The organism is Delftia sp. Lp-1 (genome assembly GCF_020523835.1).
Classification (GTDB): domain Bacteria; phylum Pseudomonadota; class Gammaproteobacteria; order Burkholderiales; family Burkholderiaceae_C; genus Comamonas; species Comamonas acidovorans.
Genome location: NZ_JAJALJ010000001.1, coordinates 2,453,363 through 2,511,033, shown reverse-complemented (window position 1 = coordinate 2,511,033; position 57,671 = coordinate 2,453,363). Strand labels below are relative to the sequence as shown.

The 57,671-nt window shown below is 66.0% G+C and carries 46 protein-coding genes and 1 riboswitch (1 of these 47 cut by a window edge); of the genes, 29 read left to right on the top strand and 17 right to left on the bottom strand.

Features of this window, described 5'->3' with window-relative positions:
• Window positions 1-85: the 3' end of a methyl-accepting chemotaxis protein gene (locus LGR64_RS11205; protein ID WP_141832257.1), read on the top strand. 1,517 nt of this gene lie to the left of the window's left edge; only the last 85 of its 1,602 coding nucleotides appear in the window; its start codon lies beyond the left edge, outside the window; the stop codon is at window positions 83-85.
• Window positions 86-223: 138 nt separating this feature from the next.
• On the opposite strand, the gene LGR64_RS11200 is transcribed toward LGR64_RS11205, so the two are convergent.
• Window positions 224-2,167 (bottom strand): AMP-dependent synthetase/ligase, encoded by a 1,944-nt coding sequence (locus LGR64_RS11200; RefSeq protein ID WP_141832255.1) that lies wholly within the window; start codon window positions 2,165-2,167, stop codon window positions 224-226.
• A 276-nt stretch (window positions 2,168-2,443) separates the two neighbouring features.
• Window positions 2,444-3,079: a GntR family transcriptional regulator gene (locus tag LGR64_RS11195; protein ID WP_012205578.1), complete on the bottom strand. Its 636-nt coding sequence runs from the start codon at window positions 3,077-3,079 to the stop codon at window positions 2,444-2,446.
• 114 nt (window positions 3,080-3,193) lie between these two features.
• Between LGR64_RS11195 and scpA the strand changes: the two genes are divergently transcribed.
• The 5 genes from scpA (at window position 3,194) to LGR64_RS11170 (ending at window position 11,381) form a co-directional block, all read left to right on the top strand.
• Complete coding sequence (scpA, locus tag LGR64_RS11190) at window positions 3,194-5,371, top strand: methylmalonyl-CoA mutase (RefSeq protein WP_141832253.1); 2,178 nt, start codon at window positions 3,194-3,196, stop codon at window positions 5,369-5,371.
• Between the two features lie 25 nt (window positions 5,372-5,396).
• Window positions 5,397-6,407 carry a methylmalonyl Co-A mutase-associated GTPase MeaB gene (meaB, locus tag LGR64_RS11185; RefSeq protein WP_141832251.1) on the top strand — a complete coding sequence of 337 codons (1,011 nt, stop codon included), beginning with the start codon at window positions 5,397-5,399 and terminating at the stop codon, window positions 6,405-6,407.
• Window positions 6,408-6,464: 57 nt separating this feature from the next.
• Entirely contained in the window at window positions 6,465-7,997 is a 1,533-nt protein-coding gene (locus tag LGR64_RS11180) for an acyl-CoA carboxylase subunit beta (RefSeq protein ID WP_016446053.1), read from the top strand.
• 211 nt (window positions 7,998-8,208) lie between these two features.
• Window positions 8,209-10,257: an acetyl-CoA carboxylase biotin carboxylase subunit gene (locus LGR64_RS11175; RefSeq protein ID WP_141832249.1), complete on the top strand. Its 2,049-nt coding sequence runs from the start codon at window positions 8,209-8,211 to the stop codon at window positions 10,255-10,257.
• 152 nt (window positions 10,258-10,409) lie between these two features.
• The gene (locus LGR64_RS11170) at window positions 10,410-11,381 is read left to right on the top strand and encodes a chemotaxis protein (protein ID WP_141832247.1); all 972 of its coding nucleotides are present in this window, start codon (window positions 10,410-10,412) and stop codon (window positions 11,379-11,381) included.
• A 37-nt stretch (window positions 11,382-11,418) separates the two neighbouring features.
• Here the strand turns inward: LGR64_RS11170 and LGR64_RS11165 are convergent, their stop codons facing one another.
• Window positions 11,419-12,513 carry a LacI family DNA-binding transcriptional regulator gene (locus LGR64_RS11165; protein WP_012205586.1) on the bottom strand — a complete coding sequence of 365 codons (1,095 nt, stop codon included), beginning with the start codon at window positions 12,511-12,513 and terminating at the stop codon, window positions 11,419-11,421.
• Window positions 12,514-12,669: 156 nt separating this feature from the next.
• On the opposite strand from LGR64_RS11165, the gene LGR64_RS11160 reads away from it, so the two are divergent.
• From LGR64_RS11160 to LGR64_RS11090, 15 genes are all read left to right on the top strand, one after another.
• On the top strand, window positions 12,670-13,257 hold the full coding sequence (locus tag LGR64_RS11160; RefSeq protein WP_230355444.1) for a gluconokinase: 588 nt from the start codon (window positions 12,670-12,672) through the stop codon (window positions 13,255-13,257).
• Window positions 13,258-13,275: 18 nt separating this feature from the next.
• Window positions 13,276-13,782 carry a TRAP transporter small permease gene (locus tag LGR64_RS11155; protein ID WP_071955890.1) on the top strand — a complete coding sequence of 169 codons (507 nt, stop codon included), beginning with the start codon at window positions 13,276-13,278 and terminating at the stop codon, window positions 13,780-13,782.
• A gap of 12 nt (window positions 13,783-13,794) precedes the next feature.
• Window positions 13,795-15,075, top strand: coding sequence for a TRAP transporter large permease (locus LGR64_RS11150; RefSeq protein WP_013802434.1), 1,281 nt, complete (start codon window positions 13,795-13,797; stop codon window positions 15,073-15,075).
• Window positions 15,076-15,103: 28 nt separating this feature from the next.
• Entirely contained in the window at window positions 15,104-16,123 is a 1,020-nt protein-coding gene (locus LGR64_RS11145) for a TRAP transporter substrate-binding protein (RefSeq protein WP_012205590.1), read from the top strand.
• A 110-nt stretch (window positions 16,124-16,233) separates the two neighbouring features.
• A complete protein-coding gene (edd, locus tag LGR64_RS11140; RefSeq protein ID WP_230355443.1) occupies window positions 16,234-18,060 on the top strand; it encodes a phosphogluconate dehydratase in 1,827 nt (608 codons plus the stop codon).
• Window positions 18,045-18,683 carry a bifunctional 4-hydroxy-2-oxoglutarate aldolase/2-dehydro-3-deoxy-phosphogluconate aldolase gene (eda, locus tag LGR64_RS11135; protein WP_141832241.1) on the top strand — a complete coding sequence of 213 codons (639 nt, stop codon included), beginning with the start codon at window positions 18,045-18,047 and terminating at the stop codon, window positions 18,681-18,683. Before edd ends, eda begins: the two co-directional genes overlap by 16 nt.
• A gap of 474 nt (window positions 18,684-19,157) precedes the next feature.
• On the top strand, window positions 19,158-20,837 hold the full coding sequence (locus tag LGR64_RS11130) for a methyl-accepting chemotaxis protein (protein WP_230355442.1): 1,680 nt from the start codon (window positions 19,158-19,160) through the stop codon (window positions 20,835-20,837).
• Between the two features lie 110 nt (window positions 20,838-20,947).
• Window positions 20,948-23,245, top strand: a complete 2,298-nt coding sequence (locus tag LGR64_RS11125; RefSeq protein WP_230355441.1) for a bifunctional diguanylate cyclase/phosphodiesterase — start codon at window positions 20,948-20,950, stop codon at window positions 23,243-23,245.
• Window positions 23,246-23,315: 70 nt separating this feature from the next.
• A complete protein-coding gene (locus tag LGR64_RS11120) occupies window positions 23,316-24,215 on the top strand; it encodes a LysR family transcriptional regulator (protein ID WP_141832237.1) in 900 nt (299 codons plus the stop codon).
• A gap of 108 nt (window positions 24,216-24,323) precedes the next feature.
• Window positions 24,324-25,307 (top strand): Bug family tripartite tricarboxylate transporter substrate binding protein, encoded by a 984-nt coding sequence (locus LGR64_RS11115; protein WP_141832235.1) that lies wholly within the window; start codon window positions 24,324-24,326, stop codon window positions 25,305-25,307.
• Window positions 25,308-25,316: 9 nt separating this feature from the next.
• Entirely contained in the window at window positions 25,317-26,504 is a 1,188-nt protein-coding gene (locus LGR64_RS11110) for a CaiB/BaiF CoA transferase family protein (protein ID WP_012205597.1), read from the top strand.
• The gene (locus LGR64_RS11105) at window positions 26,501-27,265 is read left to right on the top strand and encodes an enoyl-CoA hydratase (RefSeq protein WP_230355440.1); all 765 of its coding nucleotides are present in this window, start codon (window positions 26,501-26,503) and stop codon (window positions 27,263-27,265) included. The genes LGR64_RS11110 and LGR64_RS11105 overlap by 4 nt, the downstream gene beginning before the upstream one ends.
• A 156-nt stretch (window positions 27,266-27,421) precedes the next feature.
• On the top strand, window positions 27,422-28,249 hold the full coding sequence (locus LGR64_RS11100) for a lectin (RefSeq protein ID WP_043822366.1): 828 nt from the start codon (window positions 27,422-27,424) through the stop codon (window positions 28,247-28,249).
• Between the two features lie 9 nt (window positions 28,250-28,258).
• On the top strand, window positions 28,259-29,101 hold the full coding sequence (locus LGR64_RS11095; protein WP_141832231.1) for a YdcF family protein: 843 nt from the start codon (window positions 28,259-28,261) through the stop codon (window positions 29,099-29,101).
• Between the two features lie 76 nt (window positions 29,102-29,177).
• Window positions 29,178-29,648 carry a VOC family protein gene (locus LGR64_RS11090; RefSeq protein WP_013802423.1) on the top strand — a complete coding sequence of 157 codons (471 nt, stop codon included), beginning with the start codon at window positions 29,178-29,180 and terminating at the stop codon, window positions 29,646-29,648.
• A gap of 7 nt (window positions 29,649-29,655) precedes the next feature.
• On the opposite strand, the gene LGR64_RS11085 is transcribed toward LGR64_RS11090, so the two are convergent.
• On the bottom strand, window positions 29,656-31,635 hold the full coding sequence (locus LGR64_RS11085) for a UvrD-helicase domain-containing protein (protein WP_230355439.1): 1,980 nt from the start codon (window positions 31,633-31,635) through the stop codon (window positions 29,656-29,658).
• A 403-nt stretch (window positions 31,636-32,038) separates the two neighbouring features.
• Between LGR64_RS11085 and bioB the strand changes: the two genes are divergently transcribed.
• Window positions 32,039-33,100, top strand: coding sequence for a biotin synthase BioB (gene bioB / locus LGR64_RS11080; RefSeq protein WP_012205605.1), 1,062 nt, complete (start codon window positions 32,039-32,041; stop codon window positions 33,098-33,100).
• Window positions 33,101-33,136: 36 nt separating this feature from the next.
• Here bioB and LGR64_RS11075 read toward each other — a convergent pair whose 3' ends face one another.
• Window positions 33,137-34,342: a site-specific integrase gene (locus LGR64_RS11075; protein ID WP_230355438.1), complete on the bottom strand. Its 1,206-nt coding sequence runs from the start codon at window positions 34,340-34,342 to the stop codon at window positions 33,137-33,139.
• 207 nt (window positions 34,343-34,549) lie between these two features.
• Here LGR64_RS11075 and LGR64_RS11070 point away from each other — a divergent pair, with 207 nt between their 5' ends.
• Complete coding sequence (locus LGR64_RS11070) at window positions 34,550-35,536, top strand: DNA-binding protein (protein ID WP_071955912.1); 987 nt, start codon at window positions 34,550-34,552, stop codon at window positions 35,534-35,536.
• Window positions 35,537-35,557: 21 nt separating this feature from the next.
• Here LGR64_RS11070 and LGR64_RS11065 read toward each other — a convergent pair whose 3' ends face one another.
• Window positions 35,558-36,259 (bottom strand): GntR family transcriptional regulator, encoded by a 702-nt coding sequence (locus LGR64_RS11065; RefSeq protein ID WP_141832225.1) that lies wholly within the window; start codon window positions 36,257-36,259, stop codon window positions 35,558-35,560.
• 284 nt (window positions 36,260-36,543) lie between these two features.
• On the opposite strand from LGR64_RS11065, the gene LGR64_RS11060 reads away from it, so the two are divergent.
• On the top strand, window positions 36,544-38,145 hold the full coding sequence (locus LGR64_RS11060) for a gamma-glutamyltransferase family protein (protein ID WP_141832223.1): 1,602 nt from the start codon (window positions 36,544-36,546) through the stop codon (window positions 38,143-38,145).
• Between the two features lie 97 nt (window positions 38,146-38,242).
• Here the strand turns inward: LGR64_RS11060 and LGR64_RS11055 are convergent, their stop codons facing one another.
• A complete protein-coding gene (locus tag LGR64_RS11055) occupies window positions 38,243-38,911 on the bottom strand; it encodes a GntR family transcriptional regulator (RefSeq protein WP_012205610.1) in 669 nt (222 codons plus the stop codon).
• A gap of 269 nt (window positions 38,912-39,180) precedes the next feature.
• On the opposite strand from LGR64_RS11055, the gene LGR64_RS11050 reads away from it, so the two are divergent.
• Entirely contained in the window at window positions 39,181-40,173 is a 993-nt protein-coding gene (locus tag LGR64_RS11050; protein ID WP_043783529.1) for a Bug family tripartite tricarboxylate transporter substrate binding protein, read from the top strand.
• 68 nt (window positions 40,174-40,241) lie between these two features.
• Here the strand turns inward: LGR64_RS11050 and LGR64_RS11045 are convergent, their stop codons facing one another.
• A complete protein-coding gene (locus LGR64_RS11045; protein ID WP_043822383.1) occupies window positions 40,242-42,074 on the bottom strand; it encodes a methyl-accepting chemotaxis protein in 1,833 nt (610 codons plus the stop codon).
• 126 nt (window positions 42,075-42,200) lie between these two features.
• Window positions 42,201-43,526, bottom strand: a complete 1,326-nt coding sequence (locus LGR64_RS11040; RefSeq protein WP_230355437.1) for a serine hydrolase domain-containing protein — start codon at window positions 43,524-43,526, stop codon at window positions 42,201-42,203.
• A gap of 166 nt (window positions 43,527-43,692) precedes the next feature.
• Here LGR64_RS11040 and LGR64_RS11035 point away from each other — a divergent pair, with 166 nt between their 5' ends.
• Window positions 43,693-44,619 (top strand): LysR family transcriptional regulator, encoded by a 927-nt coding sequence (locus LGR64_RS11035; protein WP_174549392.1) that lies wholly within the window; start codon window positions 43,693-43,695, stop codon window positions 44,617-44,619.
• Window positions 44,620-44,623: 4 nt separating this feature from the next.
• On the opposite strand, the gene LGR64_RS11030 is transcribed toward LGR64_RS11035, so the two are convergent.
• The 8 genes from LGR64_RS11030 to LGR64_RS10995 form a co-directional block, all read right to left on the bottom strand.
• Window positions 44,624-45,406 (bottom strand): (2Fe-2S) ferredoxin domain-containing protein, encoded by a 783-nt coding sequence (locus tag LGR64_RS11030; RefSeq protein ID WP_230355436.1) that lies wholly within the window; start codon window positions 45,404-45,406, stop codon window positions 44,624-44,626.
• Complete coding sequence (locus LGR64_RS11025; protein ID WP_013802412.1) at window positions 45,393-46,181, bottom strand: ABC transporter ATP-binding protein; 789 nt, start codon at window positions 46,179-46,181, stop codon at window positions 45,393-45,395. The genes LGR64_RS11030 and LGR64_RS11025 overlap by 14 nt, the downstream gene beginning before the upstream one ends.
• Window positions 46,178-47,263 (bottom strand): FecCD family ABC transporter permease, encoded by a 1,086-nt coding sequence (locus LGR64_RS11020; protein WP_230355435.1) that lies wholly within the window; start codon window positions 47,261-47,263, stop codon window positions 46,178-46,180. The genes LGR64_RS11025 and LGR64_RS11020 overlap by 4 nt, the downstream gene beginning before the upstream one ends.
• Window positions 47,250-48,302, bottom strand: coding sequence for an ABC transporter substrate-binding protein (locus LGR64_RS11015; protein WP_328511969.1), 1,053 nt, complete (start codon window positions 48,300-48,302; stop codon window positions 47,250-47,252). Before LGR64_RS11015 ends, LGR64_RS11020 begins: the two co-directional genes overlap by 14 nt.
• Window positions 48,302-50,458 carry a TonB-dependent receptor gene (locus tag LGR64_RS11010; protein WP_442873810.1) on the bottom strand — a complete coding sequence of 719 codons (2,157 nt, stop codon included), beginning with the start codon at window positions 50,456-50,458 and terminating at the stop codon, window positions 48,302-48,304. Before LGR64_RS11010 ends, LGR64_RS11015 begins: the two co-directional genes overlap by 1 nt.
• Before the next feature lie 121 nt (window positions 50,459-50,579).
• A riboswitch (cobalamin riboswitch) is annotated at window positions 50,580-50,898 on the bottom strand.
• A gap of 12 nt (window positions 50,899-50,910) precedes the next feature.
• Window positions 50,911-51,600, bottom strand: a complete 690-nt coding sequence (locus LGR64_RS11005) for a 2OG-Fe(II) oxygenase (RefSeq protein WP_230355432.1) — start codon at window positions 51,598-51,600, stop codon at window positions 50,911-50,913.
• A gap of 18 nt (window positions 51,601-51,618) precedes the next feature.
• Window positions 51,619-52,269 carry a DNA oxidative demethylase AlkB gene (alkB, locus tag LGR64_RS11000; protein ID WP_230355431.1) on the bottom strand — a complete coding sequence of 217 codons (651 nt, stop codon included), beginning with the start codon at window positions 52,267-52,269 and terminating at the stop codon, window positions 51,619-51,621.
• Between the two features lie 12 nt (window positions 52,270-52,281).
• A complete protein-coding gene (locus LGR64_RS10995; protein ID WP_230355430.1) occupies window positions 52,282-53,013 on the bottom strand; it encodes a 2OG-Fe(II) oxygenase in 732 nt (243 codons plus the stop codon).
• 205 nt (window positions 53,014-53,218) lie between these two features.
• Between LGR64_RS10995 and LGR64_RS10990 the strand changes: the two genes are divergently transcribed.
• The 3 genes from LGR64_RS10990 (at window position 53,219) to LGR64_RS10980 (ending at window position 57,547) form a co-directional block, all read left to right on the top strand.
• Window positions 53,219-54,040 carry a hypothetical protein gene (locus LGR64_RS10990; protein WP_071955937.1) on the top strand — a complete coding sequence of 274 codons (822 nt, stop codon included), beginning with the start codon at window positions 53,219-53,221 and terminating at the stop codon, window positions 54,038-54,040.
• A gap of 180 nt (window positions 54,041-54,220) precedes the next feature.
• A complete protein-coding gene (locus tag LGR64_RS10985; RefSeq protein WP_230355429.1) occupies window positions 54,221-55,438 on the top strand; it encodes a hypothetical protein in 1,218 nt (405 codons plus the stop codon).
• A 1,140-nt stretch (window positions 55,439-56,578) separates the two neighbouring features.
• Entirely contained in the window at window positions 56,579-57,547 is a 969-nt protein-coding gene (locus LGR64_RS10980; protein ID WP_230355428.1) for an ATP-binding protein, read from the top strand.
• The last annotated feature ends 124 nt before the right edge of the window (window positions 57,548-57,671 follow it).

Genomic DNA, 57,671 nt, shown 5'->3' with positions numbered 1-57,671 from the left:
GGCACAGGCGGTGGCCACGTTCCAGATCAGCTCGGTGAAGGAGATCGGCATGGCGAGCCCCAGCCTGACACTGGCAGCTGCTTGACGCAGACCCAGGAAGAGCGTGCGCAGTGCGCTCTTCCTTTCTTTTGATCAATTCAATGTAACTTACATAAATTAAATTCGTATCAAAAATAGAAAAAGCCGCCGTTTTGAGCGGCGGCTGCTTGTCAGGAACAGGGGGTCAACCCGCGCTGTTGCGGCCTTGCCAGCGCTCGGCAGGCTTGCTGTACATGGCGGCAATCTGGGACTCGAACCGCGTCATGAGGTTGTTGCGCTTGAGCTTGAGGGTAGGTGTCATCAGCCCGTTTTCTATGGTCCAGGGCTCCAGCTCCAGATGCACGGCGCGTGGCACGGCATAGCGGGCAAAGCTGGCCACCTGCTTTTCGATGCGTGCCAGTGCCTCGCGTTCGGCGGCGGAGTGGTTCAGGCTCTTGGGGTCTTCGGGATCCAGGCCCAGGCGCTGGGCCATGGCCTGCCATTCGCCGCGTTCGATCACGGCCACGGCGGCGATGAAGGGGCGGTCTTCGCCCACGACAAAGACCTGGGTGAAGAACGGGTCGCCGGTAATGGCCAGCTCCAGGTCGGCCGGTGGAATCTTTTCGCCGGTGGAGGTGACGATGATTTCCTTGATGCGTCCCTGTATGCGCACGCGCCCGTCCTCGATCACCGCCTGGTCGCCCGTGCGCAGCCAGCCGTCGTCGGTGAAGGTCTTGGCGGTGTCTTCGGGGCGCTCCCAATAGCCGCGCATCACGCAGGGGCCACGCACCTGCAGCTCCCGGTTCTCGCCAATCCGCACCTCCACGCCGGGCAAGGCGCGGCCCACGGTGGCGGGGTGGTTGTCCTCCAGCGTGTTGGCACAGACCACGGGTGAGGTTTCCGTCATTCCATAGCCCTGGATCAGCGGCAGGCCCAAGCCCAGAAAACAGCGCGCAATCGTCGGCGACAGCGGGGCGCCGCCGCTCACGGCCACGCGCACGCGGCCACCGAACTGGGCCAGCAGCGGCTTGGCCACCAGGTGGTTGAGCACCGGCCAGGGCAGCCATTGCATCCAGCCCGGCACTTCGGGCTGGGGCGCTTGCGCATCGGCAATGCCTTGTGTTTCACAAAATCGCTGCCAGCCCCTGGCCTGGGCCAGCTCGAACAGCTGGGCCTTGAGCGGTGCGCGGGCCAGCGTCTCCATGACCTTGGCGTGCACGCGCTCGTAGATGCGTGGCACGGACACCAGCACCGTGGGGCGCTGGGTCTTGAGATCCTCGGCCAGCTGGGCCACAGAACGCGCATAGGCCACGCAGGCGCCCACGGCCAGCGCCAGGTAGTAGCCAGCCGTGCGCTCGAAGGTGTGCGACAGCGGCAGGAAGGAGAGGAAAACATCATCGCTGCGCGGCTGCAGCCGCTGCATCACGGCCTGCACGTTGGAGACCACGTTGCGGTGCGTGAGCATCACGCCCTTGGGCTTGCCCGTGGTGCCCGAGGTGTAGACCACGGCGGCCAGGTCCTCGGCAGAGGGAGGCGGGGGCAGGGGGACTGCGCCGCCTTCAGCCAGCCATTGGGCCAGCGGTTGCACGGGGATCTGGCGCAGGGCCTCCAGTGCGGCGGCATCGCCTTCGGCTTCAGGCTCTGCGGCCCGGGAAGCCGGCTTGGCCGATGCCACGACCACCTTGCGCAGCGCAGGCAGGGCCTGGCCCGTGGCGCAGATCTTGTCCCAAGTGGATTGCTGTGCCACGAACAGCATGGACACCTGGGCGTTGGCCAGGATGTAGGCAATGCTGCCCGCGTTGTCTATGGCGTGCAGCGGCACGGGCACATGGCCGCAGCGCAGGCTGGCCAGGTCGATGGACATGGCGTCCAGCCCGTTGGGCAGCAGGATGGCGATGCGCGATCCTGCCGGCAGCTCCTGTGCGGCCAGCGCCTGCGCCCAGAGGGCCACGCGCTCGCCGGCCTGTGCCCAGTTCAGCGTCTTCCAGCTGCGCACATCCTCGTCATAGGCCCGGTAGGCATCGCCTGCGGGCGTCTGCTGCACGCGCAGGGCCAGCATTTCCACCAGGGTGGAGGCCGTGGCCATGCTGGCATCGGCTGGCAGGCTCATGGCCAGGGAAGGGGCGCGGGCTGGGTCTTGGATGCTCATGCGAGGAGGGTGCGGGCCGAAGTGTATGTAGCCGCTGATGATAGCCGGGGCTTTCCGCAGGTCCTGGCGTCAGCTTCGGACATGAGAGGGTGCGGCGCACGCGTTTATGCTGCACTGCAGCGTTTTCGTGTGTCCACTCTGAAACCAACCAGGAGCCGCATGTCTGCCTACGTCGCCACCGTTGCACACCGGGCCCGATTCCAGACGGGGCGGCTGCCTGCGCGTTATGGCCGCGCCAGATGGTGCCGGCTGTGCAAGAGCGCCGAACGGCAGGCTTCAGGACGCCGCAGCCAGGCCGTTCTGGAAATGCTGACGCATGGCCTGGGCCGCTGCAGCGCCATCGCGGCGCAGCAGGGCCTGCATGACGGTCTCGTGCTCGGCCAGCGAATCCTCGATGCGGCCCTGCTTGAACAGCGACTTGTGGCGGTTGAGCTTCATCACCTTGCGCAGGTCGGCCACCAGCTGGTTGCGCCAGCGGTTGTCGGCAATCTGCAGCAGCTGCATGTGAAAACTTTCGTTGAGTTCGAAGAAGCGGTCTGCATCGCGCGTCTGCGCCTTGAGTTCCTCGTGGGTCTGCTGCAGGGCCGCAAGCTCTTCGTCGCTGCCCGATTCGGCCACCACCTGGACGGCATCGGATTCCAGCAGGCTCAGCAGGTGATAGACATCGGCAATGTCCTTGGACGACACCTCGGTCACATAGGCGCCACGGCGCACCTTCATGGTGACCAGGCCCTCGGCGGCCAGCACCTTCAGGGCCTCGCGCAGCGGGGTGCGGCTGATGCCGTATTCCTCGGCAATCTTCAGTTCGTCGATCCAGTCACCGGGCGCCAGCTCGTGCTCGAAGATGCGCAGGCGCAGCTTCTCTGCAACCTGTTCGTAGAGAGCGCGGGGAGTGAGGGTGTTTGTCGACATGTGGCCCGGATTGTATCGGCAAAGATATTTTGAATGAATAATTATGAATGATGTAAACTGCGGCAGCTCTGGGGCATGCCCTCAAGGGCACCTGTCATTCACGAGCCTGAGAACATGAGACAAGACCATCCGACAGCGCAGAACGGCCAGGAATTCGCAACTGCCGACCTGCAGAAATGGGCCCAGGCGGCCGCCAAGGCCGCTCCCGGGGGCGACATCCAGGCACTGCACTGGACCACGCCCGACGGCATCGACGTCAAGCCGCTGTACACGGCGGCAGACACGGCCAACCTGCCCCATACGGATAGCCTGCCAGGCTTCGAGCCCTACATCCGCGGCCCGCAGGCCACCATGTACGCGGGCCGGCCCTGGACCATTCGCCAGTACGCCGGCTTTTCCACGGCCGAGGAGTCCAACGCCTTCTACCGCAAGGCGCTGGCCGCCGGCGGGCAGGGCGTGTCGGTGGCTTTCGACCTGGCCACGCACCGGGGCTACGACAGCGACCATCCGCGTGTGACGGGCGACGTGGGCAAGGCCGGCGTGGCCATCGATTCGGTCGAAGACATGAAGGTGCTGTTCGACCAGATCCCGCTGGACAAGATCAGCGTGTCCATGACCATGAACGGCGCCGTGCTGCCCGTGCTGGCCGGCTACGTGGTGGCGGCCGAGGAGCAGGGCGTGGCCCAGGACCAGCTGTCGGGGACCATACAGAACGACATCCTCAAGGAGTTCATGGTCCGCAACACCTATATCTACCCGCCCCAGCCGTCGATGCGCATCATCGGCGACATCATCGAGTACACGAGCAAGAACATGCCCAAGTTCAACTCGATCTCGATCTCGGGCTACCACATGCAGGAGGCGGGCGCCAACCAGGCGCTGGAACTGGCCTTCACGCTGGCCGACGGCAAGGAGTACGTCAAGACCGCCACGGCCAAGGGCATGGATGTGGACGATTTCGCGGGCCGGCTGTCCTTCTTCTGGGCCATCGGCATGAATTTCTACCTGGAAATCGCCAAGATGCGCGCGGCCCGCCTGCTGTGGTGCCGCATCATGAAGGGCTTCGGCGCCAAGAAGGCCAAGAGCCTGATGCTGCGCACGCACTGCCAGACCTCCGGCTGGTCGCTGACCGAGCAGGACCCCTACAACAACGTGGTGCGCACCACCATCGAGGCCATGGCCGCCGTCTTCGGCGGCACGCAGAGCCTGCACACCAACAGCTTTGACGAAGCCATCGCGCTGCCCACCGAGTTCTCGGCCCGCATTGCGCGCAACACGCAGCTGATCATCCAGGAAGAGACCCACATCACCAATGTGATCGACCCCTGGGCCGGCAGCTACATGATGGAAAAGCTGACCCAGGACATGGCCGACGCCGCCTGGAAGATCATCGAGGAGGTCGAGGCCATGGGCGGCATGACGGCCGCCGTGGATTCGGGCTGGGCCAAGCTCAAGATCGAGGCCGCCGCCGCCGAGAAGCAGGCGCGCATCGACTCGGGCAAGGATGTCATCGTTGGCGTCAACAAGTACAAGCTGGCCAAGGAAGATCCCATCGACATCCTCGAGGTGGACAACGTCAAGGTGCGCGACAGCCAGATCGCACGCCTGAACCAGATCAAGGCCAGCCGCGATGCAGCCAAGGTCGAGGCCGCCCTGCAGGCGCTGACCCAGGCCGCCGAAAGCGGCGAGGGCAACCTGCTGGACCTGGCCATCCAGGCCGTGCGCCTGCGTGCCACGGTGGGCGAGGTCTCGGACGCACTGGAGAAGGTTTTCGGGCGCCACCGCGCCGATACGCAGAAGGTGACCGGCGTGTATGCAGCAGCCTACGACTCGGCCGAGGGCTGGGAAAAGCTCAAGGGCGAAATCGATGCATCGTCCGAGCAACTGGGCCGCCGCCCGCGCGTGATGATCGCCAAGCTCGGCCAGGACGGCCATGACCGCGGCGCCAAGGTGGTGGCCACGGCCTTTGCCGACCTGGGCTTCGACGTGGACATGGGACCGCTGTTCCAGACACCCGAGGAATGCGCGCGCCAGGCCATCGAGAACGACGTGCACGCGGTGGGCGTGTCCACGCTGGCGGCCGGCCACAAGACCCTGGTGCCGGCCATCATCGAGGAGCTGCGCCGCCAGGGCGCGGACGACATCATCGTCTTCGTGGGCGGCGTGATTCCCGCGCAGGACTACGACTTCCTCTACAACGCCGGCGTCAAGGGCGTCTATGGCCCGGGCACCCCCATACCGGCCAGCGCCAAGGATGTGCTCGAACAGATCCGCCAGGCCAACAGCCTCTGAGCCCGCCGCAGTGACTCCCGAGCAAATGCAAGACGGCATCCTGAACGGCAACCCCGCCGTTCAGCGCCGGGCCATGGCCAAGGCCATCACCCTGCTGGAATCCACGCGCGCCGACCACCGTGCGGCGGCCGATGTGCTGCTCACGGCCCTGCTGCCGCATACGGGCGGGTCTTTCCGCCTGGGCATCAGCGGCGTGCCGGGCGTGGGCAAGAGCACCTTCATCGAAACGCTGGGCCTGTTCCTCATCGCACGCGGCCTGCGGGTGGCGGTGCTGGCCATCGACCCCTCATCCACCGTGTCGGGCGGCTCCATCCTTGGCGACAAGACGCGCATGGAGCAGTTGTCCGTTCACCTGGACGCCTACATCCGCCCCAGCCCCAGCAGCGGCACCCTGGGCGGCGTGGCCGAGAAAACCCGCGAGGCCATGCTGGTCTGCGAGGCGGCTGGCTACGATGTGGTCATCGTCGAGACCGTGGGCGTGGGCCAGAGCGAGATCGCCGTGCAGGGCATGTGCGACATGTTCTGCCTGCTGCAACTGCCCAATGCGGGCGATGACCTGCAGGCCATCAAGAAGGGCGTGATGGAGCTGGCCGACCTGGTCGTCATCAACAAGGCCGACATCGATCCCCATGCCGCCACGCGCGCGCAGGCCCAGATCACCTCCAGCCTGCGCCTGCTGGGCATGCACGGCAACCCCGAGCATGCCCACCACGACGAGCGCCTTTGGCAGCCCCAGGTCATCACCATCAGCGCGCTCAAGAAGGAGGGCGTTGAAGGTTTCTGGGGTGCGGTGGAGGAATTCCGCCGCCTGCAGCAGGCCAACGGGCGCCTGGCGCTGCGCCGCGAACGCCAGGCGCTGTCCTGGATGTGGGAGCGTATCGACTCCGGCCTCAAGCAGGCCTTCCGGCAGCATCCGCAGGTGCGGGCGCTGCTGCCCCAGCTGCAGGCCGACGTGGCAGCAGGGCGCATCGCGGCCAGCACGGCCGCCAGAAATCTGCTGCAGGCGCAGGCAGGCCCCGTGGCGGCGCCGCAGTGACGGCCGACAAGACAAGACCAGACAAACCTTACCGTTAGACGTTAGAGGAATCGCAGCATGCAAGACATCCTGGATCAACTGGAGACAAAGCGCGAACAGGCCCGCCTGGGTGGCGGCCAAAAGCGCATAGATGCACAGCACAAGAAGGGCAAGCTCACGGCGCGCGAGCGCATCGAGCTGCTGCTGGACGACGGCACCTTCGAGGAATGGGACATGTTCGTCGAGCACCGCTGCACCGACTTCGGCATGGAAGACAGCAAGATCCCCGGCGACGGCGTGGTCACCGGCTACGGCATGATCAACGGCCGCCTGGTCTTCGTCTTCAGCCAGGACTTCACCGTCTTCGGCGGTGCGCTGTCCGAGACCCATGCCGAGAAGATCTGCAAGGTCATGGACCAGGCCATGAAGGTCGGCGCCCCCGTGATCGGCCTCAACGACTCGGGCGGCGCCCGCATCCAGGAAGGCGTGGCCTCGCTGGGCGGCTATGCCGACGTGTTCCAGAAGAACGTGCTGGCCAGCGGCGTGGTGCCGCAGATCTCCATGATCATGGGCCCCTGCGCGGGCGGCGCCGTGTATTCGCCGGCCATGACCGACTTCATCTTCATGGTCAAGGACAGCAGCTACATGTTCGTCACCGGCCCCGAAGTGGTGAAGACCGTGACGCACGAGGAGGTCACGGCCGAGGAGCTGGGCGGCGCCATCACCCACACCACGCGCAGCGGCGTGGCCGACATGGCCTTCGACAACGACGTGGAGGCGCTGATGATGCTGCGCCGCCTCTACAACTACCTGCCGCTGAACAACCGCGAGAAGGCGCCCGTGCGCTACACCTCGGACCCCGTGGACCGCGCCGACAAGTCGCTGGACACCCTGGTGCCCGACAACGCCAACAAGCCCTACGACATGAAGGAGCTGATCCTCAAGACCGTGGACGACGGCGACTTCTTCGAGTTGCAGCCCGACTACGCCAAGAACATCCTCACGGGCTTTGCACGCATGGACGGGCAGACCGTGGGCATCGTCGCCAACCAGCCTCTGGTGCTGGCCGGCTGCCTGGACATCAAGAGCTCCATCAAGGCCGCGCGCTTCGTGCGTTTCTGCGATGCCTTCAACATCCCCGTGGTCACCTTCGTGGACGTGCCCGGCTTCATGCCCGGCACCAGCCAGGAGTACGGCGGCATCATCAAGCACGGCGCCAAGCTGCTGTACGCCTATGCCGAGGCCACGGTGCCCAAGATCACCGTCATCACGCGCAAGGCCTACGGCGGCGCCTATGACGTGATGGCCTCCAAGCACCTGCGCGGCGACGTCAACCTGGCCTGGCCCCATGCCGAGATCGCCGTGATGGGCGCCAAGGGCGCCGTGGAGATCATCTTCCGCGAGGACAAGAACGACCCCGCCAAGCTGGCCGCGCGCGAGGCCGAGTACAAGGCCCGCTTCGCCAACCCCTTCGTGGCGGGCGCGCGCGGCTTCATCGACGACGTGATCCAGCCGCACGAGACGCGCAAGCGCATCTGCCGCTCGCTGCAGATGCTCAAGAACAAGCAGCTGGAAAATCCGTGGCGCAAGCATGGAAACATCCCCTTGTGAAGCACCCCCTGAGCGGCTCCGCCGCTTCCCCCTCTCTAACTCGCTTCGCGAGGGAGGGGGACGACACCCTCGGTGCGGGGCGGCCCTTCCTCGGTGTCCCTCGCGTTGGTCGCGCCGGTTACTGACAGTGCTGGCGAAGCGCAAAACAGGGACAGCGAAGCTGACGACAGCTCCGGTTCCCATGATTTAGTTCCAAGAATGGGCTAAGAAGATGTTCAAGAAGATCCTGATTGCCAACCGCGGCGAGATTGCCTGCCGCGTCATCGCCACCGCCCGCAAGATGGGCATACAGACCGTGGCGGTGTACTCCGATGCGGACCGCGAGGCACGCCACGTCAAGCTGGCCGACGAGGCCGTGCACATCGGTGCCGCTCCCAGCCGCGAGTCCTACCTGCAGGCCGACCGCATCATTGCCGCCTGCAAGCAGACCGGCGCGCAGGCCGTGCACCCGGGCTACGGCTTCCTGTCCGAGAACGAGGCCTTCGCCCGGCGCGTGGAGGAAGAGGGCATCGCCTTCATCGGCCCCAAGCACGCGGCCATCGCGGCCATGGGCGACAAGATCGCCTCCAAGAAGCTGGCCGACAAGGCGGGCGTGAGCACCATCCCCGGCTACAACGATCCCATCGCCGGCCCCGAGGCCGCCGTGGAAATCGCCAAGGGCATTGGCTACCCCGTGATGATCAAGGCCAGCGCCGGCGGCGGCGGCAAGGGCCTGCGCGTGGCCTACAACGACAAGGAAGCCTTCGAGGGCTTTGCCAGCTGCCAGAACGAGGCACGCAACAGCTTCGGCGACGACCGCATCTTCATCGAGAAGTTCGTGCAGGAGCCGCGCCACATCGAGATCCAGGTGCTGGGCGACGGCCACGGCAACGTGATCTACCTGAACGAGCGCGAATGCTCCATCCAGCGCCGGCACCAGAAGGTGATCGAAGAGGCGCCGTCCCCCTTCATCAGCGATGCCACGCGCCGCGCCATGGGAGAGCAGGCCGTGGCCCTGGCCAAGGCCGTGGGCTACCAGAGCGCGGGCACGGTGGAGTTCGTGGTCGGCAAGGACCAGGATTTCTACTTCCTGGAAATGAACACCCGCCTGCAGGTGGAGCATCCGGTGACCGAGTGCATCACCGGCCTGGATCTGGTCGAGCAGATGATCCGCGTGGCCGCTGGCGAGAAGCTGGCCATCGCGCAGGAAGACGTCAAGCGCGATGGCTGGGCCATCGAGTGCCGCATCAACGCCGAGGACCCGTTCCGCAACTTCCTGCCCTCCACGGGCCGCCTGGTGCGCTTTTCGCCGCCAGAGCAGACCATGTGGCAGGCCGACACCGGCCACCTGCACGGCGTGCGCGTGGATACGGGCGTGTATGAAGGCGGCGAAATTCCGATGTTCTACGACTCGATGATCGCCAAGCTCATCGTGCACGGCAGCGACCGCAACGACGCCATCGCCAAGATGCGCGAGGCGCTCAATGCCTTCGTGATCCGGGGCATCAGCTCCAACATCCCGTTCCAGGCCGCGCTGCTGGCCCATCCCAAGTTCAAGAGCGGCGACTTCAACACCGGCTTCATCGCCGAGCACTACTCCCACGGCTTCCACGCCGAGGACGTGCCCCACGGCGATCCGGACTTCCTGGTCGCCCTGGCCGGCCACATGAACCGTCGCTACCGCGCGCGCGCCGCCACCATCAGCGGCCAGATGCGGGGGCACGAGCTCAAGGTCTCGGCCGACTACTGCGTGGTCGTGCTGGGCGCCGAAGGCCAGCACCAGTACCGCGCCGTGCAGGTCTCGGACTTCGACGCTGAAAGCCGCGCCAGCACCGTCACGGTGGATGGCAAGCCCTACACCTTCCGCAGCGAAACCCCCATGCGTGCCATGTGCGTGCAGGGCAGCTGCAACGGCAAGCCCTTCACGGCCCAGGTCGAGCGCGGCACGGCCAGGAACCCGCTGGCCCTGCGCGTCATCCACAACGGCACGCAGATCGACGCCCTGGTGCTCTCGCCGCGCGGCGGCGAACTGCACCGGCTCATGCCCTACAAGGCACCGCCGGACCTGTCCAGGTTCCTGCTGTCGCCCATGCCGGGCCTGCTGGTGGACGTGGCCGTGCAGCCGGGCCAGAAGGTGCAGGCCGGCGAAAAGCTGGCCGTGATCGAGGCCATGAAGATGGAAAACATCCTGTTCGCGTCGCAGGACGGTGTGGTCAGCAAGATCAGCGCCGGCAAGGGCGACTCGCTGGCCGTGGACGATGTGATCCTGGAATTCGAGTGATTCCTGCGCCGCGGGGCGGGGCCGTGGCATGCATGAAGCATGTCGCCGGCCGCCCGGCGTTGCTGTTCCGACTCAGGTGCAATAAATTTTTGCTAAATCCGAGGCGCTCGCTTTAGAATTTGTAAAAATATGTGTCACTCTCCAGGACCGGCATGAACCTCAATTCCAAGGCAGCTCAAAGAGAGATCGACGAGCGCACCAATCTCACCAGCAACAACAAGTTCGAGCTGCTGCTGTTCCGGCTGGGCAGCGACTCCGGCCTGGGCCAGTCCGAGCTGTTCGGGATCAATGTGTTCAAGGTCCGCGAAATCGTGGCCATGCCGCACATCACGCCCATCGCGGGGGGCACGGCCCATTCGCTGGGTGTGGCAAACCTGCGCGGGCAGGTGATCCCGGTGCTGAATCTTCCCGCCATCATGGGCTGCAAGCCCCAGACCGGCCTGAACATCATGCTGGTCACCGAATATGCGCGCACCACCCAGGCATTCGCGGTGGAGTCCGTCGAGGACATCGTGCGCCTGGATTGGAAGCAGGTGCTGTCGGCCGAGGCCAGCGGCACCGGCGGCAAGCTGGTCACCAGCATCGCCCGCCTGGATGGCGACACCGACAACTCGCGCCTGGCCCAGGTGCTGGATGTGGAGGCCATCCTGCAATTGGTGTCTCCCACCGACGCCCAGGAAATCACGCCGGAAAAAGTGGGCGCCAGGCTCAAGCTCAAGCCCGGCGCCATCGTGCTGGCCGCCGATGATTCCTTCGTGGCGCGCTCGCTGATCGAGAAGGAGCTCAAGGTCCTGGAGGCACCGTATGAAATGCTCAAGTCCGGCAAGGAGGCCTGGGACCGCCTCAACGCCATCGCCGACAGTGCCCAGGCAGAGGGCCTGACGGTGGCCGACAAGGTCGCCCTGGTGCTGACCGACCTGGAGATGCCCGAGATGGACGGCTTCACGCTCACCCGCCACATCAAGCAGGACGCGCGCTTCCATTCCATTCCCGTGCTCATCCATTCCTCGCTGTCCGGATCGGCCAACGAAGACCATGTGCGCAGCGTTGGCGCGGACGGCTACGTGGCCAAGTTCGCGGCAGAGGATCTGGCCGAGACCCTGCGCCGCCTGCTGCCGGGCTGATGGCCACGGAGGAGGGCGCTCAAAACCCCTCTCCGCTTCAACTGCTCTGCCGCACCACCAGTTCGTAGCCCAGATCCACGCTGGGCGGCTCCACGGCCTCGCCACGCATCAGCTGCAGCAGCATGCGCGCACCTTCGGTGCCGATATGGCCGCGCGGCGTGCGGATGGTGGTCAGCGGCGGCACCATCTGGTCGCTGCCGGGCAGGTCGTTGAAGCCTGCGATGGCGATCTGCTCGGGCACGCGTATCCCCCGGCGCAGAGCCTCCAGCAGCGCACCCTGGGCAATGTCGTCGTTGCAGAAGAACAGGGCATCGACGGCAGGGTCCAGGCGCAGGGCGGCGTCCAGCAGCTCGGCGCCCAGCGCCATCGACGTGGGGCGGGGCCAGAGCAGTTCCAGGGCGGGGTCATGCAGGCCCGCCGCCTGCAGGGCATGGCGGTAGCCCGCGGCGCGCTGCATCACGCGGGCATCGAGCTGGCCTGCGCAAAAGGCAATGCGCCTGTGTCCGCGCTCCATCAAGTGCCGCGTGATGGCGGCCCCGGCCTCGGCCTGCGAAAAGCCCACGCTGGGCGCACCAGGCTCGCCGCCCAGTTCCATCAGGTGCACGCAGGGGACCTTGCTGGCCTGCACCAGTTCACGCGCAGCGGGGCTGCGGTCAAAACCCGTGAGCAGCAGGCCGGCCGGGCGCATGGGCAGGTAGGTGCGCAGCAGCTGCTCTTCTTCGGCCCGGTCGTAGTGGGTCACGCCGATCAGCGCGTGGTAGCCCGCAGAGAACAGCACCTTGTGGACCGCCTCGATCAGGTCCACGAATAGGGTGTTGGACAGCATGGGCACCAGCACCAGCACCTGGGCGCTTTTCTGCGAGGCCAGGGCGCGTGCGGCGGGGTCGGGCACATAGCCCATCTGTGCGGCGGCCGTGCGGATTTTCTCGACCAGGGCCGGGTCCACGCGGCGCTCGCCGCGCAGCGCGCGCGAGACCGTCATGGGGCTGACGCCAGCGGCCTGTGCCACATCGCTGAGCGTGATGCGCCCGCTGGCCCGCGAGGAGCGTGCGCGGCCCGTGGCGGGCAGGGCCGGGCCGGAAACATCGGCGGAGGGCGATTCTGGGGAGGCAGGCGGAATCTGACGGGCCAAGGGATTGTCCTAGGTCGGGGGCGGGAGGGTTGAAGATTATGATAGCGCTATCCCAATCATTCGAAGGCACTTGCTCCTGCGTGTAAACCCGGACGAAGGCCTCTGAAGCACACCGAAATCCAAGGCAGACCCTGGTCTGCCAATTTTTGCAAGAACATGGATAGCGCTATCCCAACAATCACCGCGGCCGCCCCCGCAGACACCCGCCCACGGGCGCTGGTCGTCATGGGCGTTTCCGGCTGCGGCAAGTCCAGCGTGGGGCAGGCCCTGGCCGATGCCCTGGGCTGGACCCTGCACGAGGGCGATGCCCACCATGCCGAGGAAAGCATCCGCAAGATGCAGGCCGGCATCCCCCTGACCGACGACGACCGCAGCGGCTGGCTGGACCGGCTGGCCCAGCTGCTGGCCCAGGCCATGCCGGGGCAGGGCGTGGTGCTGACCTGCTCGGCCCTCAAGCGCAAGTACCGCGACCGGCTGCGTGCCGCCGGCCCGGCCGGTGCCGTGGGCTTCGTGTTCCTGGACCTGAACTACGACACGGCGCTGCAGCGCGTGCAGGAGCGCGCCGGCCATTTCTTCTCGCCCGAGCTGGTGGCCAACCAGTTCTCCACGCTGGAACGCCCTGATGGCGAATGCGCCGTGCTGTCCGTGGACGCCACGCTGCCGCTGACCGACATCGTGCTCCGCGCCCAAAGCTGGCAGGTCCTGCCCGCGGCGCAGGCCGACACCTTCTCCCAAAACCCATAACGCCAGGAGACAAGCCCCATGCAATCCGATTCCCCCGCAGTCCGGCCCAAGCCGCGCCTGCAGCACTTTGCCGAGGTGCTGATGGTGCTGGCCCTGGCCGGCATGGTCATTGCCGTGTTCGTCAACGTGGTGCTGCGCTATGTGTTCCACACCAGCATCGTTTCCTATGAGGAAATCTCGCGCCTGCTCTTCGTCTGGCTGGTGGCCATTGGCGCCATCGTGGCCGCTTTCGAGGGCAGCCACCTGGGCTTCGACCTTGTGACATCCCGCGTGGGGCCTGGCGTGCGCAAGGCGCTGTTCTGGGTGTCGCAGGCGCTGGTCCTGGTCTGCATGGGCCTGCTGCTGTGGGGCTCCTGGGCCCAGGTGGAGGCCGGGCTGAACAGCTACAGCACCGTGCTGGGCTACCCGCTGGCCCTGGGCGCCGCGGCCACCCTGGTGCTGGCCGTGGGCCTGCTGGTGGTGACGCTGCGCGACCTGCGCCGCGGCGCGCCGGCAGAAAACCATGCCGAAACAACGGTCGAGTAAGGAGCACGCACCATGGTTGTGACCCTGATCTTTCTGGCCGTGCTGATTGGCGGCATGGTGATCGGCATGCCCATCGCCCAGGCGCTGGTGTTGACCGGCGTGGCGCTGATGTGGCACCTGGACTTCTTCGACTCGCAGCTGCTTGCGCAGAACCTGCAGGCCGGCTTCGACAACTTCCCGCTGCTGGCCGTGCCCTTCTTCATCCTGGCCGGCGAGCTGATGAATGCAGGCGGCCTGTCGCGCCGCATCATCGACCTGGCACGTGCCTATGTGGGCCATATCCGTGGCGGCCTGGGCTATGTGGCCATTGGCGCGGCGGTGCTGCTGGCGTCCATGAGCGGCTCGGCCATTGCCGATACCGCCGCCCTGGCCACCATCCTGCTGCCCATGATGCGCGACCAGAAGTATCCCGACAGCTACAGCGCGGGCCTGCTGGCCTCGGGCGGCATCATCGCGCCCATCATTCCGCCGTCCATGCCCTTCGTCATCTACGGCGTGACGACCAACACCTCGATCAGCAAGCTGTTCCTGTCGGGCGTGGTGCCGGGCCTGATCATGGGCGTGTTCCTGATATTTGCCTGGTGGTCCATCGCCCGCAAGTACGACCTGTCGCGCGGCGAGCGCATGGCCTGGGGCCCGCGTCTGAAGGCGCTGGCCAAGAGCTTCTGGGCCATGATGATGCCGGTCATCATCCTGGGCGGCCTCAAGGGCGGCGTGTTCACGCCCACCGAGGCGGCCGTGGTCGCAGCCGTCTACGCGCTGTTCGTGTCCATGGTGATCTACCGCGAGATGACATGGACCCGGCTCTACGCCGTGTTCCTGGCCGCCGCCAAGACCACGGCCGTGGTCATGTTCCTGTGCGGCGCCGCCACGGTGACGGCCTACATGATCACCCTGGCCGACCTGCCCAACATGCTGGCCGACAGCTTCTCGGGCCTGCTGGGCAGTCCCGTGCTGTTCATGGCCACGATGATGCTGTTCCTGCTGGTGGTGGGTACGGCCATGGACCTGACGCCGACCATCCTGATCTTCGGCCCCGTGTGCGCGCCGCTGGCCGTCAAGGCCGGCATCGATCCCATCTACTTCGGCTTCATGTTCATCTACGTGGGCTGCATCGGCCTGATCACGCCGCCCGTGGGCACGGTGCAGAACGTGGTCGCCGGCGTGGGCCGGCTGCGCATGGAGACCGTGATCAAGGGCACGAACCCGTTCCTGATGGTCTATGTGCTGCTTGCCGTGCTTTTCGTGATTTTTCCGCAAATCATCCTGGCCCCTCTGCGCTGGATGCATTGATCCCTCACTACAACCCAAGGAGATGAACATGCGTATTCCCTTTGCACTCGCCGGCCTGATGGCTGCCGTCACCACGCTGGCCGCCACGGGCCAGGCCATGGCCCAGGACTTCAAGCCGCGCATCGTGCGCTTCGGCTATGGCCTGGTCGATGAGTCCAACCAGGGCCGCGCGGCGCGCTTCTTTGCCAAGGAGGTCGAGAAGGCCACGGGCGGCAAGATGAAGGTGCGTGCCATCGGCAATGCCTCGCTGGGCTCGGACACGCAGATGCAGCAGGCGCTGATCGGCGGCGCCCAGGAGATGATGGTCGGCTCCACCGCCACCCTGGTGGGCCTGTCGCCCGAAATGGCCGTCTGGGACACCCCCTTCCTGTTCAGCAATGTCAAGGAAGCCGACGCCGTGCTGGACGGCCCCGTGGGCGAGAAGGTCAAGGCCACGCTGGAGCCCAAGGGCATGGTGGGCCTGGTCTATTGGGAAAACGGTTTCCGCAACCTCACCAACAACAAGCGCCCCATCGCCAAGATGGAAGACCTGGCCGACGTGAAGCTGCGCGTGATGCAGAACAACGTCTTCCTGGACAGTTTCAAGGCCCTGGGCGCCAATGCCGTGCCGCTGCCGTTCTCCGAGCTGTTCACGGCGCTGGAGACCCGTGCCGTCGATGGTCAGGAAAACCCCTTCAACACGGTGCTGTCCAGCAAGTTCTATGAAGTGCAGAAGTACCTCACGGTGTCCAACCACGTCTACAGCCCCTGGATCGTCACCGTCAGCAAGAAGTGGTGGGACACGCTGAGCCCGGCCGAGAAGAAGGTGCTGCAGGATGCCGCCGTCAAGAGCCGCGAGTTCGAACGCAAGGACACGCGCGAGGAAGCCGCCAAGGCCCTGGCCGACATCAAGGCCAAGGGCATGCAGGTCAACGAACTGCCCGCCGCAGAAGCCAGCCGCATGCGCGACAAGCTCGCGGCGGTGAATGCCGGCATTGCCAAGACCGTGGGCCAGGGCACATGGGACGAGGTGCAGGCCGCCGTCAAGCAGGCGCGCGCAGTGAAGTAAGCTTCGGTGCAGGGCCGGACGCACCTGGGAGGGATGCCCCGGCCGACATTTCCCATAAAGACAACGCGACAGAGAGAAAACGCGCACCAGCGCATCCGCAGGAACCCCGCATGAGCACCATCCACCCCATCGTCGAGCAGGTCACGCGCCGCATCCGCGAGCGCAGTGCCGAATCACGCGCCGCCTACCTGGAGCAGGTGGACGCCATGGCCGCGCGCCCGCCCGGCGCCCAGTCCATGGGCTGCGCCAATGTGGCCCATGCCTTTGCGGGCATTCCAGGCGGCGACCGCATACGCATCGTGGAAGAGAAGGCGCCCAACGTCGCCATCGTCACCGCGTACAACGACGTGCTCTCGGCCCATGCGCCGCTGGCACGCTATCCCGACATCCTCAAGGACGAGGCGCGCAAGCTCGGCGCCACGGCGCAGGTCGCCGGCGGCGTGCCGGCCATGTGCGACGGCGTGACCCAGGGTGCACCCGGCATGGAACTGAGCCTGTTCAGCCGGGACGCCATTGCCATGGGCACGGCCATCGCGCTGTCGCATGACGTGTTCGACGCCGCGCTGATGCTGGGCATTTGCGACAAGATCGTGCCGGGCCTGCTGATCGGGGCCCTGCATTTCGGCCATCTGCCCACGGTGTTCGTGCCGGCCGGCCCCATGACCTCAGGCCTGTCCAATGGCGACAAGGCCAAGGTGCGCGAGCAGGCCGCGCAGGGCCTGGTGGGCCGCAAGGAACTGCTGGCCGCCGAAACGGCTGCCTACCACGGCGAAGGCACCTGCACCTTCTACGGCACGGCCAACAGCAACCAGATGCTGCTGGAGGCCATGGGCCTGCACGTGCCGGGCACGGCCTTCATCAACCCGGCCGAAGGCGAACGCGAACTGCTCACGCGCGAGGCCATACGCAGCGTGCTTGCCATCACCAAGAACCGCCGCTTCACACCCATTGGCCATGTGGTGGACGAGCGCTGCATCGTCAACGCCATGGTCGCCCTGCTGGCCACGGGCGGATCGACCAACCACCTGATCCATTGGGTGGCCGTGGCGCGTGCGGCAGGCATCGTCATCGACTGGAATGATTTTTCGGAACTCTCGGGCGTGGTGCCGCTGCTGGCCCGCGTCTATCCCAACGGCAGCGCCGACGTGAACCAGTTCCAGGCCGCAGGCGGGCCGGGCTACGTGATCGGCCAGTTGCTGAAGGCCGGCCTCATGCATGGCGATGTGCTCACCGTGCGGCCCGAGGGCCTGCAGGAATTTGCGCGCATTCCCGCCGTGGAAGACGGCCATCTCGTCTGGCACGAGGCCGAAGTCTCCGGCGACCTGTCCGTGCTGCGCCCGGCCGATGCGCCTTTCAGCGCCACGGGCGGGCTCAAGCTGCTGTCCGGCAACCTGGGGCGCAGCGTGATCAAGGTCAGCGCCGTGCCCGAGGACCGCCATGTGGTCGAGGCACCCGCGCGCGTCTTCGACTCGCAGGAAGCGCTGCAGCAGGCCTTCAAGGCCGGCGAACTGGACCGCGATGTCATCTGCGTGGTGCGCTGGCAGGGTCCGCGCGCCAACGGCATGCCCGAACTGCACAAGCTCACCCCACCGCTGGCCGTGCTGCAGGGCAAGGGCTACAAGGTGGCCCTGGTCACGGACGGCCGCATGAGCGGCGCCTCAGGCAAGGTGCCCGCCGCCATCCATGTCTCGCCCGAGGCCTGCGTGGGCGGACCGCTGGCGCGCCTGCAAGACGGCGACCTGGTACGCCTGGACGCCGTGGCTGGCACCCTGGCCGTGCTGGTCGATGACACCGAATGGCAGCAGCGGCCCCTGGCCACCATGCCGCAGGCACTGCGCCAGGCCAACGGCCGGGGTTTTGGCCGCGAACTGTTTGCCGGATTCCGGCGCCACGCGCTCAGCGCAGAAGAGGGAGCTTGCACATGGATCAACGACTGACGGCACTGGCCATCATGCAGGACGCGCCGGTCATCCCGGTCATCGTCCTGAACAACGTCGCACATGCCGTGCCCATGGCCCAGGCCCTGGTCGCGGGCGGCATCCGCGTACTGGAAGTCACGCTGCGCACGCCCGAGGGCCTGGCCAGCATCGAAGCCATCGCACGTGCCGTGCCCGAGGCCATCGTGGGCGCCGGTACCGTGCGCAGCGCGGCCGATGCCCGTGCCGCCGCCAGCGCTGGTGCGCGCTTTGCCGTGAGCCCCGGCTACACCAGCGCACTGGGCCGGGCCTGCCAGGCCCTGCAGCTGCCGCTGCTGCCCGGCGTGGCCACCAGCGGCGAAATCATGGCCGCCCAGGACGACGGCTTCAACGAGCTGAAATTCTTCCCCGCCGTACAGGCGGGCGGCACGGCCATGCTCAAGGCCTGGCAAGGCCCGTTCGGCGACGTGCGGTTCTGCCCCACGGGCGGCGTGTCTGCGGACAATGCGGCGCAATTCCTGGCACTGTCCAACGTGGTCTGCGTGGGTGGCTCCTGGCTGGTGCCTGCCGATGCGCTGGAGCAGGGTGACTGGCAGCGGATCACCGCACTGGCCGGCGCAGCCAAAAGCTTGCGCAGCGCCTGAGTCGCCATTGCCCCAGAACCAGCGGCCCTCAAGGGGCCGCTTTTTTTGTCTGGGCCATCGATTGGGGATGGGGACTTGAATCCATTGAAAATTATGCGTATTGCGGCAATGTTTGCGCAAAATGCAAAGTCAAGGTGCGAGGAAAGGAGGGATTGATTTCATAACACAACGTTACAATCATTGCTTATCCTTCAAACAGCCTTTTGACAAGACGATATCAATAGGCTGTCTTGAAACATTCGCATATGCACAAGAATAATTTCCGCCTGAAGCTTCCACCGCAATCATTCTTTACCGACCAAGAAAAATGCAATTGCCGTTGCAGTGCCTGAAAATAAAAATTGGCACTGGCGCCTCGCGGCGCCAGTGCCAATTTTTATTGGTCGAGCATCGATAATAATCCACGTCTTTTTTAGAAGGTGTGGATTGTTTTTTCAAGTTCCCGATTTTCTACGGTCGAAGAATCCTGGTGTCATGGTAAATATTTCATCGTTGAAAATTATTCATTCTGCAATCAAGATGTTGAGCTTCAAAAAATCAAAAGTGATCACCAAACTGACCATGGGCTTTCTTGTGGTCTCATGCATTGGTGCATTCATCGGTATCAATGGAATACTGAAGGCAGGGGAAATCAATGATCTCGCAACGCAGATGTACGAGAAGGAACTGCTGGGCCTGTCACAAATATCCGAGGCCAATGTCCAGCTGATCGCGGCGGGCCGGGCCATCAGAAATGCCGTGCTTGCAAACGATGATGAAAGCAGAAACCGGCACACGGACGCCGTGCTGCAAAGGCTGCAACTGCTGAAAGAGGCACTGAACAACAGCAAGAGGCTTTTTGCCGAGGGCGATGGCAAGGAAAAGCTCAAGTCCATTGATGAAACCCTCGTCATCTATGAAAAGGGTCTGCTGCAGACGATTGAAAGAATCAAGTCAGAGCATCTTTCGGAATCCAGGGAATCGATTGATCTGATCAACAGATTCCGGGTGGAGTCCGACAAGATCGACAGTTTGATGACGGAGGTTGTCAATATCAAGAAGAAGAATGCCAGCTGGCTCAATGACGAGACCGACAGAATCTACGAAAAGATCCGGCTGATGCTCACCCTCCTGACCATCTCCGGCGTGATTGTGGGGGTGGCCATTGGCGTGATCATCACAATTTCCATCACACGCCAGCTGGGCGGAGAGCCGGCAGATGTGGCACACATTGCCGAAAACATCTCAAGAGGGGATCTGACCTCCAGGATCGACCTGTCCAGGGCACGCCCTGGCAGTGTGATCACGGCCATGCAGGAAATGCAGGAATCGCTGCAACGCGTCGTGGGCACCGTGCGCAGCAGCAGCGACAGCATTGCCACAGGCGCCACGCAGATTGATGCAGGCAATGCCAACCTGTCGAGCCGAACGGAAGAGCAGGCCAGCAACCTTGAAGAGACTGCCGCCTCCATGGAGGAACTGGCCAGCACGGTGAAAAGCAATTCCGATGCGGCGATCACTGCCACCATGCTCGCCCAGTCAGCGCGCGATGCCGCAGCGCACGGCGGGGGCATGGCCCGGCAGATGGTGGACGTGATGAATGAAATAAACACGTCCTCCAAGAAAATCGAGGACATCATCAACGTCATTGATTCAATCGCTTTTCAAACCAATATTCTTGCTTTGAATGCTGCTGTCGAAGCAGCCCGCGCCGGAGAGCAGGGCCGTGGTTTTGCGGTGGTTGCCGCCGAAGTTCGCAGCCTTGCAGTGAAAAGTGCAGAGGCCGCAAAAGAGATAAAGTCTCTTATCGAGGACAGTGTTTCCAAGGTCGGCAATGGCCACCAGCTGGCCCAGGCTGCGGGCAGCAGCATTGAGGATATCGTCACCCAGGTCCAGAAGGTATCCAACATGATCGAAGAGATCAGTGGGGCCACCAGGGAGCAAAGCCAGGGCATCGATCAGATCAATGATGCGATCATCCAGCTGGACCAGGTCACCCAGCAAAATGCCGCTCTGGTGGAAGAGTCGGCAGCGGCAGCCGGAAGTCTCAGCCAGCAGGCGCAGGCCCTGGTTTCGGCAGTTTCCATTTTCAAGCTGGACCCCGCGGAAAAGGAGGCCCCTGCCTTGAGGAAAATCCCCTCACCCATGAGGCCGCTGAGTCTTTCCGCGTCCTGACGGAAATTCAGACCAGTGCGTCACAGCCAACGGGAAGCTTTTCTCCTGGCAGGCTTGCCTGCCAGGAGAACGGTGCCTGTTCGCTGGTATTTTGACCAGATGAGCGTTGAATGATGCATGCAGAGAGAAGACCTCCAAGCTGGCAGCCCAGGCGCTGGTATGCCTGTATTTTCATCGCATGTTTGGTGATCATTGGCGTTGCAGGCGTTTCTCTGATCTCCAGCTACGAGACATCGCTGCATGAAGAGAAATCGAATCTCCTGCATGCGCTCTCTGCCTCTGCCGCTGAAACCAACAAGATCATTCTTGCCACCTCTTTGGCGGTAGAGAGAACAGAACAACTTTTGCTGGCACCGGGCCGCCAAGGCGAAATCACGGCAGACCCTGATTCCAGCACCGATATCCGCAATGCCTTGATCCAGGAGGTGGCGGCGCTGCCCGGCGTCATCAGCATGAGCGTGCTTGATCGACATGGGAAATGGTCCATTTCCTCACGTTTCAGCAAGCTGCCGCTGTCTCCCGTCAACCCCGAGCGCCCCATCTGGAATGCAGCGCTGCAGACAAAGCCTGGCGGCTTCTTCTTGCTGGATTCAAGCAGATCGCCGGCTTTCGATATACCGTCCCTGGTGCTGGGGCGTCCGGTACGTGACTCCAGAGGGGCGCTGACTGGCATTGTGGTGGCCTTCATTGCCGTGGATTCCATTCGCCAGGCATTCGGTTCACTGCTGCTGGATGGCCATCAGGTCATGGTCAGCCTGCCAAACGGCAAAGATCTGGTCAGAATTCCCCCGGAGCATCCGCACATTCTGGACGGGATGGATTCCGGGCTTGCAAAAATGATGGCTGCAGGCGAGGGCACATTGGACGCTGACGATGGCTTGGGACACCCCTGGATCGTCGCCATGCACCAGTCCAGCCAAGGCGGCATGGATCTCGTCTATGCCACGCTGGCCGCCAAGGCAAAGCTCGCGGCTCCATGGTGGAGGTTTGGAAAAACCATCATGGCATGGGCGGCCATCAGCCTGGCTTCATTTTTACTACTGGCGCAATTGTGGATGCGTGAGCGCAGAAGATCCTATTTTGAGGCGAGGGATCTGGTGCAGGTGCATTCACAGCTGAGGCACCATCTTTTCCATGATCCTGCTTCCGAGTTGTTTAATTTGGCCGGATTTGAGCAACTGCTGAACAGAACGCAAGCACAGCGGCGTCCTGTTGCCATCCATGTCATCGGTATCGAGCATTTGCAAGTGCTGGCAGATACGCTGGTTCCTGGAATGGACAACCCACTGATCTCGCAACTGGCAAAACAATTGCGCTCCTGTATTGGAAAGAATGACGTCGCCGCCCGCCTTGCCATCGAGGAGTTCTGTGTCGCCCAATATGAAGGAGACCCCGATTCCATGGCGAAAACACTCTCCATCCGACTGGGTAAAAAGCGCTACATGCTGGGTGAGCGCAGCATTTTGCTGTCTGTCTGCGTAGGGACGGCGGTTTGCAAGAACAACGAGGACTGGAATCAGCTGCTGCGCGACGGGCGCGCGGCAATGGAGCGGGCGCGATCCCAGGGACGGGGGCGCTTCGTGAAATTCGAGCCTTCCGCCGATGGCCCCATGCAGGAGCAACTGCTGCTGGAGCAGGATTTCCGGTCCGCCATCGGAACAAGCCAGTTGTTCATGGCGTACCAGCCGATCTGCCATGTGGCCACGGGAAAAATATCGGGGTTCGAGTCGCTGATGCGCTGGAACAGCCCGGCCAGAGGGTCTGTCCCGCCAGGAGTCTTTATTCCCACGGCAGAGCGGCGCGGCCTGCTGCTTCCCATCGACCAAATGGTGGAGCGCTCCCCGCTGCTGGTTGCCAACGGATGGCCGTCCGATATCTCGGTGTCCATCAACTGCCCGGCCTTTGAATTTCTCGATCCAGGCATGGCGGTGCAATTGAAGGAACATCTGGACCGCGCCGGCCTGAACCCCGAGCGCTGCTACATCGAGGTGACGGAATCGGCCCTGCTTCAAGATGATGAGCAGGTGCTGTCCGTCATGCGGCAAGTGAAGGCGCTGGGCGTGAATCTCGCCATCGATGACTTTGGCTCCGGCCATGCCAGTCTTTCCTACCTGCACCGCTTTCCCTTCAACCTGATCAAGATCGATCGCAGCTTCATACAGGCCATGGACAAGGACGCCGGGGCTGCCGCGATTGTCCATGCCACGCTGGCACTGAGCCGCAGATTGGGCCTTGAAGTCGTCGCGGAAGGCGTGGAAACCACGGAGCAGTTTCTGCACCTGCAGCAGCTCGGGTGCACGTATGTCCAGGGATTCCTGATCGCCCGCCCGATGAACGAGGAGCATGTCCTGCCGTTCCTGGAGAGCTTCAGGCTCAGCGACGTGCTGGAGTGTCCCGCGCACGCCTGAGCACAGTTCCAGCACTGGGGCACAATCGCGCCCTCAGCAGATGCCGCCTGCGCAAGAGGGCCTTGCCGCCATGATGAAGATCGACTCCACCACCGTGCAGCTTGTGCTTGCGATTGCCGAAGAGGGCAGCATTTCGCGCGCGGCCGACAGGCTTCAACTGGCGGTGGCGGCGGCCTCGCGGCGGCTCAGTGACCTGGAGCAGCAACTGGGCGCCAGGCTGTTCAAGCGGCAGCCCCATGGAGTACGCGCCACCGAGCCTGGCCTCAAGCTGCTGGCCCATATCCGCCAGATAGGCAACCTGGTGGAGCGGCTGGAAGCCGACGCCCAGGCGCTGGGCCGCGGGCGCGACGGCCGCATCATCATCGGCGCCCCCAAATCCGCCATCCTGCAGTTCCTGGCTGCCGACATCGCCGTCACCCAGCGCCGCTATCCCCACATCACGCTGCAGGTGATGGAGGAGAACAGCCGCATCGTCCAGCAACTGCTGCGCGACAAGGTCATCGACATCGGCATCTTCGAGAAGACCAGCGGCTTCGTGGATCTGCCACGCTCCGACTACCGCAAGGACAGCCTGGTGCTGGTCTACAGCAGCAGGCATTTCAGCTTTGCCGTCGAGCCAGTGGTACTGGACCAGTTGCTGGACTGCCCCATCGTCAGCCTGGGCCGGGGCTCGGCCATCCTGGCCGCTTTGCGACGCGCCCACCGCAGCCGGGGCAGGGTGTTTCGCAACGATTTCGCCGTCAGCGGCTTCGACACCATGCTGGCCCTGGTGCGCGAAGGATTGGGTGTGGGGCTGATGCCACCCGGTGTGCTGCGCAGCTTCCACCCTGAGCCCGACCTGGGTTGGGCCACCCTGGAAGGCGACTGGCACGAGCGCAGCTACGTGCTGTCCTTCATCGAAGGCCAGGCCCAGGAACAGGCGCTGCGCAACGTCGTCGCCGCCCTGCTGCAGGGCGAACGCGCGATCTGACCCTTCTGGTTTCGCAGATTGCGAAACCAGGCATGTGGCACACAGGCTTGCCGCGATATCGGTGCCCGGCGACAGTGACTGCACAACAACGATGTGCAGGAGACAGACATGAAACGCCGCGACTTCATCGCGGCCGGCGCCACCGCGCTGGCCGCACCCTGGGCAGGGGCCGCGCCCCCGGCCTCCGACCTGCCCAAGGGGCCCGTCAAGATCCTGGTGGGCTGGGCACCGGGCGGCGGCACCGACGTGTTCGCGCGCATCGTGGGCCAGAAGCTGTCCGAGGTCTGGGGCCGGCCCGTGATCGTGGAGAACAAGCCCGGCGCCACGGGCTCGCTGGCGGCCGAGTACTTTGCCAAGACCCGCTTCACAGAAGGCATCAACCTCCTGATGGCCCATGTGAACACGCACGCCATCTCGCCGCAGATCTTCAGATCCATCACCTATGACCCGCTCAAGGACTACGCGCCCATCGCCCTGATCGGCGCAACGCCCCACATCCTGGTGACCAGCAGCAGGAACGGCCATGCCTCGGTGCAGGAAGTGGTGGAACTGTGTCGCAAAAGCCCCGGCAAGGTCAGCTTCGGCTCTTCGGGCACAGGTTCGGTGCAGCACCTTGCGGCCGAGATGTTCAACATGGCGGCAGGTGTCAAGAGCATCCACGTTCCCTACAAAGGGTCCGGCCCCATGCAGACCGACCTGATCGGCGGTCAGATTGACTTCAGCTTCGACACCATGACGGCCGCCACTGCCCAGGTCCGCGCAGGAAAAATGCTGGGCATCGCCCAGACCCGCGTGAACCGTGCCAAGGGATTCCCGGCCATGCCCACCATGGACGAGCAGGGCTTCAAGGGCTTTGACGCATCGAGCTGGTACGGCGTCGTCGGCCCGCGCGACATGTCCAGGGAACTGGCCCAGCGCATCAATGCCGACATCAACCGCGTGCTGGCCATGCCCGACGTGGTCAGCCGCTTCGACGGATACGGCGTGGAGGACGGTGGCGGCTCCGTGGACAAGTTCGCGGCCTTCATGGCTGCCGAATACAAGAAGTGGGGCGACGTCGTTCGCGCCGCAAAAGTGACCGAAGAAAGCTGAGGACCCGGCATGAGCAATCCCCAATCCAACCCGCTGCAACTGCCCCTGCAAGGCATCCGCGTGCTCGACGTCAGCCAGGTCATGGCCGGCCCATTTGCCTGCATGCTGCTGGCCGACCTGGGCGCCGATGTCATCAAGGTCGAGCCTCCGGGCACCGGCGACCAGACGCGCGGCGCCATGGGCTTCAAGATGAAGGGCCCGGACAGCATGGGCTTTCTGAACATGAACCGCAACAAGCGGTCGCTGACGCTGGACCTCAAGAGCGAGGAGGGGCGTGAGGCCTTCTACCAACTGGCCACGACAGCCGATGTCATCGTCGAGAACTATCGGCCCGGCGTGGTCCAGCGCCTGAAGATCGACTATGAAAGCATTCGCCGCATCAATCCGCGCATCGTCTATGTCAGCATCTCGGGCTTCGGCCAGAGCGGGCCCTGGGCCCAGCGGCCGGGGTTCGACCTCATGGCCCAGGCCATGTCGGGCGTGATGAGCGTCACCGGCTACAAGGGAGAGAAACCCGTCAAGGCCGGCGTGCCCGTGGCCGACATCGGTTGCGCACTGTTCGCCACCTACGGACTGCTGGCCGCCTACATCGGCGCACAGAAGACAGGGCAGGGCCAGCACATAGACGCCTCGCTGTTCGACTCGGCCATGGCTTTCTCGATCTGGGACATGTCCGAATACTGGGGCACCGGCGTGCCGCCCGCGCCGCTGGGCACCAGCAACAAGATGAGCGCCCCCTACCAGGCCGTGAAGGCGCGCGACGGCTATTTCGTCATGGGCGCCACCAACCAGAAGCTCTGGGCCAGGCTGTGCGCGCTGATCGAGCGCGCGGACCTGGTCGAACATCCGGACTACGCCACCGTGGCGCTGCGCCTGAAGCACCGCGAGGCACTGATAGGCGAGCTGGAGGCGGAATTCGCCCACCACGACAGCGCCGACTGGGTGGACCGCATGCTGGAGGCAGGCATTCCCGCAGGCCCGCTGCTCACCTATCCGCAGGCCTTCGAGGGTGAACACGGCCAGCACCGCGGCATGTGCATGGAGATCGACCATCCCATCGAAGGCAAGGTCAAGAACATCGGCTTTCCCGTCAAGATGCTCGGCACGCCCCAGCAGGTGCGCCGCCATCCGCCGCTGCTGGGCGAGCACAACGCAGAAATCATGGCCGAGCTCCAGGCACTGAAGGCCGCCGCATGAGCACGGCCCTGCATGAATCCGTGGCGCTGACCCTTCACGACGGGGGCGCGGCCGAGATCCTCATCGACCGCCCCGAACGCCACAACGCCATGAGCATGCCCATGTACGAGGCACTGCTCACGGCCCTGGAGCGCTGCCAGGCCGACCCAGCCGTCCGCTGCGTGATGCTGCGCGGCGCGGGCGGCAAATCCTTCATCTCGGGCACGGACATCGCCTACTTCAAGGACTTCCATGACGGCCAGCAAGGCATTGCCTACGAAGCATTCGTGGAGCGCGTGATCGACGCCGTGGAGCGCATCGCCATCCCCACCATCGCCGTCATCGACGGCTGGGCCGTGGGCGGCGGCCTGGCCCTGGCCACGGCATGCGACTTTCGCATCTGCAGCACAGGCTCGCGCTTCGGTGCGCCGATTGCCAAGACGCTGTCCAACACCCTGTCATCGCGCAATATCGCCCGCCTGGTGGCCAGCCTGGGCGTGCCGCGCGTCAAGCGCATGCTGCTGCTGGCGGACTACCTGTCAGCCGGGCAGGCCGAGGCCTGCGGGTTCGTGCATGCGGTGGTGCCGGCAGATCAATTGCAAGCCCAGGCAAAGGCGCTGGCCGAGCGGCTCATGGCCTTGTCGGCAACCACCCAGTCAGCGGTCAAGGAAAGCCTGAGGCGCATCGTGGTGGAGCAGCGGCTGGATGATGAGGATCTGGTTTCTGCGGTTTATGGGAGTGGGGAGTTTCGCGCTGGGGTGGCGGGATTCAACAGGCAATGATTTGAGCCAGCCTTGCCAGAATCTGGCGCAATCCTACAAATTGCTTGGCTAAACTCCACAGCCTGGAAAGAGGCGGTGGCTGCATTCTTGGCCTGAAAGAAAAGGCCGGTTGCTGCGCGTAGCCGCCCCTCAGATCAACGCAGCCCGAGAAATCCCATGCAAATCAAGAAATGCATTTCCGTCCTGCTGGCCAGCAGCTTCATCCTGCCGGTTCTGCCTGCGCATGCAGGCGAAGAGACGGTGCAGCTCATGTCCAATGGCCGCTACCAGACCTACAGCCTGCCCGACGATGCGCAGCAGGTGCAACTGGTCGAGACCTTGGCTGGCAACTGCAGCTACAACCAGAACTGGGGCTATGACCTGGGCCGCCGGGAGATGTGGGTCAAGGGCGGCTGCGGCGGGCGTTTCCGCATCCTGACCGGCCTGCCCCAGGGCGCGCAGGGCCAGGAAGGCGGTAGCGACAACACGGGCGCATGGATCGCCGGTGCCGCCGTGGCAGCCATTGCCGGCGCCGCCATTTTGGCGAACAAGCGCGACAAGGACCGCGAGCGTGACCGCGACGAGCAATGGAACGATGACCGCTATCCGGGCCAGCAGCCCGGCTATCCCTCGTGGGGCGGGCGGGAGGTACGGGGCCAGAACGGCCTGTGCCTGGATATATCCGGAGGCCTTCGCCCAGGCAATGGGCTCATCGTCTACCACTGCAGCGGCGGTGAGAATCAGCGTTTCACGTTGACGCGTGATGGCGAGATGCGCGTGGGCGACCTGTGCCTGGACGTGGCCGATGGCAACACCCGCAATGGTGCGCGGGTGATTGCCTGGCAATGCCGCAACCAGCCCAACCAAAAATGGGACTGGAGCCGTGGCCAGATCCGCAGCCGTTTTGCCAACAAGTGCCTGGACATCGAAGGCGGCAATGCCCGGCCGGGCCAGCCCGTGATCGTGTGGTCCTGCGCCGGCGGCCCCAACCAGCGCTGGAACTGAAGGCGCTTGTTGCACAAGCTCTCTCCCGCGCCCGGGCCAGTGCCCGGACGCAACGCCGTCGCGGGCTTCCGGCGGCTGGGGCCCTTGCAGTGGCTGGGCCTGATCACTGGCGCCGTGCTGCTGGGCGATGCCGTGGTGCTGATGGCGCGCGGCATGTTCAATCTGGGCGTGACGCTGCCAGCGGTGCTGGGACTGCTGTTCATGGCCTGCAGCTTCTGGCGCTCGGCCATTGCGCGCAGGCTGCGCGCCAGTGCTTGGCTGCGGCGCGCCTGGTGGCTGGGCTGGGCGGCGTTGGCGATTTGGCTGGTCAGCCTGTTGGTGTTCTGGGCGCACCTGCTGTCCGCCTCGTCCGGGTTGCCACCGGACCAGCCGGTGCAGGCCATCGTGGTGCTGGGCAGCGCCACGCGTGACGGCCAGCCGTCGCTCACGCTGGCCCAGCGGCTGGACCGCGCTGCCGAGCTGGCCGCCCGCCAGCCCAAGGCGCTGGTGCTCACCAGCGGCGGGGTGGACTTTGGGGAAAGCGAGAGCGAGGGCGCCATCATGGCGCGCTATCTGCAGCAGCGCCACGGCCTGCCGCCCGAGCGCCTGCTGATGGAGGAGCGCAGCACCAGCACGGCGCTGAACCTGGCCTGGAGCCTGCCCCTGCTGCAGGCGCGCGGGGTGGAGCCGCAGGCGGCAATCGCCATCGTCACCAGCGACTTCCACACCCTGCGCGCCGGCTGGATAGCCGAGCGCAGCGGCTACGGCCAGGCCTTCACCGTGGGTGCGCCCACGCCCCTGACGATCCGCGCCAACGCCTGGCTGCGCGAGTACTTTGCGGTGATCAGCGGATGGGTGCTGGGGGAGTTCTGAGCCGCTGTGCGATGGGCTGCGGCCTTGCGGATTGGCTCCACAATGTGATTCTTCATAAATCAACAGGAGTGAGACAGTGGCAAGCGAACAGCGTCCTTTCCGGGTTCTGGGCATACAGCAGGTGGCCATCGGCGGCACCGACAAGCAGCGCATGAAGCGTCTGTGGGTGGACATGCTGGGCCTGACCCAGACCGGCACATTCCAGAGCGAGCGCGAGAACGTGGACGAAGACATCCTGGCCATGGGCCAGGGCGCGCACAAGGTCGAGGTGGACATCATGCAGCCGCTGGACATCGACAAGAAGCCCGCCGTCCACACCACGCCGCTGAACCATATCGGCCTGTGGATCGACGACCTGCCGCTGGCCGTGCAGTGGCTGACGGAGCAGGGCGTGCGCTTTGCGCCCGGCGGCATCCGCAAGGGCGCTGCCGGCTACGACATCTGCTTTCTGCACCCCAAGAGCAATGACGAGTTTCCGATCGCTGGCGAGGGCGTGCTGATCGAACTGGTACAGGCGCCGGCCGAGGTGATTGCCGCCTTGGGCTGAGACGTCTTCAGGCGAAAGGCTGGACGCGCCGCTCGGCATGCTCCAGCAGCCACAGCCTTTTTCGGGCGCGCGTCATGGCCACGTACAGGCGGTTGCGCTCCAGAAAGGCCAGCGCGTGCGGGGCCGAGGCCGGAAAGCGGCCAGGCTCCATGAAGGGCAGGGCGACATGCTCGTATTCCTTGCCCTTGGCTTCCTCGATGGTGCTCAGATGAAAGTCGAAGCCGCGCTCGGCCCGCACGGTTCGTTCAAAGCGCGTGGCCATGGCGGCCACCTGGGCCAGCATGTCGGGCACGGCCATGCCCGCCACCGAATCCATGAAAGCCTTCACGCGCTGACGCAAGGCCGCCGTCTGGGCCTGCGACAGGGCCACGCCGGCAAAAAGGCCCCAGACATCGGCCTGCTCCAGCAGGCTGCGCGCGTCTGACTGAAGCGCCAGAGGCAGCTGCAAGAAGCTGCCAAAGGCCTGGAAGTTGCGTTGCCCGCCCTGCAGGCTGGACTGGTTGCCCAGAAATCGCCAGATGATCTGCGGGTTGTGCAGCATCTCGCCCGCCATGCGCTGGGCCAGTGTATGGCGGCTTGACGGATCGGCCATGTCGGCACCATCCACGCTGCCCTTGCCGTAGAAAAGCGCACCTTCCACAAAGGCCGCCAGGATCTCGCTGCCCAGCACGCTGACCTCGGCCTTCCATGACAGCGCCTGCATGCCATGTGCATAGCAAAGGCCCAGCAGCAGGGCAATCTCGCGCTGCAGGTAAAAGCGCCTGAAGCCGTAGAAGCTGGCGGACTTGCCGGCGCGGTGGATGGCCCATTCCAGCGCGCAGGCATCTTGCTCATGGCGCAGGATCACGGTCAGCGAGGGATTGCGCGCGCCGGGCGACGGGGGCTCGCCCGGCGCCGCCGTTGGCGTGCCGCGCGCCAGACTGGCCTGGATCTGCAGCAGCTGGTCAATGCACTGGCTGTCATCGGTGTGCTGCAGTTGCTGCACGGTGCTGAAGCGCGTGGGCGCCGCAGTCAGACCAACGTTGAACAGCGCATTGACCGCCTTGGCGATCTGCGGGCCAAAGCGCCGCGACTGGGTCAGCGCCAGCGTGGCCGTGGCCTGGGGCAGGAAGTCATCGAGCTGGTGGAGCTTGTCGCGGAACACGGACCAGGCCTGTGCCTCGATGTGCTGGTTGAAGTCGCCTGCGCCCAGAAAGGCGCAGCCGCTGGTTCCGACCAGGGCGCGCAGCAGTTGCAGCGAGGCCGGGTCCAGGTCATGCATCTCGTCGAACACCACCAGGTCGTAGCGCGGCAGGTCCAGCGCCTGGCCCTGCAGGGCGTCGCTGGCCAGTGCATGGCTGCAGTCGCCTTCGGCGTAGTACAGCGGGTCGCCGCAGTGGTCGATGCGGCGACGCTCGTACTCGAAGAACAGGCCGGCCATGCGGTAGTCGAGCAAATACTCCTCGCAGAAACTGGCCAGCCCCATGCCTTCCTCGGCCAGGCGCTGGGGCAGCAACGACTTCTTGGCGCTGAGGTTGAAGTCCCAGAAGGCGTCCAGATCCAGATCGCCGGGCTGCTCGAACAAAGGGTCGGGCTGCCAGGCCAGCCGCTCGCACAGCGCGGCATGTGCCTCGCGTACACGGGCCTGCAGTGCCACGCGGTCGGCCAGAAAGCGGGCCGCAGGGTCGCGGCGGCGGATCTGCTGGGCCGCCCAGCGCTCCACCGTGGTGATCTGTACCTGCGGCGGCACTTCGCGCACCAGTTGCTTCAGCCGGTGATGAAAGGCCGCCACGCCGGAGCGCGAATAGGCCAGCACCAGGATGCGCTGGGCCTGGCCGCTGCGGCAGGCCTGAACCACCTTGCAGGCCAGCGTGGTCGTCTTGCCCACGCCTGCCAGCGCCGCCACGATGGCCGAACGTCCCTCATGCGCCAGGATGGCCTGCTGCTCGCGCGACAGCAGCAGCGGTTGGCCGTGATCGGTGGGAAATTCCAGGGAGCGCAGGGACATCGGAGCGAATCGGGGGAAAGTGGTGGAAAGCGGGCGGAAGCACGGGCCGTGGCAATGAAAACCGCCGTGGCGACGAAGGCGGGCACCCATTGTGGTCGTTTTGGAGAGGCATCTGGCAGGTATTGGGAATCAAGGCCTGCGCCCGCTTGCACATCTTTTTCGGCCTGCATCGGACAATTGAGCGATGTTGGCCGCCAATGGCTGCGCGCTTGCAGCATGAAGCATGCAGGCGGAAAAACTTCTGCCAAAATGCCGCGAACGGCGCTCAAAAATAAGCGAAGTTCGCTCTTTTTGCAGCCCCTGAAAATGCGGCAACTATTTTTGGCAGGGAGCCGGCTTTTTCATTCCCAGACGGTTTTTTGCTCAGCAGAATGAAAAAAGCAGACCCACAGAGGAGTTTTTGATGACCGCCTGCAGCACCACCCCGACGACTTCCGCCACCTCCGCACAGCCTGCGGCCGGCAGCCCCCTGCAATGGCATGCACGCCCCTCCAAAAGCGACACGCTGCCGTTTGAAGGCGCCTGGAGCGTGCAGGCCATCCAGGAACTGCTGGACAAGCCTTTCATGGACCTGATGTTCCAGGCCCAGAGCGTGCACCGCGAGCACTGGCCTGCGGGCGACATCGAGCTGGCCACGCTGCTGTCGGTCAAGACGGGCGGATGCCCGGAGAACTGCGGCTACTGCCCGCAGGCGGCCGAGTTCGATACCGGCGTCAAGGCGGAAAAGCTCATGAGCGTGGACGAAGTCACGCGGGCCGCCCAGGCCGCCAAGGACGCGGGCGCCACGCGCTTTTGCATGGGCGCGGCCTGGCGCGCGCCCAAGGACCGCGACATCGAGAAGATGAACGAGCTGATCGGCGCCGTGAAGGGCCTGGGAATGCAGACCTGCGCCACGCTGGGCATGCTCCAGCCGCACCAGGCGCAGTCGCTGCGCGAAGCGGGCCTGGACTACTACAACCACAACCTGGACACCGCGCCCGAGTACTACCAGGACGTGGTCAGCACGCGCCAGTACCAGGATCGCCTGGACACGCTCAAGGCCGTGCGCGGCGCGGGCATCAGCGTGTGCTGCGGCGGCATCATCGGCATGGGCGAGGCGCCTGTGCACCGCGCGGGCCTGATCGCCCAGCTGGCCAATCTCAACCCCCATCCCGAATCCGTGCCCATCAACAGCCTGGTGCGCGTGCCCGGCACGCCGCTGGCGGACAGCGAGCCTGTCGATCCGCTGGACTTCGTGCGCGTGATCGCGGTGGCGCGCATCACCATGCCCACGGCGCGCGTGCGCCTGTCGGCGGGCCGGCAGCAGCTGGGCGACGCCGTGCAGGCCCTGTGCTTCATGGCCGGCGCCAATTCCATCTTCTATGGCGACAAACTGCTGGTCACCGGCAACCCCGATGTGGAAGCCGACACCACGCTGCTGCGCAAGCTGGGCCTGAGCGGCACGCGGACCTCGGTACAGGAGTGAGCTTTTTGAGAGTTTGAGCTCTTTTGAGCCAGCGGCTCAGGACTGCGGCCGGCCGCCGCCTTGCGCGGCGGCGGCCGCATCGTCGTCGCCGGCATCGAGCAGCCGGGCTGCGCGGTTGCTCAACGCGGAATCCGCACGGAAATAGCCCAGCACCGTATTGACGCTGCTGTGCCCCGTCAGCGCCATGGTGTCGGGCAAGGGCACGTTCTGGCGCCCGGCCTCGGTCACAAAGCCCGAGCGCAGGGAATGCGCCGAGAAATCCCCCTCCACGCCCGCCAGCGCGCAGCGCTGCTTCACGATGTCGCGCACGGCCGCCGGCGACAGGGGCTCGCCCACATGGCCGCCTTTGCGAATGCGCCGGAAGATCGGCCCGTCCTCTATGGCGGCGGCACGCAGCCAATCGGCCAGCGCCTGGGCCGCGCGCCCGGTCACGGGCTTGTGGTTCTCGGGCACATCCCGCCCGGACTGGTTGGTCTTGGAGTGCGCCAGCGTGTAGATGAATTCCTGCGGCCCCACGGCGCGCAGGTGGCGCATGTCCGCCCCGGCCACCTCCGAGCGGCGGCGCCCGCCGCTGGACCAGGCGAACAGCAGCAGGGCGCGGTCACGGCGGCCGCGCAGGCTGTCATCGCAGGTCTGCAGCAATTGCTCCAGCAGGTCGCGCGTCAGCGCATCCTTTTTGGCGGGCTGCTCGCCGCGCCGCGCATAGGCCTTGCGCGTGCGCGACATCAGCTCGCGCACCGCGCCGTCCTGGCAGGGGTTGGCCAAACCGTGCACCTGATGGGCCTTGGACAGCACCGCCATGCGGTGCACCAGCGTGTTGTGCGACAGGGGGCCTTCGCGGGCCTTGTATCCGGCCTCGACCAGGGCGCGGTCCATGTGCGCCGGCATTTCACTGGCCAGGCCCGCGCCGGTCTGCCGCAGGGCATGGTCAATGATGAATTGCAGCACGCACGGCACATCCAGCGGCAGCTGCATCTGCCGCTCAAAGCGCAGCGCATGCCAAGCGGCCCAGTAGCGCATCGCACTCTGGTAGCTGTTTCTGGTGTTGGTGGATTCGCCCTCGCGCAGCAACTCGCGCACGGCCTGCTGGGCGGCAGGCTCCAGCCCTGCAGAGGGCAGGGTGCTGCCTTGCTTTGTGTCTTCCGGAGGCGGGGCTTGGGGAATCAGCGAAAAGGGGCCGTTGCGCATCCGTGGATTGTCGCCCGGCGCAGCATGGCTGCCCGCCGCGGAGCCTGCGGCCATGCAGGCCATGCAAAGTTCAGTTTCCAGGCTTTCCAGAGGTTGCAGCGGCCTTTTGCCTGGGCAAAGCCGTGTAATGTGCGTATCCATACTGTATGAAAATTTCATATGTAATATTTAATACATGGCACATATGATGTATTACGTAATATTAAAATAAGTCACGATAACAATCACTTATCGTTGGTAACCTGGAAAATAGTTCACGATATGCAGAAAACATCCACCCGCGGCGTGCAGGAAGCCGATGTCTGGGCCGCGGCAGACGCCTTGATCGCCCAGGGCCTGCGGCCGACCATCGAGCGCGTGCGCCAGCAAATCGGCCGAGGCTCGCCAAATACCGTCAGCCCGATGCTGGAGACCTGGTTTGCCACCCTGGGCCAGCGCCTGGGCGTGGCGGCAGGGCAGGGCGAGCTGCTGCCCTCGTCCGTGCCCGATCCCGTTCAGCGCCTGGCGCAGCAGCTTTGGGACGCTGCCCAGGAAGCCGCCATGGAGGCCGCCCGCGCCGCGCTGCAATCTCGCGAGGAAGCAGCGCAGGCCACGCAGGCCGAGCTGCAGGAGCAGCAAGAGCAAATGGCGCGGCGCGAGGCGTCCATGCAGGCGCAGAAAGAGGCCATGGACCAGGCCCTGCAAGTGGCCCAGGCGCAGTCGCAGGACTTGTCGCGCCGGCTGGATGAAATGCAGCAGCAGCTGCAGGACCGAGACGAGCGTCTGGAGGAAATGCGCGATGCGCTGGCCGAAGCCGCCCGCCAGCGCGAGGCGCTGCAGCAAAAGCATGGCGAGGAAATGCAGTCCGCCGCGCTGGAGCGCCAGCGCATGGCCGAGCAATACGCGGGCAATGAGCGCCACATGCTCAACGAAGTGGACCGTGCACGCCAGGAACTGGCGGCTGCGCGCAAGACAGCCACCGAGCAGGAGCGCAAGGCAGCGACCCGCCTTGCAGAACTGCAAGGCCGCTATGAAAAGAGCGAGGAGGAGCAGCTGAGCCTGCACTCCCAGCTGCAGACCGCCCAGAATGCGGCCGCCCTGGCGCAGGAGCGTGCGGCGGACCTGCGCAGCCTGCTGGAGGCGCAGCAGCGATTGGCCGCTGGCGGCGGTGCCTTGCCGGATGCCGGCGCGGGGCTTTCGCTGGGCCGGCGCGGCAGCCTGTCCGCGGCGCGCCGCTCCATGACGCGCCTCAAGGACAGGAGAGGCTAGGGCGTATCGCCCAGGCCAAGGTCAGGCCTTGGCGCGCGATTTGCCTTGGGGCGGCCGATGTCTGCGCATGGCCTGCGTGATGCTGTCTACCGTTCCACGCACATGCGCGCGCACTTCGCGCTCCATGCGATCCGGGTCACCGGCCTGCAGGCTGGCCACCAGTTGCTGGTGGTGCTCCTGCAACTTCGGCGAGGGCTCGTTGTTTTCCAGCCAGATCCGCATCAGCGGCTCGACCACCGAGTGCAGGGCCGAGATCTGCTCGCACAGGCGCGGGGCTGCGCTGATGCGGCAAAAGCGCTCGTGAAAGCGACGGTGCACCGTGATCCATTCCGACTGGTCACTCTCGCAACGCTTCATTTTCGAGAGCAGGTCCTGCAGGTCGTCCACATCCGCCTGGGTGCAGCGCTTGGCGGCCATGGCTGCGGCCAGGCCTTCGAGCACGGCACGCATCTCGAAAACCTCGATGACCTCGCTCTCGGAAAGCTCCCGAACGATCGCGCCCCGGTTCGGCGGCATGACCAACAGGCCTTCCGCAGTCAGCCGGCGCAAGGCCTCGCGGACCGGCATGCGGCTCATGCCGATGGAGTTGGCGATGTCATCGGCCACCAGCCTGTCGCCCGGCTTCAGCAGCCCCATGCGGATGCCATGAGAGAGGTGTTGGTAGGCCTCTTCGTGGGCGCTGGTCTGAGCCGCATCGGGCGAGGGGGTGGCAAGTGGCGGCATGTTGATGGTTCTTGGGTGGGCGGAGCCCGGTCGTCATTCTAGGTTTGGCTGTCAGGGTCCAGGGCGCACTCTGATGGTGCATTGTGTACGGCCAATCCAGGCATGGTGATTGCTTGGGTATCTTTGGAAAAATTGGATACAAAGATATTAGGATACGGTAATCTCGAGGCTGCCATCGCGCCCTGCGTCGATGGCGGTCCGCGGCAAGCAGCGTTGGCAGCCCCCCGGCCCCCCATTCATTGCCCGAAATCCAAGTCCCAGCAACACAAGGAAGAAGAACCGTTATGCGTAATTTCCAGAATCCTGGCCGTTCCGTCGTCATGTCCACGCACGGCATGGCGGCAACCTCGCACCCGGCCGCCACCCAGGCCGCTGTTCGCATCCTGGAGGCCGGTGGCACCGCCATGGATGCCGCCGTCGCGGCCTGTGCGGTCCAGTGCGTGGTGGAGCCTGGCTCCACCGGCATTGGAGGAGACTGCTTTGCGCTGTACAGCGAGAAGGGCTCCGACCAGATCACGGCCTACAACGGCGCTGGCTGGGCGCCCCAGGCCACCTCCCTGAAGGCCGTTCTTGCCTCGGGCGAGGAAAAGCAATTGCGCCGCCAGTCGCCCTACGTGGTCACGGTGCCTGGCGCCGTGGACGCCTGGGTCGCCCTGACGGACCGGTTCGGCCGGCTGCCCATGGGCCGCCTTCTGGAAGATGCCATCCGCTTCGCCGAGCAGGGCTATGCCGTGGCGCCGCGCGCCGGCACCGACTGGGCCATGCACACGCAACTGCTGGCCGCGACCACTGCGCGCGACATCATGCTGGTCGATGGCCGGGCACCGGCCATCGGATCGGTTCACCGCCAGCCGCAGTTGGGCGCCACCTTGCGCAAAATCGCCGAGCAGGGCCGCGCCGGCTTCTACGAGGGGGAGGTCGCGCAGGACATCGTCTCCTATCTGCGCGGCCTCGGTGGCGTGCACACGCTTGAGGACTTCTCCACCTATCGTGGCGAGTTCGTGCAGCCGGTCAAGAGCAGGTTCCGAGACCATGTGGTGCACGAGTGCCCCCCACCGGGGCAGGGCATCATTGCCCTGCTGCTGCTGAACATTCTGCAGGGACTGGAGCCGGGTGCGGACCCTCTCTCGGCAGAGCGGCTGAAGGCCGAGATCGATGCCACGCGCATGGCCTACCGCGTGCGGGATGCGCTGCTGGCCGATCCGCGCTTTGCCGATGTGGACATCGACTATCTGCTGTCGCAGGAGCTGGCCGGCCATCTGCGCAACGGCGAGTTCCCGGAGCATTTCAAGACCCAGGCGACCAATGCGGCAGCGGAGCACAAGGACACGGTCTACATCTCGGTGGTGGACAAGGATCGCAACTGCGCCAGCTTCATCAACTCGATCTTCCACCCCTTCGGCTCCGGCCTGATGGCGCCCAAATCAGGCGTGCTGCTGCACAACCGGGGCCAGAGCTTTGAACTGGCTGAGGGCCACCCCAATTGCATCGGGCCAGGCAAGCGGCCCCTGCACACCATCATCCCCGGCATGACCACGAAGGATGGCCGCGTGGAGCTGGTGTTCGGCGTGATGGGCGGCCACTACCAGGCCATGGGCCATGCGCACTTTCTGTCCAAGGTGATCGACTACGGCTGCGATATCCAGGCCGCCAGCGATCTGCCGCGGCTGTTCCCCATTCCCGGCACCGACAAGGTGGAGGTTGAAAGCACCTTGCCGCAGCATGTTGCGCAGGCGTTGGAGCAGCAGGGCTACCGGTTGGTGGCGCCTGGCTATCCTGCCATCGGCGGCGCCCAGGCCATTCGGGTGGATTGGGACAACGGTGTGCTGCACGGCGCATCCGACCACCGCAAGGACGGCTGCGCCATGGGCGCCAACCGTTCCTGACGAACGGCAGCCTGCGCGCTGGCTCCAGGCTGTCGTGACAGCGAAGGGGCCGGCGCGGCTTTCAGTGCGGCTTTCAGTGCGGCTTTCAGTGCGGATTTCAGTCGGCCTGGTTCGCCTGGAGGATGCCTGGAAGCGTGCGCAGGATGTGGGCGCGCATCAGGGCTTCCACCTTTGCGCCATCCCTGGCCTTCAATGCGCCTATCAGTTCTTCGTGCCTGTCGTGCACGTAGTCTGTCGATGGCTTGCCCTCCAGCCACACCCGCATCAGGGGCTCGGAGACCGAGTGCAGGGATGCGATCTGCCGCATCAGTTGGGGAGCGTCGGCAATGGTGCACAGGCGCTCGTGGAACTGGCGGTGCGCCGTGATCCATTCCGATGCATTCAGGCCGCTGCGGTGCATGCGCTGCAGCAATTGCTCCAGATCGTGGATGTCATTGGTGGTCACGTTCTCGGCTGCCAGGGTGGCCGCCAGGCCCTCCAGCACCGAACGCATGGCGAACACCTCGCGCACCTCTTTTTCGGTCAGCACCCGGACCACCGAGCCACGGTTGGGGCGGTTGACGATCAGCCCTTCCGTGGCAAGGCGGTTCAGCGCCTCGCGCACGGGCATGCGGCTGGTGCCAATTTCGGCCGCGATGTCATCCGGTGCCAGCCGCATGCCCGGGCGCAGTTCGCCCGTGCGTATGCCGCGCTTGATGTGTTGGTAGGCCTCTTCCTGTGCCGTGGCATGGACAGTGTCAAACGAGGCGCGTCGGTCGGTCAGCATGGTTTATCCGGTGTCTTTCGCCCAGGGCAGGGGCCCGCCGATTCTACGGGGACCTGCCTGCGCCTCCCGGGGACCCCGTTTGTGCCGGTTTTCACGCAGCCATGCCTGTCCAGGTAATGGCAAGAGGCGGTTTTCCCTAGAGCTGGTTCGATTATTGCTTGCTAGTCTTCCGCATGATTGGATACAAATATCTAAATATCTATGCATTTTCCCCATGGCAGCCGGAACCTGTTCCTTCGCCATGCCTGCTCTCCAACCTGATGAAGACCATGCCTCTCCAAACGCTCCGCACTCCCCTGGCCACGGCCCTGCTGTCTGCCCTGGCCCTTGTCGCATCCGCTCAAGCCTCTGCCCAGGGGGCCGGCGCCTGGCCCAGCAAGCCCATTCGCATCGTCGTCCCCTTTCAGGCCGGGTCCGCCACGGATCTTTTGAGCCGGCAAGTGGGGGCCGGGCTGAGCACTTCATTGGGCCAGCCAGTGCTGGTGGAAAACAAGCCGGGTGCCGCCGCCATGATCGGCAGCGACACCGCGGCCCGGGCCCCGGGCGACGGCTACACCCTGCTGATGAGCGGGCCGGCCTCCATGGTCACCAACCGTTTTCTGTACAAGAAGCTGAGCTACAACCCGGACGCCTTCGAGAAGGTGGCCATCGTGGCGGTCACGCCCAATGTGCTGCTGGCAAACCCGTCCCTGCCGTTCAGTACGCTGGCCGAGATGGTGGCCTATGCCAAGGCAAACCCCGGCAAGCTGACCTATGCCTCGTTCGGGGCCGGCACGACCTCGCACATGGCTGGCGAGTTCCTGCGCCAAGCCGCCGGCATCGACATAGTGCATGTGCCCTACAAGGGTGCGGCCGAGGCCATTCCGGCCTTGATATCGGGCCAGGTCTCCCTGTACTTCGACACCATCATGACCGCCTTGCCCCAGGTGAAGGCCGGCAAGCTGCGCGCCCTGGGCGTATCGACTGCAAGCCGCGCCGCCATGGCCCCGGATATCCCGACGATTGCCGAACAAGGCTATCCGGGCTTTGACATCGCCCCGTGGTACGGCATCGTGGCCAGCCACGGCACGCCGCCGGCCGTGGTCTCCCGGCTCAACACCGAGATCAACAAGCTGCTGAACACCCCTGAGTTCCGCGAGCGCCTGGTGGCCACCGGCGCCGAAGCCCGTGGCGGCAGCGTTGCCGACTTCGAGGCCTTCGTCAAAACCGAGGTCCCCCGCACGGAGAAGCTGGTGCGGCAGGCCGCAATCGCGCTGCAGTAACCGGACCGGCGCCGCCGGGGCAGGGCGGTGGGGCACGGCGGTGGGTTGCCTGCCGTGCGGCGCCGATTTCACCTATGCAGGGCGATGCTTCTGGACCGGGATGATTCGCTGTCCAGCCGAAAGCCTGCCACCACGTCCGCCAGTTGCGCGGCCTGCTGCTGCAGCGACTGCGCCGCGGCCGTGGCCTCTTCGACCAGGGCCGCGTTTTGCTGGGTGGATTGGTCCATCTGGCTGACGGCGGTCCCGATCTCGGCAATGCCCGTGCTCTGTTCCTGGCTGGCATTGCTGATCTCGGTGACGATGGCGGTCACGCGCTGCACGCTTTCCACCACCTTGCCCATGGTGGCGCCCGCGTCCTGCACCAGCCGGCTGCCGGCATCGACCTGACCCACGGAGTCATCGATCAGCGCCTTGATTTCCTTGGCAGCCGTGGCGCTGCGCTGGGCCAGGGTGCGCACCTCGGAGGCCACCACGGCAAAGCCCCGGCCCTGCTCACCGGCACGGGCCGCTTCCACGGCGGCGTTCAACGCCAGGATGTTGGTCTGGAAGGCAATGGAGTCGATCACGCCGATGATGTCGGCGATGCGGTGCGAGGACTGCTCGATGCCGCCCATGGTGCGAACCACCTGGTCCACCACGGTGCCGCCATGCGTGGCGATGTCCGAGGCGCTGCTGGCCAGTTGGCGCGCCTGGCGCGCATTCTCGGCGTTGTGCTGCACGGTGGCCGTGAGCTGCTCCATGGCGGCAGCCGTTTCCTCCAGCGAGCTGGCCTGCTGCTCGGTGCGTGCCGACAGATCCTGGTTGCCGCTGGCGATTTCGGTGGAGGCATGGCGCACGGTCTCGGACGATTCCCGGATGCGCACCAGCACCGAGGCGATCTTGTCGGTGAAGTGGTTGAACGCGCGTGCGATCTGCGTCAGTTCGTCATTGCCTTGCACCGACAGGCGGCGCGTGAGATCGCCGTCACCCGAGGCGATGTCTTCCAGCGCATCGCGCACCACGGCCAGCCGGCGCGTGACGCGGGCGATGACGGCGCCCAGCAGCGCAATCGCCAGGATCAGCGAAATGGCAACGATGGCGCCCGACACCTTGAGCAGCGAACCCAGCGCGGACAGCGCCTCGTCGCGCTGCACGGCCACCACCAGTTGCCAGTTCGTGCCGGGCACGCCCTGGCCGTAGAGCAGGAAGTCCTTGCCGCCGACGGCCGTGCGCATGCCGGAGTCCGCCTTGGGCAGGGCCTGGATGGCGTCGGCACGCAACTGGGGCGAGAGCGCGGAGACGGGCTTGAGCGTGAGTGCCGGATCGGGATGGGTGACGATGGCGCCCGCCTCATCCACCAAGAAGGCAAAGCTGCCCGGCGTGGGCCTGATGGCGCCCACGGTGCGCACCACCGTGGTCAGCAGCACATCGGTGCCGACCACGGCGACGGGATTGCCGGCCGGGCCCACGGGCTCGGCAAAGGTCACGCCCACTTCGGGTGGCGAGACAAACAGATAGGGCGCCGTCACGATGGGCCTGCCTTCCTTCAGCGCCTGCCTGAACCAGGGGCGGGCCGTCACGTCGTAGTCCGCAGCCATCTCGTTGAGGAAGAACATGCGCTTGTCGGTGTAGCCGAAGTAGGCATCCGAGAAGCCGCCGCCGTCGCGCAGCGCCTGGACCACGGCACGCGGGTCCGGCGTATCGACCGCCTGCGCCAGGGTATGGGTCAGCAGACGCTTGGTCGCCACCCATTCGCCCAGAACCTGGGCTTGGGCGTTCACGAGCTGGCGGCTCTGGTCGTCGAGGGTGGACAGCACATGGCGCTGCACCGTGAGGAAGTTGGCAATGGCCAGGGCCAGCATGGCCACGGTGACGATGGCCACGCTGAGCGCGATGAGTCGCGCACGCAGGGACTGGAACATAGAAGAATTACTTATTGCAAGAAGATGCTACATACGTTAGCAAATTTTCTTGACAATACGCGTCCTTGCAGGCGGTGCCCCCTGGCCGCCGAAGCCTATGCGGGAAATTCGCGCCCCTTCAGCGCCTCAGCGCTCCCCAGCCAGCAGCCTGCCCAGCGCCTCGTAGGCGGGCAGCGAGGTCGGGTCATTGGCCGCATTGCCAGCCACCGGGTGGGAAGCGAAGCGCGCAATCACCATCTGTGCCTTGGGATCGATGTAGACGGTCTGGCCATGCACGCCGCGCGCCGCGAAGGCGCCATGGGCGTTGTGCGTGACCCACCACATGTTGCGGTAGGTCCAGCCCGGCAGCAGCTTGTAGCCGGCCTTGGCAAAGGCCGCCGCATCGCCGCCCCGGCGGATATCGTCCACGGCGGCTGCGGGAACGATCTGCTGGCCGTTGAACTGGCCCCGGTTGCGCAGCATCTCGCCAAAGCGCGCCAGGTCCCGCAGGCCCAGGTTCAGGCCGCCGCCTGCAAAGGGCGTGCCCGTGGAGTCCACCGACATGTAGGCATCCTGCTCGGCGCCCAGGCGGCTCCAGATGCGCTCGGACAGCAGTTCGGCCACGGACTGGCCGCTCACGCGCGCCAGCACCCAGCCCAGCGCATCGGTGTTGGCCGTGCGATAGCCGAAGGCCTTGCCGTGCACGCCTTCGGGCTTCACGGTCTGCAGGAATTCGTAGTAGCTGCGCGGGCCGGTGTAGTCCTTGGCCTTGGGCAGCGGGTTGCCGGCCGCTGCATGCGCCCAGACCTCGGCCTGCGGGTCCGCATAGTCTTCGCTGAAGCGTATGCCCGTGGTCATGTCCATGAGTTGGCGCACCGTGGCATTGCCGAAGGCCGAGGCCGCCAGCTCGGGCACGTATTCCGACACGCGGCGCGAGGGGTCGAGCTGGCCCTCGGCAGCCAGCATGGCCGCCAGCGTGCCGACGAAGGACTTGGTCACCGACATGCCGCCGTGCTGGCCTTCGGGTTTGAGCACGCCGAAGTAGCGCTCATAGATCACGCGGCCCTTGTGCAGCACCACGATGCCATCGGTGTAGTTGGCCTTGAGCGAATCGCGCCAGGTCATGGGCTGGCTTGCCCCCAATGGCGTGAAGCGCAACTCGTCGATGTCTTCGCGCAGCGCCTGGGCCAGCGGCGCCGCAGGCGTCAGGCCGCGCGACACATTCACCGTGGGCATGAGCTGGCGAAAGTGCGAGACGCTCCAGCGCATGGCGGGAAACTGGAAATAGGAGCCGTCGTCGAAGCGCAGCATCCGGTCCGGCGGCGGCGGTGAGCCCACCATCCAGCCCAGCTTTGCGGGGTCGCTGGCATCGGCATCGGGATAGGAGGGGGTCTTGGCTGCGGTGACCCCTGCCGTGGCTGTGGCGAACACAAGGCTGCCAGCCAGGGCACCGGCGAAATGTTTGAGCTGCATGCCGGCAACCATACTACGGTTGCCGCGGCGCCAAGATCCGCTGCCAAAGGGCGGAGGCCAGCTTCTATCCCAGGCCCTGCGCCCAGTTGGCGCAAGCACGACAAATGGCTTTCTCGTTGGACTAAGCTTCAAATAGTTTTTGAAAATCAAAGCCTGGCGAATGCCCATGAAAAGCCTGCAAGACCTGGATATCTTCGTGCGCACCGCAGACAGCGGCAGCCTCTCGGCCACGGCGCGTGCCCTGGACCTGACCCCGGCTGCGGCCAGCGCAGCGCTCAAGCGGCTGGAGGCAGAGCTGGGCGTGACCCTGTTCGTGCGCTCCACGCGCAGCCTGCGGCTCACGCAGGAGGGCGAGCTGTTTCTGGAGCACTGCCGCCCCGCGCTGGCCGGCCTGCGCCAGGTGCGCGACCAGTTGGCTGGCGGCCAGGCCGCTTTGCGCGGCACGCTGCAACTGGCCGCCCCCTCCGACCTGGGCCGCAACGTGCTCATGCCCTGGCTGGACGAATTCCAGAGCCAGCACGCAGGCGTGGATCTGCGCCTGCACCTGTCCGACCGCGCGGCCAATGTCTACAGCGAGCCTGTGGACGCGGCTTTTCGCTATGGCAGGCCGCAGGATTCCAGCCTGGTGGCCCTGCCGCTGTCGGACACGCACCGCCGCGTGCTCTGCGCCGCGCCCTCCTATCTGCAGCAGCGCGGCGCCCCCGCCACCCCCCACGACCTGGCCGGCCATGACTGCCTGTGCTTCATGCTGGGCGAGGAAGTGCACGACCGCTGGAGCTTCTGGCCGGCAGGGCAGGGGACTGCCGTACCTGAGCCGGTCCATGTCCGGGTGCGCGGCCGCAATGTGGCCAATGACGGAGATGCCGTGCGGCGCTGGGCCGTGGCTGGGCGGGGGATTGCCTACAAGTCGTATTTCGACGTGGCCGAGGACCTGGCCCGGGGCCGCCTTCTTGCGCTGTGCACCGACTGGACGACCGAGTGCGTGCCGCTGTTCCTGGTCGCCCCCAGCCGCAGGCAGTTCACGCCGCTGGTGCGTGCGTTGCGGGATTTTGTGGCGGTGAGGCTGGCGGAGCTGGAGGCGGCACAGCCCTGAGACTTCACGAATCCCGCGTCCCCAGCTCCACAGGACCGTGCACATGGTGCTCCGCACAAACCTGCCGCGAGAGCACATGGGCCTCCACCACCTGGGCCGCATTCCCGGCTGTCAGCCGCCCGTACCAGACGCCGTCCGGATAGACGATGGCCAGCGGGCCATGGTTGCAGGGGTACTGGCAACTGGTCTGCAGCAGGCGCAGCCTGGCACGCAGTTCGCTGCTGGCCTGCACGGCCTCGCTCAGGCTTTGCCAGACGACCACGGCGCCCAGGGCGGTGCAGCGCGGACCCGTGCAGACCAGGGCGTGGTGCTGGTGGTCCGGCACCTGGGACCAGGCCTGGGGATCGTGCTGCCATTGGTCGCCTGCGGTTTCTGCAACATCCGGGGTCTGCAGGGCTTGCCTGATCTGCGGCAGCAGCAGCGCGGGCATGGCCGCTGCGCCCAGCAGATGGTCGGCAAACCGCACCTGCACGGTCTGGTCCGGCAGTTGCGAGCGCCAGCGCATGGCCAGCTTGTGCAGCCAGCGCAGCAGGGCAGGCTCGTCGGGCGCGAACAGGGGCAGCACGACGATGGAGCGCGCCGGCAGGCATTGCTGCAGCGCCTCGGGCAGCGAGGGTGCGGCCTTGTCCACGAAGGATGTGACGACCTTGCAGGCCGGCTCCAGCGTCGGGCGCAAGGCATCGGCCAGTTCGATCAGGCTTTGGCGCGAGGCGGCGCCCGTGCCGCCGCGGCCCAGCACGATCACGGCGTCGGTCCCGGGCGGGATGGATGTTTCAGAGGAGTTCATCGGGAATGAAGCTGATGCGCAGCCGGCCGGTGGCGGCATGGATGTCCACCTCGGCAGCCACGCCGTAGACCTGGCCGATGGTGGCCGGGGTAAGCACCTGGGCCGGTGTGCCATGGGCAACGATGCGGCCTTGTTCCATGAGATAGAGACGGTCGCAGTAGTGGGCGGCGATATTGAGGTCGTGCAGGGCGACGATGCTGCTGATCTGCAGGCGCCGGACCAGTGACATCAACTCCAGCTGATGGCGTATGTCCAGGTGGTTGGTCGGCTCGTCCAGCAGCATCAGCCGTGGCTGCTGGGCCAGCGCGCGGGCCACAAGCACGCGCTGCTTCTCGCCGCCGGACAGGCTGGAGAAACGCCGCTCCTCCAGCGCCAAGGCATTCACCTGGGCCAGCGCCTGGCGCATGCAGGCGAGGTCCTCGGCGCTGTCGCCCGCCCAGGGGGACTGGTGGGGGATGCGGCCCATCATCACCGCCTCGCGCACGGTGAAGTCAAAGCTCTGCGGCGCCTCCTGCGCCAGGACCGAGACCTGGGCCGCGAACTCGCGCGCCGTCATGTCTCGGATGTCGCGCTGGTCCAGCAGCACGCAGCCTGCGTCGGGCCGCAACACGCGGTAGAGCATGCGCAGCAGGGTGGATTTGCCGCTGCCGTTGGGGCCGATGAGCCCCACGCATTCGCCGCTGTGCAGGGCAAGGCTGGCCTGGTCCACGATGCGCCGGGCGTCGGCACGCCGGGCATCGGCACTCCAGCACAGGTCCTGGGCTTGCAGCTTCATGGGCCGCGCCCTCCCTGCACCGGCTGGCGCACCAGCATCCAGACGAAGAAGGGTCCGCCGATCAGCGAGGTGATCACGCCCACGGGCAGTTCCATGGGCGCAAAGGCCGTGCGCGCGACAAGATCCACCAGCACCAGCAGCAGGGCGCCGGCCAGGGCGGCCACGGGCAGCACGCGCCGGTGGTCCGTGCCCACCAGCATGCGCGCGGCGTGCGGCACGATCAGCCCCACAAAGCCGATGGCGCCGCTGACCGCCACCATGGTGCCCGTGAGCAGCGACACCGCCAGGAACAGTGCGCGCCGCAGCCGTGCCGTGTCCACGCCCAGCGTGGCGGCGGCCTCGTCACCGGCCAGCAGGGCGTTGAGCGGGCGCGTCTGCAGCCCCAGCCAGAGCATTCCCGCAGCCAGCACGGCGGCGGGAATGCCCAGTTCCTCCCACTGCGTGCCGGCCAGGCTGCCCAGCGTCCAGGTCAGCAGGGCATTGGCCAGGTCGCGCTGGCCCGATGACAGGGTGATCAGGCTGGTCACGCCCGCCAGCACATAGCCGATGGCCACACCACCCAGGATCAGCCGCGTGGCATGGATGCGGCCCTGGGAGCGCGCCAGCAGGTAGACGGCGACGGTGGCCGCCAGCGCCCCCACAAAGGCCCCGGCCGTGAGGGCGTACATGCCGGCCGAGGCCAGCGCACCGAAGGCCAGCACGGCCACGGCGCCCACCGACGCACCCGAGGACACGCCCAGCAGATAGGGATCGGCCAGCGGATTGCGCACCATGGCCTGCATGATGGTGCCCACCACGGCAAGCCCCGCGCCCACCAGGGCCGCCAGCAGCACGCGCGGCATGCGGATCAGCCAGACGATCTGCTGGTGCTGCGGCGTGATGCCCTCCAGCGGCGGCGGCTGCATGCCCAGCACCTGCAGCAGCCGGCTCCGGGCAATGCGCCAGACCGTGCCGGCCGGCATGTCCACGGGCCCCCAGGTGATGGCCAGCGTCATCACCAGCAACAGGGCCGCGAACAGCAGCAGGCACCAGAGGCGGGCGGCGCCAGGACGCCTGGGCCAGCGGGAGTCAGTTGACCGCATGGCTGGGCGCCGGCATGCGGTCGGGGTGCAGGGCCTGCGCCAGCGCGCGGGTCCGCGCAATATTGCGCGGGCCGGGCGTGGCCTCGGCATAGGTCATGACGAAGAACCGCTTTTCGCGGATGGCATCGACGCCCGCCAGCTCGGGCTTGGCCAGCAGGAAGTCGATCTTGCCCTGCGCATGGGGCTGGCCGTAGTCGATGATGACGATCCACTGCGGGTTGCGCTGCACCACGTCCTCCCAGTTGCCTGCAGGCCAGTTGCTGGGAATGTCGTCGAAGATGTTGCGCCCGCCCGCTTCCTCGATCATGGCCTGCGGCATGCCGTAGCGGCCCACGGTCACGGGGATGTCCTGGCCGCTGTCGTAGACGAAGACCGAAGGCCGCTGCCGCACGCCCTGCATGCGCTCGCGCAGGTCCTTGAGTTCGCGCTCCAGCCCCTGCGCCAGTTGCTCGGCATGGGCGTCGATGCGGAAGATGCGGCCCAGGTTGCGCAGGTCGGTCAGGCCGTCTTCCAGCGCCACCTGGCTGCGCGGCCCCACGCGGATGCACGATTCGGACAATACATATGAGGCAATGCCGTGGCGCTGCAGCACCTCGGGCGTGACCTGGCCCTGGCGAAAACCGTAGCTCCAGCCGCCGAAGACGAAGTCAGCCGAGGCGCCCAGAATGGCCTCCAGGTTCATCTCGCGCTCCGCCAGCCGCGGCACGCGGGCCAGCTGGGCCTGGAAGGCCGGGTCGATCTGCTTGGCCTGCGTGATACCGCTGTAGCCCACCAGCCGGTCGCCCAGGCCCAGAAAGAGAAACATCTCGGTGATGTTCACGTCATGGGTCACGGCGCGCAGCGGTGCGTTGGCGTAGGTCACGGGGCTGCCGCAGACATTGACGGTCACGGCCGCCTGCGGTGCGGCGGCCGGTGCCGGCAGTTCACTGGTGGTGCCGGAATCGCTGCGCGAGCAGCCGGCCAGCAGCAGGGTGGCCGCCAGGGCGCCAGCGCACAGGCCGTGGAGGCTGTGGAGACTTTTGCAGCGCGCCATGGCCATCAGAACCGGATATGGGCCGCGATCTCGAAGCGACGACCTTGCCCGACCAGGAACTGGCTGCCGTAGCTCGATCCCACATAGACCCTGTCGGCCAGGTTGCGGCCGATCAGGCTCAGGGTGGTGCGCGGGTCCACCTGCCAGCTCAGCGCGGCGTCGGCCACGGTGTAGGCGGGCAAACTCACGGTATTGGCGTTGTTGCCAAAGCGGTCACCCACGTAGCGCAGGCCCAGCGAGGCCTGCCAGGCGCCCACGCGGTAGTGGCCCCAAAGGTTGGCCGTGGTCTTGGCCACGTTCTGCGGACGGTTGCCTGCGCGGTTGCCGCCGGCCTCGATGAGCTTGTCGAACTGGGCGTCCACATAGGACAGGTTGCCCTCCAGGCGCAGGGCGGGCGTGGCCTGGAAGGTGGCGGTGGCTTCCGCCCCGCGCGAGGACTGGCTGCCGCCCTGAATGGAGATGGCCGGGCGGTCCGGGTCGCGCGTGATGATGTTGTCCTTCTTGATGTCGAACACGGCCAGCGTCCATTCGCCGCGCCCGCCAGCCACCTGCTGCTTGATGCCGATCTCGGCCTGGCGGCCCTTGCTCAGCTTGTAAGCCGTGTTGGCCAGGTTCAGCGACACCAGGCTGTTGACGGGATCGTGTCCCGAGCTGATCTGCCCATAGACATGGGTGTTGCGGGCCAGCTCATAGGTCAGGCCCAGGCGCCAGGAGGTGGCGGCCAGCGTCTTGTTGAAATCGGTGCCCCCCACCAGGGAATGGCTGGCAAAGCTGTAGACATCGCGGCGCAGGCCGGCCATGGCCAGCCAGCGGTTGCTGATGCGCCAGGCATCTTCCAGGTACAGGGCATGCTGGGTCACGCCGGTTTCTGTCTTGGCGGCGGTGAGATCGGGGCTGGCCCAGCTGCCATGCACGGGGTCCCAGGCCGAGACCGTGGACGAGCCGCCATAGGGCGAATTGTTGGACAGCCGCAGGTTGATGCGCGCGGCCTCCCAGCCCATGGCGATCTTGTGTGAGCCCCGGTCCACGTTCATGCCCAGGCGGTTGCCGGTCTGCTCCAGGTCGTGCAGGATTTCCAGGTAGTCGGAGCGGCCCACGGTCCAGGTGGCGGGGTTGAGCGCGTAGGCCTCGATGTTGCGCCAGTGGCGGTCGGACTTCACGTGGTACAGCTCGTTGCGCACCGTCAGCCAGTCATTGGCCTTCCATTGCACCTTGGCGCGCAGGCGCTCGTCGGCATAGCGCAGCACGCTGTCTTCGGCGTTGTAGTTGCGGTCGCGCAGGGACTCCACCACCTTGCCGTCCAGGCCCGGCGTGCCCCAGTAGCGGCTGGGCTTTTGCACGCTGCGGTCGGCAATCAGGTCAATCTGCAGGTCGCTCGTGGGCTCCAAGCGCAGCGTGCTCATGAACTTGCCGTTGCGCGACTGGTCCAGATCGCGCTCGCCCGCGCTGCGGGCGGTGTAGCTGTCGATACGGTAGCTGGCATAGGCGCCCAGGGCGCCGGTCACGCCCAGGCCCAGGCGCAGCGTGTCGTCCGTGCCCGCGCCCACCAGCACCTCGGCCGAGTTGGCGCGGCTGGGCTGCTTGCGGAGGGCGTTGACCGTGGCGCCCATGGTGCCGCTGCCGTACATCAGCGAGGCCGGGCCGCGCAACACGTCGATGCGCTCGTAGCCCCAGCTGTCACCCGGATAGGCCGTGGTGCCCGCAGCCACGCCCAGCACCATGCCGTCTTCGGCCACGCCCACGGAATTGACACCCGCAAAGCCACGGCTGCTGAAGGCCAGGCCGCCGTTGCCCGGCGTGCTGCTGGCCGTCAGGCCCACGGTGCGCGTGACGGCGTCCACCAGGGCGTAGTCGCCGCGCTCCTGCATCTGCTCGGCAGAAACACCATCCACGCTGGCCGGCACTTCCTGGTTGGAGACGCCGGTATGGCTGGCAGAGCGCGCAGGCTGGGCCAGTTGCTGGCCGATGCGTTCGGCCTGGCCGGTGACCTGGACCTCGGGCAGGGCTGTTGATGGCGGCGTTGGGGTGGGCGTTTGTGTTTGAGCCTGCGCCGGCAGGCAGATGAAGGCGCAGGCCAGGGCCAGCGGGCTCAGCCGCACGGAAAGGGACTGGGCAGCGCGAGCGCTGGAAACCCTGGAAAAGGAAGAATGCATTTCGAACATCGGTCTTCGACCGTCTGATGCGAAAGCAAGGCACTGCCACCTCTCCAGCCAGCGTGGGAGGAAGGGGCGCAGGACGTTGCCATCCGCACCCCGCAGACAGTCAAGAAAACGCCTGCACAGCAGGCGCGAAACGCAGCAGGCCGGTCTCCGGGCTCACAAGCGGCGCAAGGACATGCCTTCCGCCCAGCGCCCCGTCTTCCCAATCCACCCGCGAAAAGCTGCATGTTGCAGACCACGCCATGGACCAGTGACAGCCTGTCATCGCCCCTCCGCAGGGTTGCGGAGACTGGCGGGACAGGCATGGAGCACCTTGACTTGTTTACCGTTGCGGGGGCAGCCAAGGCCTGTGCCGGCAGCGCAAAAAGCATTTGCTGGCAGTCACCTTGTTCCCGTTTCATCCCCATGGCTGGCATGTGGACACCTGTTGCACGGATGCCTTTGCAGGCGCGGCATTATAGCCAGCGGTCTGTTTGCAGAGCCTTGGGCGCCTGGGGCACGTCGTGCAAAAGCAGCTCCAGACCCAGCCACTCGCCGCGGTGAACGCGGCTGATGGCATGCCGCAGGTGAACGCGGTAAAAGCCTGCCGAACCGCGCACCGGGCGCGGCCCCGTGGCGATGATGGCCGCATCCCCCAGGCCCAGCGGCAGCACCATGGGGCGCGATTGCATGCGCGGGCGATGCTCGGTCATCACGAATTCGCCGCCCTCGAAATCCTGGCCCGGCTGGGACAGCAGCACCACCAACTGCAGCGGAAACACCGCCGCACCTTCGCTGTATGACCGCAGCGGGGCATGACCCGCTTGCGGCACGCGCAGCAGATGTGGCTGTGGCTGAGGCTGCGTTTGGCCGGCTTGCCGGCCCTGACGCATGAAATCCTCGAAGCAGCCTGGCAACCCAGGCTGCATGCCCATGTGTTCGCGCCAGCGGTTGGCCAGGGCCAGCAGATGCCCGTACAGCACCGGGCGCCATGCCTGCACGCAGGGCGGCAGGCCAGACGCGGCTGCCGCCTCGCGGGCCAAGGCGCGGCTTTCATCCGCAGTCAGCAGCTGCGGCAGCAGGGCATGGCCTTCGGCATCGAGCTCAGCGGCAATCCGCGCCCAATCCAGGCGGGCGAAGCGATCCTGGCTGTTGAGCCTATCCATTTCAGACCGTCCAACCATTCAGCCCGCCTTGCGAAAAGTGAGATTGATGCGCCGCCCGCCCAGCAGCGGGTGAGGCTGGTCCTTGAGCGGCAACACGCCGTGGTGGCGCAGCCGATCCACGCCGCCCCAGACCACCACGTCGCCATGCTGCAGCGGCACCCTGGCCGTGCTGTCCGCCCGCGCCAGTCCTCCAAACAGAAACGTGGCCGGCATGCCCAGGGAGACCGAGACAATGGGCGCGCCCAGGTCGCGTTCGTCGCGGTCCTGGTGCAGGGAAAGCCGGGTGCCGGGCAGGTACTGGTTGATGAGGCAGGCATCGGGCACAAAGCCTTCGAACCCCGCCGCAGCGGCCGCCTCGCCCGCCAGCCGGACAAACACGGCCGGCATGGCCGGCCAGGGCTGGCCGCTGAGTGGGTCGATGGCGCTGTAGCGGTAGCCGCGCCTGTCGCTGGTCCAGCCCAGCGCGCCGCAGTTGGTCATGGCCACCGACATGGTGAAGCCACCCGGCGTGACCAGATGGCGCAGCGGCGCCTGCGCCGCAATGCCTTCGACCGCCTCCAGCAACTGCACGGCATGGGGCAGGGCATGGCCGCGCAGCACCACGGATTGCGGACCTATGGATTCGGCCCCGGCGGGCTGTTCATCGGCGAAAAGATCCAGCGTGCTCATACCGGCCATCCATCAAAGCGCGTCATGAAAGATCAGCCCCACGGTATGGCGATGGCCACTGTGGATGCGGCTGACCCCATGGCGCATGGCCACGCGGCGGTAGCCGGTGCGCCGCCCGGGCACGGGCCGGTGGCGCACGGCCAGGACCAGCGCATCGCCCTGGTCCAGTGCCATCACATCGGCCCGCTGCCGGTCGCCATCGGCCTGGGTGATGACGAACTCGCCACCCGTGAAGTCCCGCCCGGGCCGCGACAGCAGCAGCACCACCTGCAGCGGAAACACATGCTCTCCATAGACGTCCTGGTGCAGGCAGTTGTAGTCGCCCGCACCGTATTGAAGGATGAGCGGCGTGGGCCGCAACTGGCCCTGCGCGTGGCAGCGCGCCAGGAAGTCCTGCAGCCGGTCCGGATAGCGCACCTCCAGCCCCATGCGCTGGTTCCAGAGATTGGCCACCGGCGCCAGGCGCAGATACAGCTGCTCGCGCAGGCGTTGCAGCAGCGGTGGCAAGGGGTAGTCGAAATATTGGTACTCGCCGCGCCCGAAACCGTGGCGTGCCATGACGATGCGGGAGCGAAAGCCGTCCTCCCTTGCGTAAAGAGCGGCCAGGTCGCGGCACTGCTGCGCATCCAGCAGGCCGGGCAGGCGCGCGCAGCCTTGCTCATCGAGCTGGTGCTCCATCTGCGTCCAGTGGCAGTGCGGGGCGGATTCGCAAGCTTCGTTGTCGAAAAGACCGAGGTTGTGCATGGCGGGCGCGGTTGGCGGTATCGGCGCTGTGGGCAATTGCCGCAGTCTAGGGCGCCGCCGCAGCGCCTGCATCCCGCTTCTTGCAGTGGACAGAATGTCAACCGGTGGGAGCGCCTGCCAGCCGCATGCTGGACAGGCCTGGGAGGGCCGGCTGGCGGCTGCAATTGAACAATCGCGGCATTCCTGCAAACGCCTCAGGCCCGCCATGTCCAGCAACGTCCATCACCTCTATCTTTTCTTCGATACGCCCCTGCAGCTGCGCCGCGTGCAACTGATCTGCCAGTACCTGGCCCGGCAGTCCTGGGAGCAGGCCGAGCGCTGGATCCATGAGCTGGACCCCGCCCTGGACCGATCCGCGCTGTGGGATGACGACTGGGCCAATGCCAGCGCCCTGGGCCACCCCCAGCACCTGGAGCTGGGCTTTGACACCCGCACCACGGCCGGCATGCCCTGGCGATTGCTGGAGACGCTGTTCCAGCACGGCCTGCAGGCGGCGGTGCTGCATGTCTTCTACGACCAGGTGGGCGAGAGCGAGCGCTACCACTTCGATGCCGGCCAATGGGTCAGCCACCACGCCTGGCTGTCCCGTTACCCGGAGCGCCAGGTGCTGGTCGATACGGATGGCGAGGTCTATCCGCAGCCAGGCCAGGAAGAGGGCGCCGACGGCACAGCCCTCACCAATCCGGCCCAGCCCATGACCATCACCCGGCTGCGCGAGCGAGACCAGGAGCGTGACCGCCAGGCCCAGGAATCCGTGCAGGCCCTGCTGGACACCATGGCCAGCCTGCGCAAGAGCGGCGTATCGCCCGTGCAGGGCATCGTGGGGCTGTTCATGCTGCGGGCCGGCTTTCGCGGGCTGTGCGAGGCCGTGGCCTTCACCGTCATTGCGGCCCTGGCCTTCAGAGGCAAGGGACTGTGGCTCTGGCTGGCTTTGGGATTGGTGCTGGCGGTGGTGCTGCCGCTGTACCGCATGGCCGGCGCGCGGCGGGAGTTTGCGGGGCAGGGTGGCGGCGATGCCGCATCCTGAGACAATCCGCGCTCGGCAAAATGAAACAAATTGCACAACACCAGCTGAATTCCAGGAGAGGGTGAACAGGATGAGGACACGGACCATGGCCCCGGCAGGACGGATCTGCGCCAGCAGGCGCTGTTTTCCTGAGCGGAGCCGTCGCTGATGCAGCCCACCGCCATTGAACAGGGAGCTGCCGTGGCACCAGGCGTTCACGAGGATTTCGGCCATTTGCTGGGGCTGTACATGCGCCGCATCCGCGCCAGCGCCTCGGGCGTGGCCACCGAGATCGGGCTGAGCCGGGAAGCCGTCAACAACTGGAGGAATGGGGTTTCCCTGCCCAATCCGCGCTCGCGCGACCGGCTGGCCGCCTGCGCCCAGTACCTGCGTCTGACGGAGGCGGAGACCAATCGCCTGTTCTCCGCCGCTGGCTTTGCCACGGAGTTTCCGCTGCAGGCCGCCGCCGCTGGCGCCCAGCCTTTTGCAGGCTTCATGGACCGGCTTTTCGCCCAGCTGGCCCAGGCCCGGCCCTATGCCATCACCATGCTGCTGTCGCCCGCGCACTGGGGACAGCCCCCGTTTCGCCAGGAACTGCTGCTGCGCGCCCGCGCCCAGTATGGCGCCGAGGCGGTGTTGCACATCCAGCCGCCCTACAGCGTGAGCACGGCTGCGGCCGACTACTTTGCGGCCCTGGGCCGGCAATGCGGGCTGGGCGAAGTGGGCTCGGACTACGAATTCGAGGCCCTGCTGGAAAAGCGCCTGCTGGCCGGCGGCCGGCTGTTTTGCCTGGTCAGCCGCTTCGAGCAGGGCACGGCGCAGCTGCGCGAGACACTGGCCGGCATTCTGCGCAGCCTCAGCGAAATGCACAGCGGCCGCCTGCACCTGCTGCTGTGCGGCAGCGAGGCCCTGGCCGACCTCAAGTACCGCAGCGGTGACCTGTCGCTGCTCAACATCGGCCAGGTGGCCCACTGGCCCGATCCCACGCTGGAAGACCTGGCCCTGATGGCGCGCCAGCGCTGGCCCGGCACGGCCTGGCCGGCCGAGGTCATCGAGGCATTGCAGGCGCTGACGGGCGGGCATCCCGCGCTTTTCGAGGAAGCGTTGCAATGGCTGGTGGAGCAGGGCGTGGGCGTCGCTTCCGTGCACTCGCCCCTGCTGCGCGCCCATCTGGTGGCCAGCGCGCGCCTGTGGCAGACCTTGCTGCCCCTGGCGCAGGAGCCTGCCACGCGCGAGCAACTGCGCGGGCTGGTGGATGCGGCATCGCTGGGCCGTGCACGCCCCTATCTGCAGGATGCCGTGCTGCGGCGCCTGTTCTGGGGCAATCTGCTGCAGGTGCGCGGAGCAGGTGAGGGCGCCCATCTGCACTGGCGCTGCGACATTGCCCGCGAAGCCGCCGTGGCGGTGCTGCAGGCATGAGCGGCCTGGGCCGGCTTGTGCAACTGCCCAGATCCTGGTGGCGCGCCGCGCTGCTCGCCTTGGTCACGCTGTTCATCGGCACGGCCATCCTGCTGCCCCGCTACAACCCCGTCACCCGCAGCAGCCTGCAGGGCGCGGAAAGCTCGGGCCGGGTCTGGAACGAAATCATCCTGTGGCGCCTGGCCCTGATGGACTATGTGCGCCAGCATGAAAGCTGGCCGCAGGACCTGGCCAGCGTGGCGCCGGAGATTGCCGAACCGCGCGTGCGCATGAGCTCGCCCAGTCCATTCGTGCTGCAGGCGGACGTGGTGCGCGACAGCCAGATGGGCGTGCTCGCCGGAACCCAGGTCCTGCTGCAACTGGACAGGCAACGCTGGGACTGGAGCTGCCAGGGCGGCCTGCCTCCGACTCCGCCGCGCTACCTGCCGCTGAACTGCAGCCCCTCGCCGGGCCAGCCCGAGCATGAACCCTTTGGATGGCTGCGCAGCGTCATCTGGACCAGCGCACTGGTCTTTGGCTGCCTGGCCCTGCTGTGGATGGTGCGCCATCCGCTGATAGGCCCGGCACAGCTCAAGCCCGAGCGCCTGCGCCGCAAGCCCTACCAGCATCTGCCCCAGCTGGACCGGCTGCTGCGGCTCACCGGCCGCCGTTCCGCCGTCTTGCGCGCTGCAGGCATACGCCCGCCGGACTGGCAGCGCGCCCTGCGTCTTGCCGGCGCAAGCCCAGGCGCCCGCGTGCGGGCCCTGGCCGAACGCCTGTCCGCCGTCTGCAAACCGGCGCAAGGCGAGTGGCCCGTGCCCGGCGACATGTTCGAGTGGACGCTGCCGCCCGAGCTGCCCATCGCCCTGGGCCGCTGCCTGGTCTATGCGCCCCCGGCGGAGCTGGAAGAGGGCGAACTCGTGCGCCAGCTGCGCCTGCTGCAAACCGGCGGCGATGTGGTGCTCATCCTCAGTCCCCAGCATCCCCAGTCGCCCATGCCGCTGCTGCAGCGCCATACCCAGGATCGCGCCAACCTGCACGTGCTGCTGGACAGCCCAGGGCAGACCGAATGGCTGCTGGGCGGCGCTCCAGACCAGGTGCTGCTGCGGCTGCTGGCCACGCAGCTGCAGGTCACGCGCATATCGCCCTACCAGACGCGCCGTGGGAGGACGCCAGCTGGGCAAAAGCAGCCTGCTCAAGGCCGTGCAGCGGCGGCTGCAGGAGCATCCGGCCATCGCCTGCCACTACATCTCGCTGCGCGACCACCGCCTCACGCCGCGCCTGGCCACGCAGTTCGGCCTTCCCGTGGAAACACCGCTGGAGGCCATCATCGAACACCTGCAAAAGCAGTCGCAGGGCAGGCGGCTGTACCTGCTGATCGACGAGGCCGACCTGTTCTTCCGCGACGAAGCCCGCAATGGCTACCCTCAGCTCAGCGCCTTGCGCGCGCTGAGCGAGGAGGGCCGTTGCTGGTTCATGCTGGCGGGATTCTGGGATCTGTACGCGGCAGCGCTGCTCGACTACCAGTCGCCGCTGCGCAACTTCGGCGAAATCCTGGCCATTGGTGGATTGGAGCCAGCGGCATGCCAAGCCCTGGCCACCGAACCGCTGCGCAGGCTGCGCCTGGGCTTTGCCAACGACGCTCTGGCCGAGCGGCTGATAGAGGCCAGCGGCAGGCGCGCCAACCTGGTCGCCATCCTCTGCCAGGAATGCCTGGAAGCCCTGGGACCCGACGAACGCGTCATCGAAGAACGCCACCTGCGCCAGGCCATGGCATCCCAGCCCGTGCAGGACGCGCTGGTGGGATGGGGCCGCTTGAGCACCGACGAACAGGCCTGCCGCCTGGACCGCATCGCCGTCTATCACACGGCCCAGCAAGGACAGACCAGCCTGACCGCACTCGACGCCCTGGTCCAGTCCCACGGCGCCACCGGCCAGGCCCAGGCCTTGCGCCGGTCCCTGGCGCGCCTGCAACTGGCCTACGTCCTGCGCCGCGATGAAACCCACGGCGTGCACGATGCAAGCTACGTCTTCACCATCCCGCTGCTGCAGCGCCAGTTCGAGCCACAGGAAACCGCGCTTTTGCTGAAGCAGGAGCTTGAAGGCCTGGAAACCGTCTTGAGCAACTGAAAACGAAGCAGGCAAGGCACTGGAGGAGTGCTTTGCCGTGGTTTTCAGGTTGTTATCTGCATTTGTTATTTAACATAATATACATCGTATCCATCAAATGACGGCCAGAAAAGTGAGCTTTAAA

Bases quoted from the DNA above. Each gene is read 5' to 3' on its own strand.
- edd (WP_230355443.1), top strand. From the start codon at position 16,234: ATGAGCACCATCCACCCCATCGTCGAGCAGGTCACGCGCCGCATCCGC.
- LGR64_RS11045 (WP_043822383.1), bottom strand. From the start codon at position 42,074: ATGTTCCAGTCCCTGCGTGCGCGACTCATCGCGCTCAGCGTGGCCATC.
- LGR64_RS11145 (WP_012205590.1), top strand. From the start codon at position 15,104: ATGCGTATTCCCTTTGCACTCGCCGGCCTGATGGCTGCCGTCACCACG.
- LGR64_RS11055 (WP_012205610.1), bottom strand. From the start codon at position 38,911: ATGCTGACCGACCGACGCGCCTCGTTTGACACTGTCCATGCCACGGCA.
- LGR64_RS11035 (WP_174549392.1), top strand. From the start codon at position 43,693: ATGAAAAGCCTGCAAGACCTGGATATCTTCGTGCGCACCGCAGACAGC.
- LGR64_RS11130 (WP_230355442.1), top strand. From the start codon at position 19,158: ATGGTAAATATTTCATCGTTGAAAATTATTCATTCTGCAATCAAGATG.
- bioB (WP_012205605.1), top strand. From the start codon at position 32,039: ATGACCGCCTGCAGCACCACCCCGACGACTTCCGCCACCTCCGCACAG.
- LGR64_RS11120 (WP_141832237.1), top strand. From the start codon at position 23,316: ATGATGAAGATCGACTCCACCACCGTGCAGCTTGTGCTTGCGATTGCC.
- LGR64_RS11150 (WP_013802434.1), top strand. From the start codon at position 13,795: ATGGTTGTGACCCTGATCTTTCTGGCCGTGCTGATTGGCGGCATGGTG.
- LGR64_RS11155 (WP_071955890.1), top strand. From the start codon at position 13,276: ATGCAATCCGATTCCCCCGCAGTCCGGCCCAAGCCGCGCCTGCAGCAC.
- LGR64_RS11110 (WP_012205597.1), top strand. From the start codon at position 25,317: ATGAGCAATCCCCAATCCAACCCGCTGCAACTGCCCCTGCAAGGCATC.
- eda (WP_141832241.1), top strand. From the start codon at position 18,045: ATGGATCAACGACTGACGGCACTGGCCATCATGCAGGACGCGCCGGTC.
- LGR64_RS11005 (WP_230355432.1), bottom strand. From the start codon at position 51,600: ATGGATAGGCTCAACAGCCAGGATCGCTTCGCCCGCCTGGATTGGGCG.
- LGR64_RS10990 (WP_071955937.1), top strand. From the start codon at position 53,219: ATGTCCAGCAACGTCCATCACCTCTATCTTTTCTTCGATACGCCCCTG.
- LGR64_RS11060 (WP_141832223.1), top strand. From the start codon at position 36,544: ATGCGTAATTTCCAGAATCCTGGCCGTTCCGTCGTCATGTCCACGCAC.
- LGR64_RS11075 (WP_230355438.1), bottom strand. From the start codon at position 34,342: ATGGCCGCAGGCTCCGCGGCGGGCAGCCATGCTGCGCCGGGCGACAAT.
- LGR64_RS11085 (WP_230355439.1), bottom strand. From the start codon at position 31,635: ATGTCCCTGCGCTCCCTGGAATTTCCCACCGATCACGGCCAACCGCTG.
- LGR64_RS11175 (WP_141832249.1), top strand. From the start codon at position 8,209: ATGTTCAAGAAGATCCTGATTGCCAACCGCGGCGAGATTGCCTGCCGC.
- LGR64_RS11160 (WP_230355444.1), top strand. From the start codon at position 12,670: ATGGATAGCGCTATCCCAACAATCACCGCGGCCGCCCCCGCAGACACC.
- LGR64_RS11105 (WP_230355440.1), top strand. From the start codon at position 26,501: ATGAGCACGGCCCTGCATGAATCCGTGGCGCTGACCCTTCACGACGGG.
- LGR64_RS11020 (WP_230355435.1), bottom strand. From the start codon at position 47,263: ATGCGGTCAACTGACTCCCGCTGGCCCAGGCGTCCTGGCGCCGCCCGC.
- LGR64_RS11030 (WP_230355436.1), bottom strand. From the start codon at position 45,406: ATGAACTCCTCTGAAACATCCATCCCGCCCGGGACCGACGCCGTGATC.
- scpA (WP_141832253.1), top strand. From the start codon at position 3,194: ATGAGACAAGACCATCCGACAGCGCAGAACGGCCAGGAATTCGCAACT.
- LGR64_RS11125 (WP_230355441.1), top strand. From the start codon at position 20,948: ATGATGCATGCAGAGAGAAGACCTCCAAGCTGGCAGCCCAGGCGCTGG.
- LGR64_RS11100 (WP_043822366.1), top strand. From the start codon at position 27,422: ATGCAAATCAAGAAATGCATTTCCGTCCTGCTGGCCAGCAGCTTCATC.
- LGR64_RS11015 (WP_328511969.1), bottom strand. From the start codon at position 48,302: ATGGCCATGGCGCGCTGCAAAAGTCTCCACAGCCTCCACGGCCTGTGC.
- LGR64_RS11070 (WP_071955912.1), top strand. From the start codon at position 34,550: ATGCAGAAAACATCCACCCGCGGCGTGCAGGAAGCCGATGTCTGGGCC.
- LGR64_RS11115 (WP_141832235.1), top strand. From the start codon at position 24,324: ATGAAACGCCGCGACTTCATCGCGGCCGGCGCCACCGCGCTGGCCGCA.
- LGR64_RS11170 (WP_141832247.1), top strand. From the start codon at position 10,410: ATGAACCTCAATTCCAAGGCAGCTCAAAGAGAGATCGACGAGCGCACC.
- LGR64_RS11025 (WP_013802412.1), bottom strand. From the start codon at position 46,181: ATGAAGCTGCAAGCCCAGGACCTGTGCTGGAGTGCCGATGCCCGGCGT.
- LGR64_RS11200 (WP_141832255.1), bottom strand. From the start codon at position 2,167: ATGAGCATCCAAGACCCAGCCCGCGCCCCTTCCCTGGCCATGAGCCTG.
- LGR64_RS11040 (WP_230355437.1), bottom strand. From the start codon at position 43,526: ATGCAGCTCAAACATTTCGCCGGTGCCCTGGCTGGCAGCCTTGTGTTC.
- alkB (WP_230355431.1), bottom strand. From the start codon at position 52,269: ATGAGCACGCTGGATCTTTTCGCCGATGAACAGCCCGCCGGGGCCGAA.
- LGR64_RS10995 (WP_230355430.1), bottom strand. From the start codon at position 53,013: ATGCACAACCTCGGTCTTTTCGACAACGAAGCTTGCGAATCCGCCCCG.
- meaB (WP_141832251.1), top strand. From the start codon at position 5,397: ATGCAAGACGGCATCCTGAACGGCAACCCCGCCGTTCAGCGCCGGGCC.
- LGR64_RS11010 (WP_442873810.1), bottom strand. From the start codon at position 50,458: ATGTTCGAAATGCATTCTTCCTTTTCCAGGGTTTCCAGCGCTCGCGCT.
- LGR64_RS11065 (WP_141832225.1), bottom strand. From the start codon at position 36,259: ATGCCGCCACTTGCCACCCCCTCGCCCGATGCGGCTCAGACCAGCGCC.
- LGR64_RS11195 (WP_012205578.1), bottom strand. From the start codon at position 3,079: ATGTCGACAAACACCCTCACTCCCCGCGCTCTCTACGAACAGGTTGCA.
- LGR64_RS11050 (WP_043783529.1), top strand. From the start codon at position 39,181: ATGCCTCTCCAAACGCTCCGCACTCCCCTGGCCACGGCCCTGCTGTCT.
- LGR64_RS11180 (WP_016446053.1), top strand. From the start codon at position 6,465: ATGCAAGACATCCTGGATCAACTGGAGACAAAGCGCGAACAGGCCCGC.